This window comes from Erythrobacter sp. HA7-11, assembly GCF_055693605.1.
Map to the genome: position 1 here is coordinate 2144850 of NZ_JBVFUF010000002.1, position 54487 is coordinate 2199336.

General features: G+C 58.8%; 62 protein-coding genes, 1 tRNA gene and 5 pseudogenes (2 of these 68 only partly in view). 36 read left to right on the plus strand and 32 right to left on the minus strand.

Annotation, left to right across the window (positions count from 1 at the left end):
- The 7 genes from pnp to ACZ1GU_RS11015 form a co-directional block, all read right to left on the minus strand.
- On the minus strand, positions 1-178 hold the start of the coding sequence (gene pnp / locus ACZ1GU_RS10985) for a polyribonucleotide nucleotidyltransferase (RefSeq protein WP_472648026.1). The gene continues 2117 nt to the left of window position 1, outside the view; only the first 178 of its 2295 coding nucleotides appear in the window; the start codon lies at positions 176-178; the stop codon falls past the left edge of the window.
- Positions 179-396: 218 nt separating this feature from the next.
- Positions 397-666 carry a 30S ribosomal protein S15 gene (rpsO, locus tag ACZ1GU_RS10990; protein ID WP_472648027.1) on the minus strand — a complete coding sequence of 90 codons (270 nt, stop codon included), beginning with the start codon at positions 664-666 and terminating at the stop codon, positions 397-399.
- A 12-nt stretch (positions 667-678) separates the two neighbouring features.
- Positions 679-1602, minus strand: coding sequence for a tRNA pseudouridine(55) synthase TruB (truB, locus tag ACZ1GU_RS10995; RefSeq protein ID WP_472648028.1), 924 nt, complete (start codon positions 1600-1602; stop codon positions 679-681).
- A gap of 31 nt (positions 1603-1633) precedes the next feature.
- Positions 1634-3085, minus strand: coding sequence for an SLC5 family protein (locus tag ACZ1GU_RS11000; protein ID WP_472648029.1), 1452 nt, complete (start codon positions 3083-3085; stop codon positions 1634-1636).
- Between the two features lie 199 nt (positions 3086-3284).
- Positions 3285-3923 carry a hypothetical protein gene (locus ACZ1GU_RS11005; protein ID WP_472648030.1) on the minus strand — a complete coding sequence of 213 codons (639 nt, stop codon included), beginning with the start codon at positions 3921-3923 and terminating at the stop codon, positions 3285-3287.
- A 50-nt stretch (positions 3924-3973) separates the two neighbouring features.
- The gene (locus ACZ1GU_RS11010) at positions 3974-6160 is read right to left on the minus strand and encodes a TonB-dependent receptor (protein ID WP_472648031.1); all 2187 of its coding nucleotides are present in this window, start codon (positions 6158-6160) and stop codon (positions 3974-3976) included.
- A 185-nt stretch (positions 6161-6345) separates the two neighbouring features.
- Positions 6346-7203, minus strand: a complete 858-nt coding sequence (locus ACZ1GU_RS11015; RefSeq protein WP_472648032.1) for an AraC family transcriptional regulator — start codon at positions 7201-7203, stop codon at positions 6346-6348.
- Positions 7204-7340: 137 nt separating this feature from the next.
- On the opposite strand from ACZ1GU_RS11015, the gene ACZ1GU_RS11020 reads away from it, so the two are divergent.
- The 5 genes from ACZ1GU_RS11020 to galK are packed head-to-tail and all read left to right on the plus strand — an operon-like array spanning position 7341 to position 13305.
- Entirely contained in the window at positions 7341-8141 is an 801-nt protein-coding gene (locus ACZ1GU_RS11020) for a glycoside hydrolase family 36 N-terminal domain-containing protein (protein WP_472648033.1), read from the plus strand.
- Entirely contained in the window at positions 8048-9634 is a 1587-nt protein-coding gene (locus tag ACZ1GU_RS11025; RefSeq protein ID WP_472648767.1) for an alpha-galactosidase, read from the plus strand. Before ACZ1GU_RS11020 ends, ACZ1GU_RS11025 begins: the two co-directional genes overlap by 94 nt.
- A gap of 5 nt (positions 9635-9639) precedes the next feature.
- Complete coding sequence (glpD, locus tag ACZ1GU_RS11030) at positions 9640-11184, plus strand: glycerol-3-phosphate dehydrogenase (RefSeq protein WP_472648034.1); 1545 nt, start codon at positions 9640-9642, stop codon at positions 11182-11184.
- Positions 11181-12272: a galactose-1-phosphate uridylyltransferase gene (locus ACZ1GU_RS11035; RefSeq protein ID WP_472648035.1), complete on the plus strand. Its 1092-nt coding sequence runs from the start codon at positions 11181-11183 to the stop codon at positions 12270-12272. The genes glpD and ACZ1GU_RS11035 overlap by 4 nt, the downstream gene beginning before the upstream one ends.
- Positions 12265-13305 carry a galactokinase gene (gene galK / locus ACZ1GU_RS11040; RefSeq protein WP_472648036.1) on the plus strand — a complete coding sequence of 347 codons (1041 nt, stop codon included), beginning with the start codon at positions 12265-12267 and terminating at the stop codon, positions 13303-13305. The genes ACZ1GU_RS11035 and galK overlap by 8 nt, the downstream gene beginning before the upstream one ends.
- Here galK and ACZ1GU_RS11045 read toward each other — a convergent pair.
- Both ACZ1GU_RS11045 and ACZ1GU_RS11050 read right to left on the minus strand, forming a co-directional pair.
- Positions 13283-13987: a site-2 protease family protein gene (locus tag ACZ1GU_RS11045; protein WP_472648037.1), complete on the minus strand. Its 705-nt coding sequence runs from the start codon at positions 13985-13987 to the stop codon at positions 13283-13285. The genes galK and ACZ1GU_RS11045 overlap by 23 nt on opposite strands.
- Positions 13988-14011: 24 nt before the next feature.
- Entirely contained in the window at positions 14012-14590 is a 579-nt protein-coding gene (locus tag ACZ1GU_RS11050; protein ID WP_472648038.1) for a thymidine kinase, read from the minus strand.
- A gap of 126 nt (positions 14591-14716) precedes the next feature.
- Here ACZ1GU_RS11050 and ACZ1GU_RS11055 point away from each other — a divergent pair, with 126 nt between their 5' ends.
- From ACZ1GU_RS11055 to ACZ1GU_RS11065, 3 genes are all read left to right on the plus strand, one after another.
- The gene (locus tag ACZ1GU_RS11055; protein WP_472648039.1) at positions 14717-15541 is read left to right on the plus strand and encodes an AbgT family transporter; all 825 of its coding nucleotides are present in this window, start codon (positions 14717-14719) and stop codon (positions 15539-15541) included.
- Positions 15471-16367, plus strand: coding sequence for an AbgT family transporter (locus ACZ1GU_RS11060; RefSeq protein ID WP_472648040.1), 897 nt, complete (start codon positions 15471-15473; stop codon positions 16365-16367). The genes ACZ1GU_RS11055 and ACZ1GU_RS11060 overlap by 71 nt, the downstream gene beginning before the upstream one ends.
- A 62-nt stretch (positions 16368-16429) precedes the next feature.
- Positions 16430-17017, plus strand: a complete 588-nt coding sequence (locus tag ACZ1GU_RS11065; protein WP_472648041.1) for a YceI family protein — start codon at positions 16430-16432, stop codon at positions 17015-17017.
- Positions 17018-17026: 9 nt separating this feature from the next.
- Here the strand turns inward: ACZ1GU_RS11065 and ACZ1GU_RS11070 are convergent, their stop codons facing one another.
- The 11 genes and pseudogenes from ACZ1GU_RS11070 to pspF all read right to left on the minus strand — a co-directional run bounded on the left by ACZ1GU_RS11070 (position 17027) and on the right by pspF (position 27336).
- The gene (locus ACZ1GU_RS11070; protein WP_472648042.1) at positions 17027-17764 is read right to left on the minus strand and encodes a hypothetical protein; all 738 of its coding nucleotides are present in this window, start codon (positions 17762-17764) and stop codon (positions 17027-17029) included.
- Positions 17761-18174: a 30S ribosome-binding factor RbfA gene (gene rbfA, locus ACZ1GU_RS11075; protein WP_472648043.1), complete on the minus strand. Its 414-nt coding sequence runs from the start codon at positions 18172-18174 to the stop codon at positions 17761-17763. Before rbfA ends, ACZ1GU_RS11070 begins: the two co-directional genes overlap by 4 nt.
- A gap of 3 nt (positions 18175-18177) precedes the next feature.
- Complete coding sequence (locus tag ACZ1GU_RS11080; RefSeq protein WP_472648044.1) at positions 18178-18726, minus strand: DUF1697 domain-containing protein; 549 nt, start codon at positions 18724-18726, stop codon at positions 18178-18180.
- The gene (locus ACZ1GU_RS11085; RefSeq protein WP_472648045.1) at positions 18726-19151 is read right to left on the minus strand and encodes a PaaI family thioesterase; all 426 of its coding nucleotides are present in this window, start codon (positions 19149-19151) and stop codon (positions 18726-18728) included. The genes ACZ1GU_RS11080 and ACZ1GU_RS11085 overlap by 1 nt, the downstream gene beginning before the upstream one ends.
- A 14-nt stretch (positions 19152-19165) precedes the next feature.
- The gene (infB, locus tag ACZ1GU_RS11090; protein ID WP_472648046.1) at positions 19166-21688 is read right to left on the minus strand and encodes a translation initiation factor IF-2; all 2523 of its coding nucleotides are present in this window, start codon (positions 21686-21688) and stop codon (positions 19166-19168) included.
- 27 nt (positions 21689-21715) lie between these two features.
- Positions 21716-22516, minus strand: coding sequence for a DUF448 domain-containing protein (locus tag ACZ1GU_RS11095; RefSeq protein WP_472648047.1), 801 nt, complete (start codon positions 22514-22516; stop codon positions 21716-21718).
- Positions 22497-24153, minus strand: a pseudogene (gene nusA, locus ACZ1GU_RS11100) (transcription termination factor NusA). The gene ACZ1GU_RS11095 and the pseudogene nusA overlap by 20 nt, the downstream one beginning before the upstream one ends.
- Positions 24153-24714: pseudogene (gene rimP, locus ACZ1GU_RS11105) on the minus strand (ribosome maturation protein RimP). The pseudogenes nusA and rimP overlap by 1 nt, the downstream one beginning before the upstream one ends.
- A gap of 185 nt (positions 24715-24899) precedes the next feature.
- Positions 24900-25523 carry a S8 family serine peptidase gene (locus ACZ1GU_RS11110; protein ID WP_472648048.1) on the minus strand — a complete coding sequence of 208 codons (624 nt, stop codon included), beginning with the start codon at positions 25521-25523 and terminating at the stop codon, positions 24900-24902.
- Positions 25504-26037, minus strand: coding sequence for a hypothetical protein (locus ACZ1GU_RS11115; protein WP_472648049.1), 534 nt, complete (start codon positions 26035-26037; stop codon positions 25504-25506). The genes ACZ1GU_RS11110 and ACZ1GU_RS11115 overlap by 20 nt, the downstream gene beginning before the upstream one ends.
- A gap of 255 nt (positions 26038-26292) precedes the next feature.
- Complete coding sequence (gene pspF / locus ACZ1GU_RS11120; protein WP_472648768.1) at positions 26293-27336, minus strand: phage shock protein operon transcriptional activator; 1044 nt, start codon at positions 27334-27336, stop codon at positions 26293-26295.
- Between the two features lie 188 nt (positions 27337-27524).
- Here pspF and ACZ1GU_RS11125 point away from each other — a divergent pair, with 188 nt between their 5' ends.
- The 16 genes and pseudogenes from ACZ1GU_RS11125 to ACZ1GU_RS11200 all read left to right on the plus strand — a co-directional run bounded on the left by ACZ1GU_RS11125 (position 27525) and on the right by ACZ1GU_RS11200 (position 34099).
- On the plus strand, positions 27525-27683 hold the full coding sequence (locus ACZ1GU_RS11125) for a hypothetical protein (RefSeq protein ID WP_472648050.1): 159 nt from the start codon (positions 27525-27527) through the stop codon (positions 27681-27683).
- A gap of 134 nt (positions 27684-27817) precedes the next feature.
- Positions 27818-28711 (plus strand): phage shock protein PspA, encoded by an 894-nt coding sequence (pspA, locus tag ACZ1GU_RS11130; RefSeq protein WP_472648051.1) that lies wholly within the window; start codon positions 27818-27820, stop codon positions 28709-28711.
- Between the two features lie 4 nt (positions 28712-28715).
- Positions 28716-29027: an envelope stress response membrane protein PspB gene (gene pspB, locus ACZ1GU_RS11135; protein ID WP_472648052.1), complete on the plus strand. Its 312-nt coding sequence runs from the start codon at positions 28716-28718 to the stop codon at positions 29025-29027.
- Entirely contained in the window at positions 29024-29404 is a 381-nt protein-coding gene (gene pspC / locus ACZ1GU_RS11140; protein ID WP_472648053.1) for an envelope stress response membrane protein PspC, read from the plus strand. Before pspB ends, pspC begins: the two co-directional genes overlap by 4 nt.
- Positions 29405-29427: 23 nt before the next feature.
- Positions 29428-29694, plus strand: coding sequence for a hypothetical protein (locus ACZ1GU_RS11145; protein WP_472648055.1), 267 nt, complete (start codon positions 29428-29430; stop codon positions 29692-29694).
- Positions 29695-29717: 23 nt separating this feature from the next.
- Positions 29718-30032: a hypothetical protein gene (locus ACZ1GU_RS11150; protein WP_472648056.1), complete on the plus strand. Its 315-nt coding sequence runs from the start codon at positions 29718-29720 to the stop codon at positions 30030-30032.
- Positions 30032-30391 (plus strand): hypothetical protein, encoded by a 360-nt coding sequence (locus tag ACZ1GU_RS11155; protein WP_472648057.1) that lies wholly within the window; start codon positions 30032-30034, stop codon positions 30389-30391. Before ACZ1GU_RS11150 ends, ACZ1GU_RS11155 begins: the two co-directional genes overlap by 1 nt.
- Entirely contained in the window at positions 30391-30711 is a 321-nt protein-coding gene (locus tag ACZ1GU_RS11160; protein WP_472648058.1) for a hypothetical protein, read from the plus strand. Before ACZ1GU_RS11155 ends, ACZ1GU_RS11160 begins: the two co-directional genes overlap by 1 nt.
- Positions 30711-31044, plus strand: a pseudogene (locus ACZ1GU_RS11165) (hypothetical protein). Before ACZ1GU_RS11160 ends, ACZ1GU_RS11165 begins: the two are co-directional and overlap by 1 nt.
- Positions 31041-31346 carry a hypothetical protein gene (locus ACZ1GU_RS11170; protein ID WP_472648059.1) on the plus strand — a complete coding sequence of 102 codons (306 nt, stop codon included), beginning with the start codon at positions 31041-31043 and terminating at the stop codon, positions 31344-31346. The pseudogene ACZ1GU_RS11165 and the gene ACZ1GU_RS11170 overlap by 4 nt, the downstream one beginning before the upstream one ends.
- Complete coding sequence (locus tag ACZ1GU_RS11175; protein ID WP_472648060.1) at positions 31346-31600, plus strand: hypothetical protein; 255 nt, start codon at positions 31346-31348, stop codon at positions 31598-31600. The genes ACZ1GU_RS11170 and ACZ1GU_RS11175 overlap by 1 nt, the downstream gene beginning before the upstream one ends.
- Positions 31600-31896: a hypothetical protein gene (locus ACZ1GU_RS11180; protein WP_472648062.1), complete on the plus strand. Its 297-nt coding sequence runs from the start codon at positions 31600-31602 to the stop codon at positions 31894-31896. Before ACZ1GU_RS11175 ends, ACZ1GU_RS11180 begins: the two co-directional genes overlap by 1 nt.
- Positions 31897-31900: 4 nt before the next feature.
- Complete coding sequence (locus ACZ1GU_RS11185) at positions 31901-32152, plus strand: hypothetical protein (RefSeq protein ID WP_472648063.1); 252 nt, start codon at positions 31901-31903, stop codon at positions 32150-32152.
- Positions 32149-32325: a hypothetical protein gene (locus tag ACZ1GU_RS11190; protein WP_472648064.1), complete on the plus strand. Its 177-nt coding sequence runs from the start codon at positions 32149-32151 to the stop codon at positions 32323-32325. The genes ACZ1GU_RS11185 and ACZ1GU_RS11190 overlap by 4 nt, the downstream gene beginning before the upstream one ends.
- A 68-nt stretch (positions 32326-32393) precedes the next feature.
- On the plus strand, positions 32394-33662 hold the full coding sequence (locus tag ACZ1GU_RS11195; RefSeq protein ID WP_472648065.1) for a DUF3422 domain-containing protein: 1269 nt from the start codon (positions 32394-32396) through the stop codon (positions 33660-33662).
- A 32-nt stretch (positions 33663-33694) separates the two neighbouring features.
- A complete protein-coding gene (locus ACZ1GU_RS11200; RefSeq protein WP_472648066.1) occupies positions 33695-34099 on the plus strand; it encodes a SufE family protein in 405 nt (134 codons plus the stop codon).
- Here ACZ1GU_RS11200 and ACZ1GU_RS11205 read toward each other — a convergent pair.
- Positions 34096-34593, minus strand: coding sequence for a sterol desaturase family protein (locus ACZ1GU_RS11205; protein WP_472648067.1), 498 nt, complete (start codon positions 34591-34593; stop codon positions 34096-34098). The two genes, ACZ1GU_RS11200 and ACZ1GU_RS11205, sit on opposite strands and share 4 nt — an antisense overlap.
- The gene (locus ACZ1GU_RS11210; RefSeq protein ID WP_472648069.1) at positions 34590-35387 is read right to left on the minus strand and encodes a fatty acid desaturase; all 798 of its coding nucleotides are present in this window, start codon (positions 35385-35387) and stop codon (positions 34590-34592) included. The genes ACZ1GU_RS11205 and ACZ1GU_RS11210 overlap by 4 nt, the downstream gene beginning before the upstream one ends.
- 87 nt (positions 35388-35474) lie before the next feature.
- On the opposite strand from ACZ1GU_RS11210, the gene ACZ1GU_RS11215 reads away from it, so the two are divergent.
- Entirely contained in the window at positions 35475-36290 is an 816-nt protein-coding gene (locus ACZ1GU_RS11215) for a M90 family metallopeptidase (RefSeq protein ID WP_472648071.1), read from the plus strand.
- Between the two features lie 3 nt (positions 36291-36293).
- On the opposite strand, the gene ACZ1GU_RS11220 is transcribed toward ACZ1GU_RS11215, so the two are convergent.
- Positions 36294-36707 carry an acyl-CoA thioesterase gene (locus ACZ1GU_RS11220; RefSeq protein WP_472648073.1) on the minus strand — a complete coding sequence of 138 codons (414 nt, stop codon included), beginning with the start codon at positions 36705-36707 and terminating at the stop codon, positions 36294-36296.
- Positions 36708-36896: 189 nt separating this feature from the next.
- Between ACZ1GU_RS11220 and leuC the strand changes: the two are divergent.
- The 10 genes and pseudogenes from leuC (at position 36897) to ACZ1GU_RS11270 (ending at position 43694) form a co-directional block, all read left to right on the plus strand.
- A pseudogene (leuC, locus tag ACZ1GU_RS11225) lies at positions 36897-38241 on the plus strand (3-isopropylmalate dehydratase large subunit).
- Entirely contained in the window at positions 38241-38645 is a 405-nt protein-coding gene (locus tag ACZ1GU_RS11230) for a GFA family protein (protein WP_472648074.1), read from the plus strand. The pseudogene leuC and the gene ACZ1GU_RS11230 overlap by 1 nt, the downstream one beginning before the upstream one ends.
- A gap of 51 nt (positions 38646-38696) precedes the next feature.
- Positions 38697-39761, plus strand: a complete 1065-nt coding sequence (locus tag ACZ1GU_RS11235) for a zinc ribbon domain-containing protein (protein ID WP_472648076.1) — start codon at positions 38697-38699, stop codon at positions 39759-39761.
- 67 nt (positions 39762-39828) lie between these two features.
- Positions 39829-39984, plus strand: coding sequence for an isopropylmalate isomerase (locus ACZ1GU_RS11240; RefSeq protein ID WP_472648077.1), 156 nt, complete (start codon positions 39829-39831; stop codon positions 39982-39984).
- Complete coding sequence (leuD, locus tag ACZ1GU_RS11245) at positions 39984-40589, plus strand: 3-isopropylmalate dehydratase small subunit (RefSeq protein WP_472648769.1); 606 nt, start codon at positions 39984-39986, stop codon at positions 40587-40589. The genes ACZ1GU_RS11240 and leuD overlap by 1 nt, the downstream gene beginning before the upstream one ends.
- Positions 40586-41584 carry an NADPH:quinone oxidoreductase family protein gene (locus ACZ1GU_RS11250; RefSeq protein WP_472648078.1) on the plus strand — a complete coding sequence of 333 codons (999 nt, stop codon included), beginning with the start codon at positions 40586-40588 and terminating at the stop codon, positions 41582-41584. The genes leuD and ACZ1GU_RS11250 overlap by 4 nt, the downstream gene beginning before the upstream one ends.
- 76 nt (positions 41585-41660) lie before the next feature.
- Positions 41661-41984, plus strand: coding sequence for a DUF1476 domain-containing protein (locus ACZ1GU_RS11255; protein WP_472648079.1), 324 nt, complete (start codon positions 41661-41663; stop codon positions 41982-41984).
- 4 nt (positions 41985-41988) lie between these two features.
- Positions 41989-42222, plus strand: coding sequence for a BolA/IbaG family iron-sulfur metabolism protein (locus ACZ1GU_RS11260; RefSeq protein ID WP_472648080.1), 234 nt, complete (start codon positions 41989-41991; stop codon positions 42220-42222).
- Positions 42223-42267: 45 nt separating this feature from the next.
- A complete protein-coding gene (grxD, locus tag ACZ1GU_RS11265; RefSeq protein WP_472648081.1) occupies positions 42268-42600 on the plus strand; it encodes a Grx4 family monothiol glutaredoxin in 333 nt (110 codons plus the stop codon).
- Between the two features lie 311 nt (positions 42601-42911).
- Positions 42912-43694 carry an NUDIX hydrolase gene (locus ACZ1GU_RS11270; protein ID WP_472648082.1) on the plus strand — a complete coding sequence of 261 codons (783 nt, stop codon included), beginning with the start codon at positions 42912-42914 and terminating at the stop codon, positions 43692-43694.
- An 18-nt stretch (positions 43695-43712) separates the two neighbouring features.
- On the opposite strand, the gene ACZ1GU_RS11275 is transcribed toward ACZ1GU_RS11270, so the two are convergent.
- The gene (locus ACZ1GU_RS11275) at positions 43713-44060 is read right to left on the minus strand and encodes a hypothetical protein (RefSeq protein WP_472648083.1); all 348 of its coding nucleotides are present in this window, start codon (positions 44058-44060) and stop codon (positions 43713-43715) included.
- Between the two features lie 150 nt (positions 44061-44210).
- A tRNA-Arg gene (locus ACZ1GU_RS11280) sits at positions 44211-44287 on the minus strand.
- 71 nt (positions 44288-44358) lie between these two features.
- Between ACZ1GU_RS11280 and ACZ1GU_RS11285 the strand changes: the two genes are divergently transcribed.
- Complete coding sequence (locus tag ACZ1GU_RS11285) at positions 44359-45195, plus strand: queuosine precursor transporter (RefSeq protein ID WP_472648084.1); 837 nt, start codon at positions 44359-44361, stop codon at positions 45193-45195.
- Between the two features lie 7 nt (positions 45196-45202).
- Here ACZ1GU_RS11285 and ACZ1GU_RS11290 read toward each other — a convergent pair whose 3' ends face one another.
- The 7 genes and pseudogenes from ACZ1GU_RS11290 to ACZ1GU_RS11320 form a co-directional block, all read right to left on the minus strand.
- Positions 45203-46750 carry a Ppx/GppA phosphatase family protein gene (locus ACZ1GU_RS11290; protein ID WP_472648085.1) on the minus strand — a complete coding sequence of 516 codons (1548 nt, stop codon included), beginning with the start codon at positions 46748-46750 and terminating at the stop codon, positions 45203-45205.
- Positions 46747-48927 (minus strand): RNA degradosome polyphosphate kinase, encoded by a 2181-nt coding sequence (locus ACZ1GU_RS11295; RefSeq protein WP_472648770.1) that lies wholly within the window; start codon positions 48925-48927, stop codon positions 46747-46749. Before ACZ1GU_RS11295 ends, ACZ1GU_RS11290 begins: the two co-directional genes overlap by 4 nt.
- A 73-nt stretch (positions 48928-49000) precedes the next feature.
- Positions 49001-50036 (minus strand): annotated as a pseudogene (gene virB11, locus ACZ1GU_RS11300) (P-type DNA transfer ATPase VirB11).
- Between the two features lie 20 nt (positions 50037-50056).
- Positions 50057-51187 carry a TrbI/VirB10 family protein gene (locus ACZ1GU_RS11305; RefSeq protein ID WP_472648086.1) on the minus strand — a complete coding sequence of 377 codons (1131 nt, stop codon included), beginning with the start codon at positions 51185-51187 and terminating at the stop codon, positions 50057-50059.
- The gene (locus tag ACZ1GU_RS11310; protein ID WP_472648088.1) at positions 51187-52005 is read right to left on the minus strand and encodes a TrbG/VirB9 family P-type conjugative transfer protein; all 819 of its coding nucleotides are present in this window, start codon (positions 52003-52005) and stop codon (positions 51187-51189) included. The genes ACZ1GU_RS11305 and ACZ1GU_RS11310 overlap by 1 nt, the downstream gene beginning before the upstream one ends.
- Positions 52002-53180 carry a TrbL/VirB6 family protein gene (locus tag ACZ1GU_RS11315; RefSeq protein ID WP_472648089.1) on the minus strand — a complete coding sequence of 393 codons (1179 nt, stop codon included), beginning with the start codon at positions 53178-53180 and terminating at the stop codon, positions 52002-52004. The genes ACZ1GU_RS11310 and ACZ1GU_RS11315 overlap by 4 nt, the downstream gene beginning before the upstream one ends.
- Positions 53177-54487: the 3' portion of a VirB4 family type IV secretion/conjugal transfer ATPase gene (locus ACZ1GU_RS11320; protein ID WP_472648090.1), read on the minus strand. The gene runs 1131 nt beyond the window's last position; the window shows 1311 of its 2442 coding nt (coding positions 1132-2442); its start codon lies off the right edge, out of view; the stop codon is at positions 53177-53179. The genes ACZ1GU_RS11315 and ACZ1GU_RS11320 overlap by 4 nt, the downstream gene beginning before the upstream one ends.

The window sequence follows — 54487 nt, forward strand, 5'->3', positions numbered from 1 at the left end:
TCAGCGGGAAGAAGTCTTGACCTTCTTTGACTGACTTGGCGGCGGTCACGGCGCACAGCACCACAGTTTCGCCATAGGTTGCCAATACGGCGCCGTCTGCCTGACGGGCAATACGGCCTGTTTCCAGAGTGAGGGTTTTTCCGCCCCACTCCAGCGATACGGTTTTCGTGTCGAACATTGATTTTCCTAAAATGACCCGCACGGCCTTATTGCGGTGCGGGGCCTACTGTGCCGGGTAATCCGTCCCGGTCCGGTGTGGGGCGTGGTTTGCAAAGCCCCAAGGCTAGGCTGCCGAATTGCAGCCTGTGCCCCTTTGATAAAGGAGCGCCGTACATTCGAGCGCTCCCCAGATGCGAGAAAGGCGACCCGCTTGGAGCCGCCTTTCTCACGAAACTCTTATTTACGCAGACCCAGTTTCTGGATCAGGACGTTGTAGCGCTCCACATCCTTCTTCTTGAGGTATGCGAGCAGATTGCGGCGCTTGTTGACCATCATAAGCAGACCACGGCGCGAGTGATTGTCTTTGTGATTCGCTTTGAAGTGTTCGGTCAGGTTTTTGATACGCTCGGTCAGAATCGCGACTTGGACTTCTGGCGAACCAGTGTCGCCTTTGGCAGTTGCGTTGTCCTTGATGATTTCTTGCTTACGCTCGGGTGCTACCGACATGTATATACTCTCTTACTCAGCGACATCGGGAAGGTTGAAACCCCTGACCACCTTCGCGGTCCCATCCTGAATTTCCATCAGCGCAATGGGACGAGCATCCAGCATCGCACAATAGAGCCCGGGTGGTTGGGGCAGCTCAGACAAGACCCGGCCCTGTTGGACCGCCTGCGCGTCTGTCTGATCGAGGTGAAGGGCCGGGATGTCGTCCAGCCCTGCCTCTAACGGCAGGAGTAGGTCAGATAGTTGCGCGCCATTAGCGATTTCGTTCAACTTGTCCAGCGAAATCGCATGAGTTTCGAGGAATGGCCCCGCCTTTGTGCGCCTAAGATAGGTGACGTGGCCGCAGGTTCCAAGTGCGTGGGCGATATCGCGTGCGAGGCTTCGGATGTACGTGCCCTTGGAAACGTGGGCGGTGAGCGTGATTTCGTCCGGCTCTTTCGAGCCGTCCGCGATGGTGAGGAAATGGATCGTAACGCTGCGCTTTTTCAGCGCCACTTCCTCCCCTGCCCGCGCGAGATCATAGGCGCGTTTGCCGTCAACTTTGAGCGCAGAATAAGCAGGCGGAATTTGTTCAATCGGGCCGGTGAACTGCGGCAGTGTGGCCTTGATCTCTTCGAGTGACGGCATGACGTCGCTGACCGCGGTCACAGCCCCCTCCGTGTCGAGCGTATCGGTTTGCTCGCCAAAGAGGATGGTGAAGTCGTAAATCTTGCTCGCATCAAGCATTCGCCCCGCAAGCTTGGTCGCCTCACCCAAAGCAATCGGCAGGACGCCTTCGGCCAGCGGGTCGAGCGTGCCTCCATGGCCGACCTTGGTTCTGGAAAAGCCACCTTGCCGCAGGTTCCGCTTTACTGCCGCAACCGCCTGCGTCGAACCAAGCCCGCGCGGCTTATCCAGGATGATCCAGCCGTGGGGCGCGGGCTTCTTATCGCTCATGCCGTCCCGCTAGGCGCTTCGCGCGCGCGCCTCAAGCGGGTTCAGGGACCGGATCCGCACCACCGAGCGAGAAGATCGGCGTTTCACCGTAAACCAGTTTGTTCATGACCAGCGCAGTCGCAATCGAGAGAACCAGCGTGACAGCCATGCCGTGGATGTAATGCGCCGGCTCCCACACCATGCTCCAGAAGCCGTAGAACAGGACGCCTGTGACCACTCCGATCATCGCCGCGCCTGCCTTCACATTCTTGAACAACAGGCACACAGCAAAAGCTGACAAGATTGGCATAGAGAGCAGGCCATAGAGCTGCTGCACTGTGTTGATCAGGCTTTCCTGGCTCGCAAAGAATGGCACCAGCAACAATGCAAGAACTGACATTGCGATGGAAACAATCGCGCTCAGTTTCGCGACAGACTTCAGCCGGTCCACATAGGCCTCGTGAATGTCGCAGACATAGAGCGCCGCCGATGCGTTCAGGATCGAGTTGAAGGTCGTCAGCACCGCCGCTGCAAGCGCAGCTGCGAACGCGCCCGAAAGCCAGACCGGCAACACATCGCCGACGATCCGCCCATAGGCCGCATCGCCCACATCGCCATAGAGCTTGTAAGATACGATACCCGGAATGACGACAATCGCCGGCACGATCAGCAAGCGAATGCCCGCCGCTGTCAGCACGCCCTTTTGCGCCTCTTTGATGCTTGGCGCAGCCATGGCGCGCTGCGTAATCGTTTGATTGGTCGACCAGTAGAATGTCTGGATGAAGATCATACCAGTGAGCAGGGTATGCCACGGGATCGGGCTGTCATTGCCGCCGATCAGCGTCAGGCGATCCGCAGGAATGCCGGTCAGGTCAAAGTCGATCGCTTGCAGGGCGAGGAACACCACCAAAAGCGCCAGGCCAAGGATGAGCACGCCGGAATATGTGTCCGAAACCGCAACCGCCCTCAGCCCGCCGAAAATTGCGTAGCAGGCACCCACGGTCGCGAGCACGACAGAGACGATCAGGAGGTTATCAAGGCCTGTATCGAGCCCGACCATCGAGAGAAGGAATAGCGATCCGCCATAAAGGATCGCCGGTAGGAAGATGAACAGATTGCCGAACAGGAACAGCACGCTGATCAGCGCGCGGATGTTTTTGTCGCCATACTTCTTTTGCAGCAGCTCAGTCGTCGTCGTGCAGTCGTTCTTGTAGTAGACTGGCAGGAACACGAAAGTGAGGATCAGCAGGCCCGCCACAGCGGCAAATTCCCACCACGCAAGCAGCGCCATCTGATTGCCATTCATGCCGATCAGCTGGTCCGTCGAGAGGTTTGTAAGCGTGATTGAGCCAGCGATAAAATACCATTTGAGGCCGCCGCTAGCGAGGAAGTAGTCCTTCTCCCCCTGATGCCGCTCGTCCAATTTGCCCCGGCAATGCAGATATGTTGCAAAAGCGATAAGCGCGGTGATGCCGACGAAGACGGCGATCTGGATCGGATCCATCGAAAACTCTCCTCAAAGCGCCATCTGTCTGGCGCTTCCCTCATTTTCACCTTGTCACAAGTCCGCTTCGACTTGCCAAGCCTTCTAGGCAGCGAATTGCGGATTAAATCTCACAGAAACGGCAAAAGCGGGCACTCCAAAATAGGAATGCCCGCTTTCCCCCTCATCGCATCATGCGACGCTTTGCGTCACTTTATCCTCAGAACTTCGCACGAACACCTGCGGTGTAGCGCGCACCGGTGCGCTCATAAGTTAGCACGCGGTTGCGGAAGCGCGAGAAGTCACGCGTGTCTTCGTTGAGAACGTTAAGACCTTCGACAAAGATCTGGAATTGATCGGTCAGCGCATAGCTGGCTGAAAAGTCCACCTGGCCAAAGCTCTCGCGCTGGCGCGGTTCGCTTTGCACGTCGTTTTCCTGCACCAGGAAGCCGTCACGATAATTGTACGAAACACGTGCCGACAAGCGATCATCCTCGTAGAACGCCGTGAGGTTTACGGTGTGCGGTGTGAACCCGTTGAAGCCGAGGTCGCCTGGAGGCGCGTCGTCCTGACTTGAATTCACATAGGTGTAGTTGACGATGCCGCCAAAGCCGTTTGCAAACGTCTTTTGGAAGGCGATTTCCGCACCGGTAATGCTTCCTGAAAGCCCGTTGCGCTGACGCGTATCCTGGAAGGTCACATCGACCGGTGTATCGACCGTTAGTCCGCCATTGCCAGCCGGGAAGATCACCACGCCCGGCACTGGCAGAGTGGACTCTTCCAGGAAGCCGCCGAGCTCTTTATGGAAACCGGCAACGCTGAAGTAGCTGAGTGGCTCGAAATACCATTCGAATGACACGTCAAAATTGTCCGCTTCAAAGGCGTTGAGCAGCGGGTTACCACCACCGCTCAGCGGCGCATCAGAACGGTACCGCCAAATGTGTTGGCAACACCGAGCGCAGTCAGCGTCGGGCGCGTCACCGTCCGAGCATAGCTTAGGCGCAGAACCGTGTCTTCGGTTGGCTCAAGCTTGAAGTTCACCGACGGCAGGAAGTTCACGTAGTCATTCGGAACCGAGATGTCAGTCGCCGGGCCAAAGACTGTGACCAACTGCGTATCGCCGGGTGTCTCGCGGAATTCGATGACTGGCTGGTCAATACCACTCGACACGACATCGGTGAAAGCAATGCGGAAGCCAATATTAGCCGACCATGGCAGCTCTCCGCCGAAGTCACCGCCCCACTCAGTGTTGAAGTGCGCGGCATAGATCTGCTCTTCAACTGCGAAGCTGCCGCCCGGATTGAACGAAGGCGTGTAGATGCCGAGTACCGGATCCAGCCCACCGCTGTTCAAATAGTTGATCAGCTCAGCAGTGTTACCACCTGTGCGATCAGCGTTTTGCAGGTTGGCGATGCTGTTTAGCTGCGCGAAGGCATCTGCAAAGCTGGCAGTCAAAATGGTGGCTGGAACGGTGTTCGCACCTTGGACACCGCTGAGGAAGTTGTCGAAAGCGAATTCGCTCAAGATCGAGGTGTCAAACGGCACTGTGTAGCCGCAATAAGCGCAGAAGATTTGCGCCGCAGTCAGGCTTCCGAACCCTGGATCAGCAAAGTTGTCGAACACATCCTGCGTCTTTTCACGATCGGTATAGATGCCGCCAAAGGTTATCGACTGGAGCGGACCTGCGTCCACTTCCCACTCACCATCCAAGCGGATTTCAAAAACTTCGTCTTCGACGCGCGTGCGGTTGACGTTCACAAAGTGCAGGCGCTGAATGTCACGATCGACAAAGTCAGCTGCGTTAATGTTGGTGATCGTCGAAATACCGCTGGTGTTGACCGATTCAATCAGCGGCGAAGTAGGCGCAAGCGCACCGAGCACTACGAACGGATTCGTGCCATCGCGGGTCGCACGCGACCACGACACATCAGCGACGAAGCTGAGGCTATCGCTGGCTTCAAACTCGAAGTTTCCGCCAAATGCCAATGTTTCTGCTTCGCGGTTGTTCGAGGTGAGCACGTTATCGTTCTGTGACAAACCAACGATGTCGGCGATGTCAGGGTTACGCGTGCCGAAATCGATGCTTGGCCGGCTAAACGAGGTTACCGTGCCATTGGCATCGATCTGCGGATCAAGGAATGGCGGGCTGAAAAAGCCGGAGAACTGCTGGTCGAATGAGTCGATCTCAAGCTTCGAATATAGGCCGTCGAAAGTCGCGGTGAAGCTATCCGATGGTGCGAATTGCACCGCACCGTTGAGCGTCAGGCGGTCACGATCCTGCTCGTCGCGGCTGAAGATAACCTGTTGCTGCACACGAGCGCCCTCGGGCAGCGCGCCAATGTCAGTCGTTTGCAGACCGGTTGAGCTCTCTGGTGCGAAGATCGCGGCATCGCCCTGACGCAGAGCATAGCCATTGGTGATGTTGCGGTCGATCTGAGCGTTGCGGCGCTGGTATGAGCCGCCAAACAGGACACCGAACGTATCGGTCGAGTAAGACACAACACCGGAGAGATCGAGGCCAAGATCTTCGCTCAGATTCTCGTAGATACCCGCCGCCGACAGCGACACATTAAAGCCAGGGCGATCCAGCGGCTTGGCAGTGGTGATGTTTACCACCGCACCAATACCGCCCGATTGCAGGCCGGGCTGTGAAGACTTGTAGACTTCAGCGGTTTGGATGATGTCTGCGGCGAGCACGTCGAAAGAGAATTCCCGACCGGGATTGTCGGTCGCAAGCGTACGGCCATTGAGCAAAACCGCATTGAATTCCGGACCGAGGCCGCGAACCGTAATCGACTGGCCTTCGCCGCCGGAACGGTCAATCGCAACACCGGTAATGCGCTGAAGCGCCTCTGCAACGTTCTGATCCGGGAACTTGCCGACGTCTTCGGCCGAGATTGCGTCTACGACAACTGAGCTGTCTCGCTTCAGGTTGATCGAATCTTCGAGGCTTTTCTTAAAGCCGGTGACGACGATGACGTTTTCGTCGCCATCGACAGTTGCGGCTTCGCCGTCCTGCGCAATGGCTGGTGCTGATGTCGCAATGGCAGCTATCGCCGCAGACTGAGCCCAAAGTGCCCGCTTCGAAATTCTCATAGCCTATCTCCCTTGGCTTATCTCTCTTTTGGCAGAATGCCGCGCAGAGTGATGAAAGCCATGGGCAGATTGGATCGGCATGAATTTTTTGGGATTAGATCGCTTAACGAATGGAAACGTAACGCAAGATGTGTATTAAATATGCCACGATTGCTCTGAGGGGCTATTAGGGCACCTTCACCGTGCTATGGTACACCTCCCAAATGTTCAAATTCGCGCTGGCCACGGCCAATTCGCGACCTGTATTCAGATGGTGACCAGCCGACCGATTTGCTGAATTGGCGACTGAAGTGATATTCGTCGCAAAAGCCCAGCTCATCCGCAATATCGCGCAACAGCACCCCAGGCTCGTTCAACATGTCGCACGCCTGTTCCATCAACAGGCTTGTTCGGTATCGCCCTGGCGACCGCCCAGAGAGTTTGCGGAAGCGCTTTCGAAAAGCCTCGTAGGATTGGCCCATTCCAGCAGCGGCTTCACGAACGTCCATTTGGCTCGCAATGGCAGCCTTTGCGCGCTCCAGCCACGCAATATCGTCGCCAAGATCCTCAGCCCCGGCCTGCGTGATATCAGCGAGCAATTCCTGCAAGCGGATCGATTCCCGCAGCAATTCGATTTCCGAATGAGCCTGCGGCGCGTTGATTATGGAAAGTATGCGATCACGCCAAAAATCCATTGGCTTCAGCGGTATAACAGGCCGGTCCCGATCAAAACATCCGCCTTCGCGCCACATGTCGAACACCGGCCCTTCAAACACAAGATAGAATTCGTCCCAACTGTCTCCTGGCCTCGGGCCATACCAGTGCTCCACCCCCGGATAGACTAAGATCGCATCGCCTGCTTCCACTTTACAGGACATGCCGGTTTCATCGCGATAGCTTCCTTCACCGCGGGTCACATAAACCAGCGTAAAGTGTGGCAGCGTCCTTTTAGCTGTCAGGACCCCGACACCTTTGTTGAGAAAGCAAGCAAGTTTTATCCCGCCGATTGGCGAGAGATGCAGGTTTTGTTTATAGACTTTCTCTTCCCACATAATCCTATTCATTCCATTCCGTATTGAGCGTTTACCAAAAAATTCATGCCTCTCCAAATCCCAACTTCACAAACCAGACAAATTGCTAAAAATGTTCTCCCGGGCAAAGCGCTCAGACTGCGGTTTGCAAGAGAGGATGGATAGCTTGGATGGCTGACAACACCGAAATTGACACCGATTTTGAAGGTGCTGGCAACGAGTCCAATCCTGCTCAGGATCACCAAGGTGACGGGGCAAGTGAAGAGGTCGCGATTCTTCACCATGCCCCCTCGCCGGCGACCGACCCTGCCGATACGCCAGCGCAAGACCATGACTTTGCCACGCTTCGGGCGGGCGGTGCCTTTGTCGCGATCGAGGCAACACGCGGAGCGCGGCCAATCATTCTCTATGCCGGCCCAGACTTGCCGGGCGTCGAACCTGAAGAACTCGCCATTCTTGCCACGCGCCAGCACGCACCCGGCACAGCCTCGGTCCCGCTTAGAGGCTCAATGATCAATGAAATCGGCACTGGCATTTCCGGTCCCTCAGGCCTGATTGCGCATCGCGGCGGGCAAGACTGGGCGATCGACCTGCGGGTTGAACGCATCGAACAGCCTGCGTCAAACACGCTTGAGGTCTGCTGCCGCGACGCGAACACCGATGTTGCGGTATGCCATCAATTGTCGATTGACCCTGCAACAGGCGTTTTGTCGACCAACACCTCGATCGAAAACCTTAGCGACACCAGTCTTGAACTGGATTGGTGCACAGCCCTTTGTCTTCCCGTGGACCAACGCCTCGACCGCATGTTCAGCTTTACCGGTACCGCTGGTCAGGCGAGTTTGCGATTGAGGAGATTGGCAGCTTTCAAGGCAGCATCGTCCGCGAAAACAAGGCGGGGCGCACCAGTCACGATGTCTTCCCCGGCACATTCCTTGGGACCGGTTCCACCTCCGACAGCGAGGGGCTGACCGCAGGCTTTCACCTCGCATGGAGTGGAAACAGTCGCCTGCGCCTAGATCGCCACAGTGACGGACGTTCGCTGGTCCAGATGGGCGAAATGGCTTTCCCCGGAGAGATAAGACTGGCCAAGGGCGAACGGTATCAAACACCTGATTTCATCGCCGCGTGGTCAAAAGACGGGCTCAACGGTGTCTCGCAGAAATTCCACGACTATCTGTGCGACCGCGTGCTCGATCAGCGCAGCTTTTCCAAGCCGCGTCCGGTCCATTACAACACTTGGGAAGCGATCTATTTCGACCACGATGATGCGACGCTGATCGAGCTGGCCGACCACGCAGCCGCGGTCGGGGCCGAGCGTTTTGTGCTGGACGATGGCTGGTTTGGCGGTCGCCGCAATGCCGATATGGGTCTTGGCGACTGGTGGGTTTCGGACGAAGTCTACCCCGACGGTCTCCACACAATCGCGAACCGCGTTAAAGAACTCGGCATGGAGTTTGGCCTGTGGTTCGAACCGGAAATGGTCAATCCGGACAGTGACCTATACCGCGCGCATCCCGATTGGGTGCTCGGCGCTGACGGTGTTGAAGCAGTGCCATTCCGCGGCCAGTTCACGCTCGATCTGACCCGCGATGAAGTCTCCGACTATCTGTTTGGGAAGATTACCAGCCTCGTTAGCGAATATGGCATCGCTTACATCAAATGGGACATGAATCGCGACACTAACTACCCCGGCAGCGGCGGGCGCGGTGCCATGCATGCGCAGACTAAAGCGGTTTACAGGTTGATGCAGCGGCTGCGCGATGCCCACCCAGATCTGGAGATTGAAAGCTGCAGTTCGGGCGGTGCGCGCGCCGATTTTGGCGTCTTGCGACACACTGATCGCATTTGGACCTCGGACAACAACGATGCCCGCACTCGGCACCAGATCATGCGCGGCGGCAGCCATTTCCTGCCCCTAAGAGTGCTGGGCAACCATGTCGGGCCGAAACGCTGCCATATCACAGGACGCAAGTTCTCTATGCATTTCCGGGTCGCCAGCGCGATCTTCGGTCACATGGGCATGGAGCTTGATCTGCGTGAAGAAAGCGAGGCCGATCTTGAAATTCTTAAAGCCGGCATTGCGCTTCATAAACAACACCGCGAGCTGATCCATGGCGGGCATTTTCTGCGGCTGAGAGCGACCGCGACGACCAATATGATCGGCTGCGTGGCACGCGATCAGAGCGAAGGTTTGTTTTCGTATGCCAAGCTGGAAAGTGAGCTTCGCACTCTGCCAGACCGCATCTTGTTCGGCGGACTGGACCCTGCCCGCAACTATCGTTTGCGGATGGTTTGGCCGACCCAGAACCCCTCGCTCAGCACGCCATCGATCGTGGATGCAGCCGATCTTCTGGGAGAGGGAACAACCTTCTCAGGTGCAGCTTTGATGGGACACGGGGTACAGCCGCCCCTCACTTTCCCGGACACCTGCTTGATCTATCATCTCGAAGCGGCCACCTGAGCCCTATGACGCTTTCGGCGGAATCATCGGTTCAGTCCGATAACGACCTGTTTGACCTGCTCGTGGTTGGCGGCGGGATCAACGGCGCCGGGATTGCGCGCGATGCAGCGGGGCGCGGGCTCAAGGTGTGCCTCGTCGAAAAAGACGACCTTGCGAGCCACACCTCGAGCGCCTCGACCAAGCTGGTCCATGGCGGCTTGCGCTATCTTGAGCACTATGAATTTCGCTTGGTGCGCGAGAGCCTGATCGAGCGCGAGCGGCTGTTGAGAGTGGCGCCCCACATCATCTGGCCGCTGCGATTTGTGCTGCCGCATGACAAGGGGCTGCGGCCCAGTTGGCTGCTGCGGCTTGGTCTGTTCATGTACGACCATCTTGGCGGGCGAAAGCTGCTGCCGCCAACCCGCACGGTGAATTTGCGCGAGGCACCGCACGGGCAAATCCTCGAAGACCGATTGGTCAAAGGCTTCGAATATTCCGATTGCTGGGTCGAGGATTCGCGCCTCGTCGTCCTCAATTGTGTTGATGCGAAAGAGCGCGGGGCTGATATTCGCATCCGCACCGAATGTACCAATCTAAGCCGCGAAGACGGTCTATGGAAAGCGACCTTGCGCGATGCGGAGGGCGCAACCACGATCGTTGCAAAACAGGTCGTCAACGCCGCGGGACCATGGGTCGACAAGGTTCTGGGCCGGGCTATTCCGCGCGAGCAGCACCAGAACCTGCGCCTCGTCAAAGGCAGCCATCTGATCTTCCCGAAACTGTTCGATGGTGATCACTGCTACATCTTCCAGAACAAGGATGACCGGATCATCTTCGCGATCCCCTATGAACGCGATTTCACGCTGGTCGGAACCACTGATCAGGGGTTCGAAGGGGATCCGTCGGGCATCGAGATTTCGCCTGAGGAAGAGGACTATATTTGCGATGCGGCGAATGAGTATCTGAAGACTGACATTGCACCCGATCAAGCCATCTCCAGCTACGCAGGGGTGCGCCCGCTTTACGACGATGCATCGGCGAACAATTCGACGGTAACGCGCGATTACGTGTTCGAACTGGAAGACGAGGATGAAAGCGGTGCAGATGCTCCGCCGATCCTGTCGATCTTCGGGGGCAAAATCACGACTTATCGCAAGCTTGCCGAACATGCGCTTGAAAAACTCGGGCACGGAACGAAGAGCTGGACGGTGGATGCGCAGCTTCCCGGCGGCGATATCGATCCGATGCGTTTTGATGTTTTCGTTGGCGATCTGGCCGCGCGCTATCCGTGGCTACCCGATGGAGCGGCGCTGCGCCTCTCCAGGGCCTATGGCACACGTGCACATATTTTTCTGTCAGGTGCGAATGGCCTGAATGACATGGGCGAGCATTTGGGCGGTGATCTCTTCGCGCGTGAGCTTGAATATCTTGTCGAGCACGAATTTGCGCGCAGCGCCGATGATGTGCTGTGGCGGCGCAGCAAGCTAAAGCTGCATATCGACGAGGCGGCGCGGCGAAAAGTCGAAGACTGGTTCGCCGCGCGCGACGCCACGCAGGCGAGCGCGGCATGAGCGATAACACCGCCCTACCCCGCGCACTTGGCGGCAAAACAATCTATCGGCGCGACCATCGCAAGGCCGATGGCCGCATGCTCCAGCTTTACGGACACTCACCCCATGCAGGCGCTTTGCAATGCGAAAGCGCTGATCCAATAGCGCAGGGCGGAGAGCTGAGGCATCACCCGCTACGCGATGAGTGGAATGTGTACGCCGCGCACCGGCAGAACCGCACGTTCAAGCCGTCTGCCGCAAACGATCCGCTCGCGCCGACGCGGCCCGGCGGACCGGAAACAGAAATCCCGTTCGAGGATTTCGAATTGGCGATATTCGAGAATAAATTCGCCGCATTCCACCCCAGCGCAGCCGAGGCCGCTGATTTGCGCGGCATAACCAGCGAACCGGCCAAGGGTGCTTGCGATGTCGTGGTCTATGCGACCGAAGCAAAAGGCAGCCTGCACACAATCGGGCAGGATCGCAGGCATGTGCTGATCGCGGCTCTGCTCGATCGGTATGAAACACTGTTCAACGCAGGCTGCGAATATGTGCTGCCGTTTGAAAATCGCGGCGATGAAGTGGGCGTGACGCTGCACCACCCTCACGGGCAGATTTACGGCTTTGCGCGGGTTCCAGAGATACAACAGCGCGCGATTGACGCCTTTGCCAGCGGGTATGATCTTGCTGGCGAGATCGAGACCGCGATGCCTGACTATGGCTTGGGCGAGGAAGGCGGGGTCGCAGCTTTCGTTCCGCGCTACGCCCGCTTACCTTACGAAGTATGGCTCGCGCCGCGCGTTCGGCGCGAAGGTCCGTGGGATTGCAGCGACGAGGAGCTGGACGGGCTGGCACACTGGCTTGGCGAAGTGACGCGCCGCTATGACGCACTCTTCGAGCAACCCGCTGCTACCATGATGGCGTTTCACGCGGCCCCTCGTGGAGGGTCGACAGGATATCACTTCACCGTGCAATTCTACCCGCTGTTGCGGGCGCCAGGGCGGCAGAAATACCTTGCTTCGGTTGAACAGCACACCGGTACGTTCACCGTCGATGTCATGCCGGAAAGCGCAGTTGCCGCGCTGCGAGAGCTGAGCAAACATGACTGAGACATTCACCGCGCATGCGCCGGGCCGGGTCAATCTCATCGGCGAGCATACCGACTATAATGGCGGGATGGTGCTTCCTGCAGCGCTGTCGATCGGTCTCGACGTTGCACTCAGCCCCCGCGACGATCAGACAGTGGCGGTCAGCTCCACTGCTTACGACACGCCAGCCATCCGCAATCTTTCTGACGATGCAGTTGGCGATTGGTCCGACCCCCTTGTCGGCGCGATCCGAGAAGCCAATTCGCTCGGCCTCCTGAGCGGGGGCGCGAGCCTCGATGTGCGTTCGACCATTCCCGAAGGATCTGGCCTTTCATCAAGCGCAGCCCTGATCGTCGCTGTGCTGAAAGCCGCGCGCGCTGCGGCAAGTGGCCAACAATCTGATGTCGAATTGGCGGTCGCAGCGCGCCGGGTCGAAAACAATTATATGGGTGTGCCGTGCGGGATCATGGACCAGATGGCGGTCGCCCTCGCGACGCCCGGAACCGCGATGGCGCTCGATACAAAGGCGCTGGAATACAGCCTCGTCACTCTGCCGAGCAGTCATGAAATGGTCGTCATCCACTCAGGCTTTACGCGCAAGCTGACCGATGGCCGTTATGCTGCGCGCAAAGTCGAGTGCGACGCAGCCAAACGCCATTTCGGGACGGAAGATCTTTGCCTGCTTCCCCGCGAGGATGTGGAGGAAGCCGAACTCGACAATGTGCCCAAGCGCCGCGCGCTGCACTGCCTCACCGAACATGCGAGGGTGAAATATTCGATCGCTGCGCTGGAAGCGGGCGACATCCCATCGTTCGGCGCGCTGATGCAGGAAAGCCATGCGTCGATGCGCGATCTGTTCGAAATGTCCCTGCCTGAGATTGACGCGCTGGTCGAAAGCGCAGTCGAGCTAGGCGCGGTTGGAGCGCGCCTGACCGGCGGCGGGTTCGGCGGTTGCATTGTCGCCTGCGTTGAAAAGGGCGCGCGCGAGGAATGGCTGGCCGCCCTCACAAAACAGCACCCTGAGGCGCGCTTTATCGACGCGGTGAGCGGTTAGCTCCCAATCGCAGCCGACACAGCGAGGAACTTGCGCATCGTCCAGTCGACGGTACCGGTCCAACGGTGTTCTCAAGCACGCCCCACTCAGGAGCAAACCATGTCACAGCGACAAGGCCGAAGAACAGCACAAAGCCGAACGGGCGCAACTTCGCATAATAAGGAACCAGCTTGCGCGGCAGCAGGCCTTCCAAAATGTGCGATCCGTCAAACGGCGGGATCGGCAGCAGATTGAAAAGGCCAAGAAACACGTTGATCAGAATGAAGTAAAACAAGCCCTGCACCAGCAGGCTTGGCTCTTCCATGCTCGCACCGGCGTTCAACTCGGAGCCGAACAGGCCCAAGAAAACTGCCCCGACAAACGCCAGCACGAAATTCGTGCCCGGCCCAGCCGCTGCGACCGCCATCATGCCATAGCGCGGATTGTTGAGCCGCCATGCCTGGACCGGAACAGGTTTCGCCCAGCCGAACACCGGCGCTCCAGCCAGCGCCAATCCGCCGGGCACGAGCAGAGTGCCGACCGGGTCAACGTGGCGCAGCGGATTGAGGCTCAGCCGTTTCTTTTCCTTCGCGGTCGGGTCGCCCAGAACCAAGGCGGCATAGCCATGCGCGACCTCGTGAAAAACGATGGCGATGATCAGCGAGGGGATGAGCAGAACGGCTAGTGTAAGCGTATCGGACATAGGCAATAAATAGGGTTCAGCACCCTAGTCTGCTAGGGCTTCGCTGAAGTGCTTGCGGCAGAGTGCCAGATAACGATCATTGCCCCCGATCTCGGTTTGCGCGCCTTCCTTGACTGCTTTGCCGCTGGCATCGACCCGCAGGTTCATGGTCGCCTTGCGCCCGCAATGGCACACAGCTTTCAACTCGACCAAGGCATCGGCAATGCCAAGCAAAGCCGCAGAGCCGGGGAAAAGCTCGCCTCGAAAGTCCGTGCGAAGGCCATAGCAAAGCACTGGAATTCCGTGACTATCTGCTAGCCGCGCCAATTGCCAAACCTGCGCCTTAGTCAGGAACTGCGCCTCGTCGAGCAGAATACAGCCGATTGGCTCCTGCGCGTGATCCTCAAGCACATGAGCCTCAATATCGGTCTCTCCATCAAAACGGTGCGCATCGCTCGACAGGCCGATCCGGCTGCTGATCGCGCCAAAGCCGGGCCGATCGTCAATCGCAGCAGTCCACAAAGAGACGGTCATACCCTGCTCGCCATAATTAAACGCGGCCTGCAAGAGGTTCGAGCTTTTGCCCGCATTCATGCTCGCATAGTAGAAATAGAGCTTGGCCATTGCGCGCCACGCTAGCCCGCCTGCAGCCATCGCGCCAGTTGCACACAGAGTTCATTAACAGGGCAGACAGGTGCGAGCGGCAATGCTAGCCCTCGATCAAACGCGATATTTTGGGGATCTACAGCAATGGCAAGCGCAGCGCCGAATACCGACGGCAATCAGGGCATGGGCGGCATCTTGGGATGGGTCGAGCGGACGGGAAACAAGCTGCCTGATCCGGTCTTTATCTTCTTCTATCTGATCATCGCGCTGGTCGTAGTTTCAATCGTTTGCGCGGGGCTGGGCGTCTCGGCTTTCCACCCGACATCACTCGATGAGACGACCGGGACGCCGCTCAAGATCGAGGCGGTTAGCCTGCTCTCGCCCGATAATATCCAGCGGCTCTGGGTCGAAATGCCGACAACCTTCACCCACTTCCACCCGCTTGGATATGTGCTGGTGGTAATGCTGGGCGCGGGCGTTGCCGAGCGCTCGGGCTTTTTCGCCGCTGGCATGTCGAAGGCTGTGAAGGCCGCGCCGACCGCACTTCTCACTCCTGTCGTCGCGTTGGTTGCGATGATCGGCAACCACGCCGCCGATGCCGGTTACGTGGTGCTGATCCCTCTCGCAGGGATTCTCTTCGCCGCAGCTGGTCGCCATCCGATGGCTGGTATCGCCGCAGCCTTTGCGGGCGTTTCCGGCGGCTTCTCGGCCAATATCTCTCCGGGTCAGCTCGACGCCTTGCTGTTCGGCATCACAGAAGAAGCGGTCTCCGTGAGCGCGCTCGATCCCTTATGGACCGCGAACCTTGCCGGCAACTGGTATTTCATAGCCGCGATGACTTTCCTCTACCTGCCGATCATTTGGTATGTGACTGACAAGGTGATCGAGCCGCGTCTCGGTGCATGGACGGGCGGCGCGCAAGCCGGCATCGAAGCCGACGGAACAAGCCCCGACCCGGTACGAGCATGACGGCGCGCTTGCCAGCAAAGGCCTGCGCCATGCAGGGGTCGCAGCGCTGGGCGTGGTCGTCCTGTGGCTGATTATGGTATTTGCTCCCGGCACGCCGCTCGTCGATGAGCCTGCCTGCCTGACCGAAACGGGCGCGGCTATTCCCGATTGCTCGATCCATGCGCAGCTTGCGCCGCTCTATCGCTCGCTGGTCGCTGCCTTCTTTATTCTCTTCCTCGCGACCGGCTGGGCCTATGGCCGCGCCACCGGAGCGATCAAGAACCACCGCGATCTCGTCAACATGATGGCGGAAAGCATGAAAGATATGGGGTATTACCTCGTCCTTGCATTTGCCGCAGCACACTTTGTCGCGATGTTCGGCTGGTCTAACCTTGGTCTGATCTCGGCGGTTCACGGTGCAGCTGGTATCCAGTCGACCGGCCTGCCGCTGCCGCTGGTTCTCGGCCTGATGGTGATCTTTGCTGGCCTGCTGAACCTGTTTGTAGGATCGGCGAGCGCGAAATGGGCGCTGTTAGCCCCGATCCTCGTCCCGATGCTTATGCTACTCGGTATCAGCCCGGAAGGCGCGACAGCAGCCTATCGCGTCGGCGACAGCGCGACCAACATCATCACGCCGTTAATGGTGTATTTCCCGCTGATCCTCGTCTTCGCCCAGCGCTGGCAGAAGGATTTCGGCCTCGGCAGCCTGACCGCGATGATGCTGCCCTACTCGGTATGGCTGCTGATCTCCGGCACGGCGCTGATCGTCGTCTGGTTCTATCTCGGCATTCCGTTGGGACCGGATGCGCCAGTTGACTATGCGTTGCCAGCTGCTTCCGGGGCCTAAGCAGTCATCGGATGAAACTTTTGGCTGCGTTGCGACGTATTAGGGGAGGAGAGAGGATCATTATGCAACCCAATCGCCTTTTCCCGACACGCCTGCTGGCTGTGCCGATGCTCGCCTTGTTCCTAGCAGCCAACACCAGCGCGCCACGCAATTACAAGCTTGATGAAAGCGCAAGCCAGCTGACCGGCAAAGTCGCCTTCTTCGGTCTGGGCAGCAAGACGATGACCTTCCCCAAGATGGACGGGCGCATCACCGTCGATCCCCAGCAGATCAGCAAGGCCAGCATCAACGTCACCTTCGATGCGACCGCGCTGACCGCGTCGGACGATCTGACGCGCGACCGGCTCAAAGGGGACAAATTCTTCTGGGTGGAGAAATATCCCACTGTGCGCTTTGTCGGGAGTTCACTGAAACTGACGAGCCCGACCAAAGGCACGTTCACCGGTCAACTTACCGCGCGCGGTGTTTCAAAGCCGCAAACGCTGAGTGTCGTGTTTGATAAAGACCCAACAAAGGTCACCGCCAATGCGCCAGTCGGCTTCACCGCAACCACAACGATTGATCGCCGCCAATACAATATGAAGGCGTTTCAACTGATCGTCGGCAACAAGGTCAATATCAGAATGAAAGCGCGGATGGTGCCGCGTTAAAGTGAAGGCTTACGGTCTGAAATCGTAACCATTGCCGATAGAGCCGAGCGTGTAGCGCTGACTGCGCGGAACATCGCTCCACTTCCAATCGGTCTCATCATCTTCGTCTTCGATATTGCCGACTGCATCTTTTCGCTTGCGCGATAGGTAGTTGACGCTGGTCTGACGCATCTCGCCCGTGTTGCGCCGCACTTCATTGCTCTCGTAACCGATCAACGCCATCGCCTTGCCGTCCCAGCGAAACTGAAACTGCTGGTTGGACATCGACCAGCTGCCCGCATTGGCGAAGAAGGCAATGTTGAGGTAAAGCGAACCGTCTTCGATCCGCATCATTTCGTAAGGGTCGCTGATAGTCGGCTGGCTGTGATCGGGAATGATCGTCAGGCTCTTCGCAGCGAGCCGGTATTGGCCGTGATGATCTTGCAACAACACCACCACGGCACGCGGATTGGCATCGTAGTAATCCATGCCCAGACCTTGCGTCTTGGTGATCATCAGAGCCGGATCGTTGCCCTGAATGATCAGCACGCTGTCTGTGCGGCCATCACCGTCGAGGTCGCCCTCCGCCTTGTCATACAGCTTCCACCCGCGCGGGACGAAGCTCATATCGCGGTAGCCCGTCTCGTATTCAAAAACCGGCTCGGCGCGGACCGGCTCGTTTTCTTCAACCCCGGCAGGCGCATCGATGGCCTGCGCTGGCTGAAGCGCTGCGCCCGCGAGAAGGAACGCGCCCCAGAGCGAACTCATGCGGCATCTCCATCATCTTCGCCCAGATCGCGCGCGACCTTGGGATCATTGAGCAACCTCTCGATCCGATCCGCCTCGCCAAAGCTCTCATCCTTGCGGAACTTGAGCTTGGGCGCGAATTTGAGGCCAAGGCGCGTGGCCACTTCGCGCTGCAGATAGGCGGTGTTCTGGCGCAGCGCCTTGACGACATCATCCTCATTTGTGCCGAGCAGCGGCTTCACATAGGCAGTCGCATTGCGCAGATCGGGCGTCATCCGCACCTCAGTCACGGCGATGTTCGAGGCGCTCACCACCTCGTCATGCACCTCTTGCCGCGCGAGCAGCTCGGACAGGATGTGACGCACCCGTTCACCCACTTTCAGGACGCGGACCGATTGCTGTTCAGCGGTGAAATCTTGCCTGCGGGCCATGCCCTAGCCCTCCATCTTCGAAAGGATATTCTTGAGTGAATTCATATTGCGCGCCGTGCCGCGAAATCCAAGTCGCTTTTCAATAAATCGCCCGGTCAGGTCGGACACGCCGACCCCGTGGACGTAGTCGAGATAGAGCACGCGGTCGCCGAGCGCGAGGCGTTCTGCGCCGCGATCCTTGTGCTCTTGCAACAGCGCCTCGAACGCATCTTGCGTCGGTTGGCCGGCCAGAAAGATCGAATGCACCATCTTGTCAGAACCGTGCTCCGGCCCTGTCCCGTGGAAGGGATTGTCGGTTATGGCGGATTGCACTTCCGCCATGCTGCGCACCATGACGCGGCTGTTAAAGCCAAAGCGGTCGGACATGAACTGCGCCAAGTCAGCTTCCAGTTGCGCGGGGGTTTTGTCGCTCGACAAAACGACATTTCCGCTCGCTGCGATGGTTTGCACTTGGCCAAAGCCCGCGTCTGCGAGCGCGGCTTTCAAATCGACCATTTTGACCCGGTTGCCGCCGATATTGATGCTGCCCAACAGGGCCAGGAAGCGCGCCATTAGTCGCCGCCGGGCATTGGGGTAGGAATGGCGGTAGACGTCGCGCGGGCGAGCAGCTGGCCGCTCGCTTCATCAAACAGTTCGCCTTCGAGAAACACGACGCGGCGACCGTGTTTGACCACGCGGCCTTTTGCGATGGGTGGCGCAAGCGGCACCATGGAAATGAAGGTCAGATTGAGGTCAAGATTGAGCGGCAGCCTCACGCCGTCCTCACTATCCTCGGTAACGGCCAGCAGCGCGCCGCCCATTACCTCATCGAGGAAACCTGCGATGAGGCCGCCCTGCACAGCTCCGCGCGGTGAAGCGAAGCTGGCAGGAGGCGTGAAGCGTGTGGTGAGTTCGCCTTTGTTTGCGTCGAAGGCGACGAACTCGCTGCCCATGAGATCGGCAGAGGGAGAACGCTGACCCTGGTACAGTTTGGTCATCCGTTAGCCCCGCATCACAGCGTCCGTTCGCGCTCCTCGACCTCGAACACCTCAAGGCTGTCGCCCGGTTTGATGTCGTTCGTGTCTTCCAGCACGACGCCGCATTCGAGGCCCGAGCGGACCTCGTCCACGTCATCCTTGAAGCGCCGCAGCGAAGCGATGGTCGTTGCCGAGACGATAACATCCTCGCGGGTGAGACGCGCGTGGAGACCTTTGCGGATAACGCCTTCGGTGACGAGCAGACCGGCCGCCTTGTCCTTCTTGCCAGACTTGAAGACTTCCTTGACCTCTGCGCGGCCAACCACGTTCTCAATCCGCTCCGGACCAAGCTCGCCCGCCATCTCTTTCGCGATCTCATCGGTCAGGTGATAGATGACGTCGTAATACATCATCCGCACCTTTTCCTTCTCGACCAGCTGGCGCGCCTTCGCATTCGGGCGCACGTTAAAGCCGATGATCGGAGCGTTCGAAGCCGCCGCCAACGTCACGTCGCTTTCGGTGATTGCGCCAACACCTGCGTGCAGCACGCGGACCTTGATCTCATCATTCGAGAGATTGTGGAGCGCGTTGTTGATCGCCTCGACCGATCCCTGCACGTCGGCTTTCACCAGCACAGGGAATTCAATTACGGCGCTTTGCAGATTGTTGAACATCGTATCAAAGCTGGTCGGAGCCAGCGCGGTGCGCTGCTCGGTCGCTTTTTCCTGACGATATTCAGCGACTTCGCGCGCACGCTGTTCATTCTCAACCACGGTCAGCAGGTCGCCAGCCGACGGAACACCGCCAAGACCGAGGACCTCAACCGGCATCGATGGTCCGGCTTCCTTGATCTGCTTGCCCTGGTCGTTGACCACCGCGCGGACCTTGCCGCTTTCGGTGCCTACCACGAATGTGTCGCCACGCTTCAGCGTGCCGCGCGTCACCAGAACAGTTGCGACAGGACCGCGCCCCTTGTCGAGCTGCGCTTCGATCACGGTAGCCTCGGCATCGCGATCAGGACGCGCTTTCAGCTCAAGCAATTCCGCTTGCAGCGTGATTTTCTCGATCAGCTCATCCAGGCCATCGCCTTTGAGCGCCGAAATTTCCACGTCCTGCACTTCGCCCGACAGGCTCTCCACGATCACTTCGTGTTCGAGCAGACGGTTACGGATGTTGTCCGGGTTCGCCTCCGGCTTGTCCATCTTGTTGATCGCAACGATCATCGGGACGCCAGCAGCTTTGGTGTGATTAATCGCCTCAATCGTCTGCGGCATGATGCCGTCATCCGCCGCGACAACCAGCACCACAATGTCAGTCACATTCGCGCCGCGCTGGCGCATTTCAGTGAAGGCCGCGTGTCCCGGCGTATCGAGAAATGTGATCTTCTGCTTGTCCTTGGTGGTGATCTGATAGCTGCCGATATGCTGCGTGATCCCGCCAGCTTCACCTTTGGTCACATTGGTGCCGCGCAGGGCGTCAAGCAGCGAGGTCTTGCCGTGATCGACATGGCCCATGATCGTTACAACCGGAGGACGCGGTTTCTTTGTCTCTTCCGGATCATTGTCCTCGCTGGTGTCGATATCGACATCGGCCTCGGACACCTTCTCGATGTTGTGGCCGAATTGTTCGACCAGCAATTCTGCCGTGTCCTGGTCAATCGTCTGGTTGACGGTGACCATCATGTCGAGATTGAACAGCTCCTTGACGAGGTCGGCGCCCTTTTCGCCCATCCGTTTGGCGAGTTCGCCCACAGTGATGGCTTCAGGCACGATAACGTCACGAACCTGCTTTTCGCGCGGCTTGTTCGAGCCACCGCCTTGCAGACGGCGCTCTTTCTCACGCGCACGCTTGAGCGCAGCCAAAGAACGCGCACGGCGCCCCTCGTCTTCGTTGAGCGCTTTGGTGACTGTAAGCTTGCCAGAGCGACGCTTGTCCGGGCGCTCAGGCGCTCCGCCGCGCTTCTTCTTGTCTTCTTTCTTCTTTTCAGGGCGCTTGGGCTCTGGCCGGGCAACTGGCGTAAACTTGCGCGCAGCTGGCGTCGGCGTCGAGCCTGCGCCCGCATCGCCTTCATCAGCCGGAGCCGCAGCAGCAGCTTCTGCTTCGGCAACTGCCGCCTTGGCCTCTTCTGCCGCGCGCTTGTCCGCTTCCTCTTCGGCTTTACGATTGTCTTCGGCGCGCTTCTTCTCGTCAGCGGCGGCCTCTTTCGCTTTCGCGTCGTCACGCTTGCGCGCGTCTTCGGCGAGCTTCAGACGCTCTTCTTCTGCCTCTCGCTGAAGGCGAGCGACACGCTCCTGCGGCGTCTCTGCCGGAGGAGCCTTTTTCGCCGGTGCCTTTTTGGCAGGCTCGGGCGCCTTTGCGGCCGGTTCCGGCGTTGGCTCGGGTGCGGGCGCTGGCGCAGGTTCAGGCGTTTCGCCTGGCTTTAGGAGCTTACGGCGGCGCTTGACCTCAACCGCAACCTTATTGGTCCGGCCATGGCTGAAGGTCTGTTTGACCTCGCCAGGCTGCGCACCTTTCAGCGTCAGCGGTTTACGGGCAGATTTTTTATCTTCGTCGCTCATTCTAGCTCGTTAGTCCTTCGTGCATTCTTAAGTGTCGTCCTGGCCCGGCAAAGCCGAACTGGATGATATGGTTTCGCTGCCATCGCAGCTGGTCTGGGCAGCCCCTGTGAAAGCTATGTAGCGAGAGAGTGCCCGCCCCATACGATCCGCTCCGCCTTTCCCGCTGATTGCGAGGTGGACGACATTATCGCGGCCCAATGCCACAGACAGAGCCGCGCGGTCCAGTGGCAAGACTGTTCCGCGCTCTCCGCTTCCCTCTGCCTCGCGCCCCACGCGCCAGGCTTGATCCAATTTCTTGCGCCCGTCCTCGCTGCTATCGCTCGCGTGGAGCAACATTTCGAGACCGCCTGCGCGCGCTTTGTCGTCGATGCGGCCCGAGCCCATCACGAGCTGTCCTGCGCGCAGCTCCAGACCGAACCGATCCATCAGCGAACGCCGCAGTGCAGATTCGATCTGCTGCGGCAAATCTTCGCTGTAGGAAAGCTTTACGCCTTCTGGCCCGCCTTTGAATGCCCGCGCCAGCGCCCCTTTGAAATGGCCACTGGCGATGGCCGCTTCAAGAGCGGCGCGGTCAAGACTGATCCATGCGCCGCGACCGGGTGCCTTTGCCGAAGGGTCGGGCAGGACCTCTCCATCGGGCGAGACCGCGAGGCGCAGCAGGCTGTCTTGCGGTTTTGTGTCCCCAGTGAGGATACAGCGTCGCTCGGGTGCGGCTTTACTTGGCGCACAGGTCTTTCGGTGGCCGGAACGACGTCCTCGACCTTGGCCAGCCCCAGCGCCAGCATCAGCGATGTCGGAGCCTACGCGCTCATTGGGTGGAGTCCGCATCGGCGGCCTCCTGAGTTTCTGGCTCAGCGGGAGCCGCAGCCGGCTCTTCGTCCTCAAACCAGTGTGCGCGTGCGGCCATGATAATCTCGTTGCCCTGCTCTTCCGTCAGGCCAAACTCACCCAGCACGCCGCCTTTGTCCTGCTCACGCTGAGGACGACGCACTGGCGGGCCGTCAGCATTGTTGCGGCGGCGCGGTGCTTCGCGCTTCTTCGCGATCAGCTCGTCGGTTGCAAGGTCAGCCAGGTCATCGAGCGTCTTGATGCCGCCCTTGCCCAGAACAACCAGCATCGCTTCGGAAAGGTGCGGGATATCGGCCAGCGCGTCTTCAACGCCCAGCTCCCGGCGGGTTTCGCGGTGCGCTTCTTCCTGACGCTCGAGCGCTTCCTTGGCGCGGTTTTGCAACTCTTCGCCCAGCTCTTCGTCAAAGCCTTCGATCGCGGCCAGCTCTTCAAGCGGCACGTATGCGACTTCTTCGAGCTCGGCAAAACCTTCAGCCACGAGCAGCTGCGACAGGGTTTCATCCACGTCGAGCTCTTCTTCGAACATCTTGGAGCGTTCGGCGAACTCTTTCGAGCGCTTCTCGCTGGCTTCTTCCTCGGTCATGATGTCGATCTGGTGACCGGTCAGCTGGCTCGCGAGCCGCACGTTCTGGCCGCGGCGCCCGATAGCCAGCGAAAGCTGATCGTCAGGCACGACGACTTCGATGCGGCCCTCTTCCTCATCGAGGACAACGCGGGCCACCGTTGCCGGTTGCAGCGCGTTCACGACAAAGGTCGCAATGTCTTCACTCCAAGGGATGATGTCGATCTTCTCGCCCTGCAATTCCTGCACGACGGCCTGAACGCGGCTACCTTTCATACCGACACAAGCGCCGACCGGATCGATCGAGCTGTCATGGCTGATCACGCCGATTTTGGCGCGGCTGCCCGGATCGCGAGCGGCGGCTTTGATCTCGATAATGCCGTCGTAAATCTCGGGCACTTCCTGCGCAAACAATTTACGCATGAAATCAGGCGCGGCACGGCTTAGAAAAATCTGCGGGCCACGATTGTTACGCTCAACCTTGGTGATGAGCGCGCGAACACGCTCACCCACACGAGCAGCTTCACGCGGGATCTGCTGATCGCGGCGGATGACACCTTCGGCGCGGCTAGAGATTGACGATCACGTGGCCAAACTCGACCGACTTGATCACCCCGGTGATCACTTCGTCCGCGCGGTCCTTGAACTCTTCGAACTGACGCTCACGCTCGGCATCGCGGACCTTTTGGAAGATCACCTGCTTGGCAGATTGCGCATCAATGCGGCCCAGATCAACCGGAGGCAGCGGGTCGACGATAAAGTCACCAACAGCCGCGCCATCCTGAAGCTTTTGCGCCTGCTTCAGATCGACCTGCTTAAAGTAGTCTTCGACTTCCTCAACCACCTCAACCACGCGCCACAGCGTCAGATCGCCGGTCTGCGGGTCAAGCTTGGCGCGAATGTCGTTTTCTGCGCCATAGCGGTTGCGCGCACTCTTCTGGATCGCTTCTTCCATCGCCTCGATAACGATGCTCTTGTCGATCATCTTCTCCGATGCGACCGCATTCGCGATTGCAAGCAATTCTGCCTTATTGGCGGAAATGGCACTGGCCATCAGTCGTCTGCCTTCTCTTCTTGTACAATATCTTCGGCACCGCTCGTATCGAGCGGCTTGGTAGCGGCAATAAGCGCATCTGTCAGGATGAGTTTTGCCGCATGAATTGAGCCGCGCGGAATGCGAGTCTCACCCGATTTCGCGTCTTCGATAATCACTGTATCACCTTCGATGCCGATCAGCGAGCCGCGCAAATTGCGTTGTCCGTCAAATCCTTTGACCATCGAAATCTTCGCCTCGTGCCCAACCCAATCGGCAAAGTCCTTTGCGCGAGTCAGCGTACCGGTCGATCCCAGGGGAAGAAACTTCGAGGTGATAGGCCCCTTCGATCAGCACTTCGCCTACCTCTTCGAGCGCGTCCATGCGCGCCGACACGGCGCGCGACAGCGCAGCGCATTGCTCGATCACGAGTTGGCCGGTCGCCGGGTCTTCAGCCATGATCTGCAGCGCTTCGCCGCCATCACCCGCCTCAGACGGCATCATCTTCACGCGCACGAGCTCAAAGCCCAAAGCTTTCGCTTCGGGTTCGATCACTTCAGAAAGGCGCGCCAGATCGGCCATCGGGTCTCCAGTTCTGACATCGCATCAGACAAAACATTTTAAGGTCGGCCCCCGAAGGCGCCAACTTCATGTTTGTCCCGACAATGTCGTGATGGGGGCGAGATAGGCGCGCGGATTTGCGATTGCAACAAAAAAGGGCCCGGTAATCACCGGACCCTTCGTTTGTTTCGGAATTGGCTGAGTGCTTACTGCACTACACCGATCACATCAGGATTGCTGTCGCGATCCCCGGTTACGCGCCCGTCTGTGGCGGCATTGCCCTGGAGCAGAATGCCAGCAAAGTGCGGCGCAGCCATCGAAGTGCCTGAGATGGTGTTGTAGCCACCACTCTTCCAGGTTGATTTGATCGCCACACCCGGTTCAGCAAAGTCGACCGGCGGATTGCCGAAGTTCGAAAAGCTGGCGAACCGGTCGCCTTCGGAGAAAGCCGAGATGGTGTAGATGTTGTTGCCATTGGCGCGAGCCGGCGACGAATTGTTCGCATCCTGGCTCTCATTGCCTGCTGCAAGAACGAAGCGCACACCGCTTGACGCCGCAGCATCCTTCACCGCCTGATCAAGCGCGGTGCTGATACCGCCGCCAAGGCTCATATTGGCGACATCGCCAGCGCTGCCATTCGCGGCCACATAGTCGACACCCGCGATCACGCCGGAAGTCGAGCCTGAACCGCGACGGTCCAGCACGCGAACCGAAACAACTGGTGCGCCAGGCGCTACGCCGACAACGCCGATCGAGTTGTCGATCGCGGCGATCGTGCCAGCGACGTGAGTGCCGTGACCATTTTGGTCATCAGGGTTGCGGTACGACAAAGTTTGCCGAGCGTCCTGTGTCTACGTTGAGATCCGGGTGATCGAGATCGATTCCGCTATCAATCACCCATGCGGTCGCGAAATTACCTGCTGCACCGCCGCCAACGCGGGTGATGCCCCAAGGCGTTTCCTGAGCTGGTCCGCTGCCGCCATCGTCACCTTTGGGAGGCTTCTTGCCGCGCTGAACCGTGGTGACCACCTGATCCTGCTCGCAATAGGCGATATTCGGGAAGCGGCGCTTCATGTTTGCCACGGCTTGCGGTGCCATGTTGACCGAAAAGCCGCGAATACTGCGCTCATAAATGCGCTTAAGCTGACCATTGCTGGCCACCGCTGCACGAACCGCCTCCGCGCGCACATTGCCGCGCGACACGTCCTGCTTGTTAAATACGCAAATGTAGCTGTTTGCGATTTTGTCGCCCTTGTTCTGGGCAGCCGCCGGAGTGGCGATAGTTGCAGCAACACCCGTCAGCGCCGCGACTTTAAGCAAAGTAGAAATTCTGGAAAGACCCATTACCCCGTCTCCATTTATGTTGAACAGGATCAATGGCTCTTAAAATGGCTTCGGCGATCCCGCGCAGTTTTCTGCTGGCGCTTGGTGTAGAGCTAAGATCAAGTCGCGCAAGCGTGGTAACCACTGATATCGCCGGATCATCTGATTTCGATGCATTTCACAGGCGGGCTGCGCAATTTTCAAGATAAGTCGTTGTGCGAAATTGTCTATAAATTTCGTCTGTTAACCAAGAGGCACGAGCGGCTGCGCCCTACCCTAACCGTCCGCTGGCTCTTCCATGAGCGCGTGCTTCTTTATGCAGTGGCGCAACTGATCGTAGCTGAGGCCAAGCGCCTTGGCCGTCTGGCGTTGGTTCCAGCGATGCTTGCCCAGTGCATGCTCTACGATGGCCCGTTCGTGCTCATCGACTGCGGCGCGCAGATCCTCGATCTCATCAAAGCAGGGGGCACTAGTGGCAAAGTCAGAAGCTGTGGGCACAGCGCTCGGCGACGCTTCTTCCTTGCGATGCGGCGGAGCAGCTGGCTTCCATGGGCTCTCAAACGGATCGAACTGGACATACGAGATCGGCGTCTCGGGATCGTCCCAACGATAGACCGCGCGCTCGACCACATTGCGCAATTCGCGCACGTTCCCCGGCCAGGCGTAGTTTTCCATCTCGCGCATCACGTGCTCGGCGAACCCCGGCCACCCGTGCCAATCGAGCTCCGCCGCCATACGCCGCGCAAAATATTCTGCGAGCACGACCACGTCGCCATCGCGCACCCGCAAGGGCGGCAGGGTGATGACTTCAAAGCTCAAACGATCAAGCAAGTCGGCGCGGAACTCGCCAGTCTTGGCCAGATGCGGCAGATCATCATTGGTCGCCGCAACAATCCGCACATCGACCCTGATCGGACGCGACGAACCGATGCGCGTCACTTCGCCATATTCAACCGCGCGCAGCAGGCGCTCTTGTGCGCCCATCGACAAAGTGCCCAGTTCGTCGAGAAATAGAGTGCCCTTGTCGGCTTCCTCAAACCTTCCAACGCGCGCTTTGGTAGCACCCGTAAAGGCCCCTGCTTCGTGCCCGAACAGCTCAGCTTCGATCAGCGTTTCGGGCAATGCAGCGCAGTTCATGGTGACGAGCGGCTCGTCCCAGCGGGTCGATAGGCGATGGAGACGTTCGGCGATCAGTTCTTTACCTGTCCCGCGCTCGCCAATGACGAGCACAGGGCGATCCATCGGCGCGGCGCGCGAGGCGCGTTCGACCGAATCCAGAAAGGCCCCCGACTGGCCGATAAATTGATTTTCCCGCTCCAGTCCGCCCTCCTATTTAGTGAAGCTGGCCAAACTATAGTGAAATTTCCCAATGTTTGGCAATAGACGCTATGTTGAAAATTGATGTAAGCTCAATTCTCTCAATTTTTCTGATACTTACAAGTTTTGGCACGCTGCTTGCTGATAGGTGAACAACAACGAATTCAATTTCACGAGTAGGAAATTACACCATGTACAATCGCAGCTTCTTTCAGAGCAAACTGGGTCAAGCCTCGCTCGCCAGCATCGCCGCGATGACCGCATTGATTGCGCTTTCGACCCAGATGCAAGCTGACCCGATGGTTGCTTTTGCGCCGGGCGCTGAAACGCACCTGATCGAAATCGCATGAACCGCCCCAACAAACCTACAGGTTTAGGGCCGGAGGACGCAGACGCCTTTGATAGTCCCCGTAAGGCGAATACCCCTACAGCTGATCCCGCAGCTGACCAAAGCGACACTCCGGCCCGCCCAGAAAAGACCAAGATGCAAACCACACTCGAACCCGAAATTGACGCAAATGCCGGCCCAAAGATTGGAGAGATTCCGCCGGGCAAACGCGTCTCGCGCCTTGATGCAGAAATTGAGCGTCTGCGCAAAGGCACGCAATCAAACAATACTCGCGCTCACCGCCATGACGATGGTAGTGAGGCTCAACGCGATAATTCCTTTCTAGATGGAGTAGCCTTTATGGGCATTTTCAGCCGCACCCGCGATATCATCGCCGCCAACTTCACCGACATGCTCGATAAGGCGGATGATCCGTCAAAGATGATCCGCATGATCATCCTCGAGATGGAGGAGACTTTGGTCGAGGTGCGAGCAAGTGCGGCGCGGACAATCGCTGATCAAAAAGAGATGCAGCGCCATGTGATGAAGTTGAATGCGCTCGAGGCCGATTGGGCTGAAAAAGCACAGCTCGCGCTGTCGAAAGATCGCGAAGATCTGGCGCGCGCGGCTTTGGTCGAGAAGAAGAAGTCCGGCGATATGGGCGACCAGCTGCGTCAGGAAATCGCGGTGCTCGATGATGCACTGCGGGCGTATGAAGAAGACATTCAGAAGCTGCAGCATCGCCTGCGCGAAGCACGCAGCCGCCAGACGCAAATCGCAGCGCGGCTCGAAAGCGCGGAGAACCGCGTCAAGCTGCGCACGCTGATGAGCACCGAGCGGACCGACGAAGCGCTGGCGCGTTTCGACCAGCTCGAACGCCGGGTTGATTATGCCGAGGGACGCGCCGAAGCGATGGGCATCGCCGATCAATCGGGCACGCCTTCACTCTCGGATGAAATTGCCGCGCTCGAAGGCGCAGACGCGATCGACGATGAATTGGAACAGATGAAGAAAGCGCTGGGCAAAGATAGCGCCAGCAAGAAGGACTGAGACGATGGACGATTTAGTACCCGTATTGGTGGTCGGAATGCTTTTTATCGGCCTACCGTGGATGATTTTGCACCACGTGACGAAATGGAAAACCGCAGCAACGATCACAACCGACGACGAGGACCTGCTCGAGGAGCTCTATTCTCTCGCCAAGCGCCTCGATGAGCGGATGGACACGGTCGAGCGTCTGGTTGCCAGCGATGACCCCAGTTTCACCCCCAGCACCCGCCGCCTGATGCACGATCAGGAAGTAGACAACCAACAGCTTCGCGAGCTTGATCGCATGATGGCTGAGAAGAAAGGAACCGCGAAATGAATAGCCCCCGCACCACGCTTTACCGCGACAAGCATAACGCAAAGCTCCTTGGTGTCTGCTCGGGAATCGCGGACTACACCGGCACCAATGTCTTCTGGGTTCGTCTGATCGCCTTCCTCATGACCATCGGTGGCCTCGCCGGAATTACGATCCCAGCCTACTTGCTCGCAGGCTTCCTGCTGAACAAGAAACCGCCGCATCTTTACGCTGACCCGGAAGAGCAGAAGTATTGGCAGGGCATCCGTCAAAGTCCGCAGCGTACGGCCCGCGAAATCCGTGCCCGCTTCCGCGACATTGATCGCCGGCTGGCTGAGGTGGAGACGCACTATGTCACCAGCAACCCGCGCCTGACCGCTGAAATCGAGCGCCTGCGCTAACCCCAAACCGACGGAGCACTGACATGGATACTGGTATCATGCTCGGACTGATGTTTGCCGGAATGACCGCTCCGATGGCTGCATGGGGCATCTGGGACAGCTGGCTGAAGCACAAACACAAGATGGCCGATGCTCAGCTCAGCCACAGGGGTAAGGAAGCGCAGCTCTCAGAAGAGAAGCAAGAGCTGAAAGAAACGGTGGCCATGCTGCAGGACCGCTTGGCAGTGCTCGAAACCATCGCCACTGACCCGGCCCGCAGGACCGCCGACGAAATCGAAAAACTACGCTGATCTGAAAGGTAGGACTGGACAAAATGGATAACGGAACACTTGCCCTGCTAATACCGATCATCGGCGTATCGATCCCAATCGTCGCAATCTGGGTGAAGCACCGCGAAAAAATCGCTGAAATGCAGGTCGATACGACCGCACAGGCCACCGCTGAAAAGGCCGCACAATATTCTTCTAAAGTCCAACAGCTTGAAGACCGGGTGCAGGTGCTGGAGCGGATCGTCACCGACAAAGGCTATGACATAGCCACGCAGATCGAGGCGCTGCGTGACACGCGCGAAGTCGAACAATCGGATAGCGGCGTACCGCTCAACGTGAACACAAGGGAGAAAGCATAATGGATTGGGGTAGTCCTTCTTTTGTCATCGCCATTATCGCGGTTTCTTACGGCGCCTGGCTGATCAACAACTGGATCCGAGCCAAGCACGGCTACGAGCTTGAAGACGAGTGGGGCGGCAAGTCCAAGAAGTCGGAAAATCGCGAAAGCGCCGCCGAAACCAAGCGCCTGAAGGCCGAGAATGCCGAGCTGAACGAGAAGATCGACATGATGCAGGATCGCATGATCGTGCTCGAAAAGATCGTGACCGACCGTGGCTACTCGCTCTCCGACGAAATCGAGGCTTTGCGGGACCGTCCATCGCGCGACACCAACGACAGCGGTGTTCCGCTCAACATTGGAAAGCAGGAGCAAGCCTGATGGGCGATCTGCTCGAATTCATGCTCGTTGCGGTGCCGGTGGTCGGCGTCTTGGGTGGGATCGTCTACCTGACGCGGCGCAAGCTCGATGGGCTGCGCATGAGCCTCGCCGAGGAGCGCGGCGCGAACAAAACCGCGCAAATTGCGAGCGAAAAGATGGCTTTGGAAGAGCGGGTTCGAGTGCTCGAGACGATCGTGACCAGCCGCGGATACAGCATCGCGGAAGAAATCGAGGCGCTGCGACAGAATCCCGCCCTCGAAAGCAATAGCGAAAATGACAGCGGAGTGCCGCTTTACATCGGCAAGCAGGAGAAAGCGTGATGGGTGACCTGATTACCACCGAATTGCTCACCGTGGTCGGCATTGCCGCCGTTGCGGGCTGGATCTTTACCACCTGGATCCGCGTCAAGAACGGTTACCCGCTGGAAAACAGCTGGGGCAAGGCAGTCTATCCGAAAGGAGATGCCGCGGTACGAGCGCGTGAAACTGCTCACGCAAGAGAATGCCGAACTGCGCGCAGAGCTCGGCTCGATCAAAGACCGTATGGCCAATGTCGAGCGGATCGTCACCGATGGCGGCTACACGCTGAGCAGCGAAATCGACGCCCTGCGCGAACGCTCGCTCGAAAACCGCACAGATGAAGGACACGCATGATGGACGCCGATCTTGTTCTAATCTTCGGCTTCATCCTGACAGCGCTTGTTGTGTTGGGTTTCACGGTAAACGGGATCGTTGGCAAAGTGCTGGCGCATAAGATGGAGTTGAGGCAGCTCAAGCAACGCTCAAATGAAGTCGCCAATTCTGAAAAGTCTGATCTGATCGAAGAGCGTTTGCGCGTCCTCGAACGGATCGCGACTGACCGAGAGCCTGATCTCGCCTCGGAGATTGAGCAATTGCGCGGAATACCAAGTGCTCCGCAAGCTCGCGCCACGGAAACCGAAAGTGAGTTAAGCTGATGTTCGGACCAGACACACCCCTCGTTATCGACGCACTGCAAATGGCGGGCCTCGCCGCTTTAGCCGGAGCCGGCGGTGTCTGGCTGTTGATGCGTCGCCGCAAATCAAATGCCCAGACGAATGAGCCGGAGGCGAAGCAAAATCTCGAAGATCGCGTCCGCGTTCTTGAACGGATCGCGACCGATCGCTCGCACGATTTGAAGGACGAAATTGAGAGCCTACGCGATGCTCCGAACAAGCAGGAGCATGCATAATGGGTGGATACGTCCTCATCGCAATTGTGGCCATCGTCGTGTGGGGCGTTCTACGCTTTAACCGCCAGCACCATCAGAACACACAGTTGGATCAGGACGAGCGCCAAGCGCTGCTCGATGCCCAGCGTGAACGCGACGAGCTGCGCGAACGGGTACAGGTGCTTGAACGGATCGTCACCGATGAAAACACGCCGGATGCAAAGAAAACCAAGCAACTAGCCAGCGAAATCGAGAATTTGCGCCGCCTTGAAGGCGAAATGGACAGCACGTCGCAGAACGAAAAAACGGAGGATTGAGAGAATGCCTGCCCCCTTCGACCCTTACCTCGGCATAGCCATTACGTGCCTCGTCGGTGTGTGCGTCGTGGCCTTCGCGCTGCTGCGCGCGTGGCGTGACTGGATCGATCTCAAGCGCAGTGAGATTGAGCGCGGCGGCTCTCACTCCGGCGAGATCGAAGGCAACGCTACCCTTGGCGCGGCCCGGATCGAAATGGCCGACCTCAAAGAGCGCATCAAGAAGCTGGAAGCGATCGCCAGCGGAGTTGAACTTTGAGCAGCCACGGCGGAAATGCGGCGACGGCGGGCATTGGCCTCGGCAGTGCAATCGCCGTGGCGATCTCGTGGAGCCTGCATCAATCGATCGTCTGGGCGATCATTCACGGCTTTTTCAGTTGGTTCTACGTGATCTACTACGCCTTCACGCGCCCGGGTGGCCTTTCTGGCTAAACTGAGGGTGACGCTTCGCCGCGCGCCCAATCAAGGAACCCAATGAGCCGCCCGTTAGTTGGGTTGAAATGCGGCAACACGAACTTCGCACACAAGTCGTCAAAGAGATGCATTTGCGCCGGTGGGAGATGCTGTGCGTCCCCTGCCTGTTCTTGCAGTGGGTCGTGCTATTAGAGCCAGAAGAACGTGAGGCTGAGACCGCAGCAATCGAAGCGCGGTTTGGCGCGCTTAACGGCTCTGGAAACACCACGCACCGCTCTGGCCGTTTGAGCGAACGCGTCGCTTTCACATGGGAGCGCCACAGCGAAGGCACGACGATCAGCCTGTTCGTCGACAACGGCAGCACCGAAGAATTCCTCCAGCCCAAAGAGCATAAGGAGATTGCTGCCGCGATCGACTGGGCGGAAAGCCTGCCCGGAGCGGTCTTACGTGCGACGCGCGCACTCGTCGTCGATAGCGAAAAGGACGCAGAAAAGGCCGCAGCAAAGACCGGCTTTGAAATGCACGAGCTTGTTTCCTGCTATGTCGGCAAATCGGCTCGTATCTGGTCCGATTTCCGCCTTAAGCCTGACGGCTTTGGCGCAGTTATCATCGCCTCCAACGGAACCGAGCCAGCTGATCTCACGCGCCTTGTCCAGCGCCTCCAGGAACTCGGCAATTACCGCAACCGCGCATTGCTGGGCTTGCCGATCGCGCAGAAGATCTGGCCCAGCCTGAACGAGGCGGAAGAACACCTGACCAACCTCGCTCAGCGCATAGCCGACGGTGATGAACGAGATGATGCCCTGATGCGCGAGATCTCTGAATTATCGGTCAATCTTAATGCCGGAATTACCGAGGCGAGCTTCCGCATGAGTGCAACCGCCGCCTATGGCAGCCTCGTGACAGAGCGTCTGCGCGAGCTTGAAAGCCGCCGGATCGAAGGATTTGCCTCGCTGAGCTATTTCACCCAGCGTCGCCTTGCGCCAGCAGTCCGCTTCTGCGCGGCAGTTACGAAGCGCCAGCAGGAGCTGGCTGATCGCGCGAGCCAATTGGCCTCGCTCCTTCGTGCACGCATCGAAACCCGGATCGAGAACCAGAATGCTGAGCTGCTCCGGTCGATGGACCGCAATGCTGGCATGCAATTGCGCTTACAGCAATTGGTCGAAGGCCTCTCCATCGTGGCGGCGAGCTACTACGCGCTCGGGATCATTAGCTATGCGCTTGCCGGCTTGAACGCACTTGTTCCGACGCTCGACAAGGATTTGGTGCTGGGCGCGCTCGTCATCCCGGTCGTCTTGGGCATCTATGTCTTTGTACAATCGGCGAAAAAGCGTCTGCTCAAAAAACCGGAATAGACATGAGCGCACAGCTCCCTACATAGCGCCGCATGCGATCCCTATCCGACATTCTCGAAGAGTATGAATTCCTCGAAGGCGATGAGCGCTATCGCCTGCTGATCGAGCTTGGCCGCGAGCTTGAAGACATGCCCGATGCGCTCAAAACCGATGCGACTCTCGTGCGCGGGTGTTCAGCAGCAGTGTGGGTCTATCCCACCGAGCAGTCGGAAAAGCTGCATTTTCTCGCAGACAGTAATGCTGCTATCACGAAAGGCATCGTCGCGCTCGTAATCGCTGCCGTGCAGGACAAGTCCGCAAGTGAAGTCGCACAGATGGATGTGACCGAAGCGCTCGCGCCATTCGATCTAAAGAGCCAGCTATCGAGCAACCGCACCCAAGGCGTGCCGAACATGATAGCTCTGGTGAAGGAACATGCGGCAAGGCTAAGCGCCTAGAGCTGCGCTTCCCTTACGACCGCGACACCAGCTTCCTTTTGCGCCTTTAGTTCGGCCTTGAGCTTTACCGGATCGCGCGCAAAGACAAAGCCAAAGCTCACCCCGCCCTCTTTTCCAATCGTCGCATGGTGCAGCTTGTGCGCCTGCACCAGCCGTTTGGCATAGCCGCGCTTTGGCACGAAACGGAAAAAACGCTGATGCACCAGCCCATCGTGAATGATCGCATAGATCAGCCCATATAGGGTCACGCCGACTGCGGCCCACCACAAGGCATCCCAATAGAGTGAGCCGAAAATGTACATCGCCGCGTTAATTGTGCCAAAAACGACCGCGAACAAATCGTTCTTTTCCAGTTTGTTGTCATGCGGCTCGTGATGGTCACGGTGCCACGCCCAGCCCCAACCGTGCATGATGTATTTGTGCGCAAACCACGCCCACCATTCCATGAAGAGGACTGCGCCAAGCACAATTCCGATGGCTTCAAGCCAGCTCATACACTCGCTCCTACACCCGCCTGTTTCGCCCGCGGCAGAGCCCACCACGGCACATCAGGACGGCGATGATGTTCAAGATGATAGCCGAAATGGAAGCATGTTGCGAGGCTTGCCAGCGTACCGAATTGGTCGCTGCGGGCGTTGTGATCATCGGGAAATGCCCCAGCCTCGTGGCGATGCGGTCTGAAAGTCCCAAAGTAGAAGAGCTGCAGAGAAGATAGCAGCGCGGGTGCTCCATAGAGAACGAAAATCTGCATGAACGGGATGTCGAAAATGAACCAGTAAATGCCGACAACCGTGTGCACGAACAACAGCGACTGCCAGCTGAAATAGCGGCGGAAGAAGGTCGCGTACCACTGCCAGAAACTGGTCGGATGTTCCTCGTCAAAGTCGGGATCGCCTTCGTGCCCTGCAAGCCGGTGATGCTCGAAATGCGCATCGCGCAGTTTGCGCCAGGCAAAGCCTGCGTAGAGGAACAAAAGCACCGTACCGATGGCTGAATTGAGCCGCTTTTGCCCCGGTGCAAGCGTGCCGTGCATCGCATCATGGCAGACGATAAACACGCCAACCGAGAGCCAGCATTGCACCGCCGCCATCGCCAGCGCAAGCGGCAGATTGGCCCAGCTCAGCTCGAACACGAACATCGCATAGGCGTGAATGCCCAACCAGCCGCCCGCAATCAAAGTCGCGAGCGCCAGGCCAATCGCGCCCTGCGCCGTGCGGCGCGGAAGAGTGAAATGCGGGTTCATCTTGAAGGAGATACGCTCGAACGGCTCATTCGGGTGCGTATACAAGGTCAGAAGGGCCGCGCAAACCGATCAGCCGCGCGCTCTCGGCCCCGCGCCCTAACAATCCGAACTGAGCCATCTTATCTCTGGCATATGTCGATTGTTCCCTTTGTTTTGATCGTGTTGCTGATCGCCGGTTTCTTCGGATACCGCCGTTGGGCAAAGCGTGAGCACCGCAAGCGGCTGCTCGCAACACCGCTATCACCCGAACAGCGGGCTATTCTCGGTCGGCTTGTCCCGATTTTGCACCGCTTACCAGAGCCATTGCGGCCAAAGCTCGAAGGCAAGATCAACCTGTTCCTTGATCAGATTACTTTTCACGGCCTGAACGAACTTGAAGTGACCGAGGCCATGCGGCTTTCGATCGCCGCGCAAGCCTGTCTGCTGGTCGTCAACAGCACCGCATGGTTCGATACGCTGCGGACCATTCTGGTCTACCCGTCTGCGTTTCGCACCAGGCGCGACAGCTACGATGGCTTGATTGTGCAGGAAGGCCATCATGCAACCCTCGGGGAAAGCTGGGCACGCGGCCCGGTCGTCCTGTCATGGGACCATGCGCTTGAAGGCGGGCTCGATCCCGATGACGGGCACAATGTCGTCATCCACGAATTCGCGCATCAATTGGACAATTTAACCGGGCACACCAATGGCATCCCGATCCTGCCTAAAGGTCAGGATTATGCCGGATGGGAAAAGGCGATGCTGGATGCCTATCACGATCACGTGGATCGCGTGGAACACGGGCAGCGCACTTTGATCGATCCGTATGGTGCGACCAATCATCAAGAGTTCTTTGCCGAAGCTGTGGTGACGTTTTTCGAACGCCCGAAAGAGCTCCGCCGCGAAGAACCGGCGCTCTATACGGAATTGTCAGAGCTGCTGGCGCTTGATCCCGCACGATGGGAGTAATGGCTAGTCCGCGTTCGGGAAGAAGAACTCGCGCATATGTTCGCCAATGCGGGCCGGGCGCAAAGTCTTGGAATCAATGCAGCACCAGCTTGATTGCACCTCAGCCAGCACATCCTCGCCGCGCGAAATGACAGTGCGATAGAATGCGCGCGCGCCGTTAAAGCGTTCCAGCACAGTGCTTGCGATCACATCGTCCTCAAGAAAAGCGGGCTTGCGATAGGTGATCTCATGCTTGAGTGCGACCCACGCCTTGCTCGCCACTTCCTCTGCCGGGGCCAGCTTGTTCCAATGCGCCAACACCGCATCCTGCACCCAGTTGAGGTAACGCGCGTTGTTCACGTGCCCCATGAAGTCGATGTCTTCGGGCAGAACCTTAATCGGAAAGGCGAAGGGAACGGAGGCGGGGGTTGCTGACATGGATGTAAGTTACGCGGAAATAGATTTCTTTTCTATGACTAAGATTTGTCTGGTGCGCATCACGCTTGCCAGTGTTGCAGCAAGGCCGCTAATCCAGCCGCTATGGCTAGCAAACCCCGCACACTGTACGACAAGATCTGGCACGCGCATGTTGTCGAGACGCGCGATGATGGAACCTCGATCATCTATATTGACCGTCACCTTGTTCATGAAGTGACAAGCCCGCAGGCGTTTGAGGCGTTGCGGCTGGCGGGTCGACCGGTGCGGCGGCCTGAGCTGACCTTGGCCGTGCCCGATCATAATTTGCCCACGACCGCGCGGCGCGATGCGAGCGGCGGCAAGATACCGATTGCCGATCCTGAAAGCGCGGCGCAGCTTGAGGCGCTCGAACGCAATGCGCCCGAGTTTGGCATTCGCTATATTGGCGATGCCGATGATGAGCAGGGCATTGTCCATGTGGTCGGCCCGGAACAGGGCTTTTCGCTGCCAGGCACGACGATCGTGTGCGGAGATTCGCATACGGCAAGCCATGGCGGGTTGGGCGCGCTCGCCTTTGGCATCGGTACCAGCGAGGTCGAGCATGTGCTCGCGACGCAGACTTTGCTGCTGCAGAAATCGAAATCGATGGAAGTTCGCGTTGATGGAGATCTGCCCAACGGCGTAACTGCAAAAGACCTGATCCTGCACATTATTGGCGTGATCGGAGCGGCAGGCGGCAGCGGATATGTGATCGAATATCGTGGGAGCGTGTTCGAGCAAATGAGCGTCGAGCAACGGCTAACGGTGTGCAATATGAGCATTGAGGCAGGTGCGCGCGCTGGCCTGATTGCGCCCGACGATGTCGTGTTCAGCTATCTCAAGGGACGCCCGATGGCGCCAGCGGATACGGATTGGGATGCGGCAGTCACCTATTGGCGCACCCTCCACACTGACGAGGGAGCGACCTTCGATAAATCGGTTGTGATAGATGCCAGCACCGTCGAACCGACTGTTACCTGGGGAACAAGTCCCGAAGACGTGGTTGCGATTGGCGGCAAGGTGCCCTCGCCCGAAAGTTTCGCCGATGAGAGCAAGCGAGATCGCGGCGCAAAAAAGCCTGGACTATATGGGGTTGACCGCTGGCACCGCTATGAGCGCCATCCCGATCGAGAATGTGTTTATCGGCAGCTGCACCAACAGCCGGATCCAGGATTTGCGAGCCGCCGCCAAAGTGCTCGAAGGAAAGCGCAAGGCGGACAATGTGCGCTGGGCCATCGTCGTGCCGGGGTCAGGACTCGTGAAGCGTCAGGCCGAGGAAGAAGGGCTGGACAAGATCTTTATCCAAGCCGGCTTTGAATGGCGCGAGCCGGGTTGTTCCGCCTGTCTTGGGATGAACCCCGATAAAGTGCCAGCCGGGGAACGCTGCGCATCGACCTCAAACCGCAATTTCGTCGGTCGGCAAGGACCCGGCGCCCGCACGCATCTGCTCTCGCCAGCCATGGCCGCTGCTGCTGCTGTGACGGGGCGCCTCACTGATGTGCGCGAGCTAGTCTGATGCAGGCAAAGTGCCATTGCGGCGCGGTTGACGTCACGATTGCCGCAAAGCCTGAATACATCAATCTGTGCGACTGCTCGCTGTGCCGAAAGTCGGGCGGAGCATGGGGTTACTTCCAGTCTGCCGACGTGAAGGTCACCGGTGCAACTCAGGAGTATCGCCGAGCTGATTACGACGAGCCAGCGGTCGAGATGCGGTTCTGCGCGTCATGCGGAACGACCACCCACTGGGTGCTGACCGAGCACTTTGAAGGCGACCGCGTCGGCGTAAACATGCGGATGTTCGACCCACAGGAAACCAACGGTATCGAAGCGCGCACGCTTGACGGGCACAATTGGCAAGGTGATGGTCCTGCACAAGAGCGTCGCAACCCCGGCAAGCTAGGCCAAGACGTTTTCATCTAGGGGCCTCGCGGCTTGGGCGCGCGATAGAGAGGGATTAGCGAAATGGACGTCATGAAGGGAATTCGAGTTCCAGAGCGGCTCTACAAAGGAGTCTTGTGGCTCGTCTCGATCGTCTTCGCCACATTCCTCATTGGCCTCGGCAACCTCATTATAGGCGACTTGCCGCAAGTCGAAAGCCGGGTCGATCGCAGCGAATATGTCGAGACCGCACAGGTCACAGGTCTGCGGAGCGAATTGCGCGATGTGGAGCAGCAAAGCGCCGCCTTGCGCGACCGAATGGACTTGCTCCGCATCCAGCAGAATAAGGCCTCCTCAGAGGCGCAATCGGCAAAGGAAACCTTTGAGGCCTGGATTCAGACCCGCACTGCGACCACCGATCCGACCCAGGATCCCGAGGTAATCCGCCGAACTCAAGAGCTTGAACAATTGCAGCAGAACGAACGCTCTGTGCAGAGCTCGATCAGCGACTTGCAGACCGAATTGACCCAACTCGATCAGCGTTCCGGCGCGCTGTACGACGAGATTAGCGATGCAGAATTAACCGGCATTCCCGCCTACGAGAAAGCGCAGTTTTGGCAGGAACTTCGCATCTTCGGCCTGCGCCTGCTGATCACCTTGCCGATGCTGGGCTTTGCCGCATACCTCGTCGTCAAACGGCGCAAGGGAGAATACTGGCCAATCTCGCGCGGGTTCGTGCTCGCGGCGGTGTTCGTCTTCTTCGTCGAGCTGGTCCCGTATCTGCCAAGCTATGGCGGATATGTGCGCTATGGCGTCGGCATCATCCTGACCTTTGCCGCAGGCCATTTCCTGATCAAGAATATGCGGCAATATCTCGCTAACCGGCAAGAGGTCGAGCAAAAGGCCGAGGAAGAACGCCGTAAGCTCGTGTCCCACGATGAAGCGTTTAAGAAGATGTCTTCAAGCGTATGCCCGGGTTGCGATCGCCCTATCGCCAAAATGGACGGGACAGAGACCAATTTCTGTGTCCATTGCGGAATGACCTTGTTCGACCATTGCTCAAGCTGCGACACTCGCAAGATGGCGTTTTTCCGATTTTGCATGGCTTGCGGGACCTCTGCCGAAGATGCGGTGCCAAACGCTCCAAGCACGGCCTAGCGCGCTTTAGGCGAACCAGCCTGCCATTCCTCTTGCCAATCCCCCGCCCCCTCCCCATGAGAAGACTATGACCAAGAAATCCAAAGCCGCCATCGCCGCCGGTGCCATCGGCTCTGCCGCAATCGCTGCAGCCCTGCTGTATGCAAACAAGCGCGGCAAGAATGAAAAGAAGCCGACCCAGCCCGGCCCCATTCCCTCGGGCGAAAAGCCGGAAACCGATTGATGGATCCGGTCGCGCGCGTCACTGGCCGAGCGATCCCGTTCGGCGCGAAGAACGTCGACACGGACATTATCATTCCGTCCAAGTGGTTGAAGACGATCAGCCGCGAAGGTCTAGGAAAAGGCGCGTTTGAAAGCATCCGGGCGCAAGAGGGAAACGTCTTTGACGATCCCAACTATGCCGGTGCGCCGATCCTGCTAGCTGGCGACAATTTCGGCTGCGGATCAAGCCGCGAACATGCCGCGTGGGCTATACTCGATCTCGGCATCCGCGCGGTCATTGCGCCAAGCTATTCCGACATCTTCTCAGGCAATGCGGTAAAGAATGGCATCCTGCCCATCGTCCTGCCGCAGGAGGCGGTCAACCGCCTGATGGAGGTCGCACGGGCAGGTGAGCCCATAGACATTGATCTTGAGACACAGAGCGTCACCACGCCCTTTCAGGACCGTTGCACATTCGACATCGACCCGTTCCGCAAGCACTGTCTGCTGCACGGTCTCGATGAAGTTGCACTCACCCTTGAGCGGCAAAACGCAATCACATCATATGAAACCCAGCGTGCCTCTACGCAAAGCTGGATGACCAAAGGAACGGAGATAAACGCATGAAAGCCCTACGCTCGCACTCGGTAGGCGGCCCGGAAACGCTGACACTGGATGAGGTGGATGTGCCAACCCCCGGCAAGGGCGAAGTGCTGGTCGACGTAAAGGCATGCGCGATCAACTATCCCGACACGCTGATCATCCGCGACCTTTACCAGTTCAAGCCAGAGCGTCCGTTTGCGCCCGGCGGAGAGATCGCGGGCGTGGTCGAGGCGGTCGGCGAAGGCGTCGAAGGCTATTCTGTTGGCGACACCGTGCTCGCAGGGATCGGCAATGGGGGGCTCGCTGAAAAAGTGATTGTGCCTGCGGGCCGCATGTTCCCGGTTCCTGAGGGCGTACCGTTTGAGAAAGCTGCTTCGCTGCTGATGACCTACGGCACGACGATCCACGGCCTCAAAGATCGCGGACACATAAAGGAAGGCGATACCGTGCTGGTGCTCGGCGCGGCGGGCGGCGTCGGTCTCTCCGCCATCGAGCTCTCCAAGGCATTCGGCGCGCGCGTCGTCGCGGCTGTCTCGAGCGAGGCTAAAGGCGAAGTGGCCAGACAAACGGGCGCGGACGAAGTCGTGATTTACCCGCGCGAGGAGATGGACAAGGCAGCGTCCAAAGAACTCGCCAATGCATTCAAAGCCGCCTGCGGGCCCAATGGCGCGAACATCGTTTACGATATTGTCGGCGGGCAATATTCCGAGCCTGCTTTGCGCTCAATCGCGTGGGAAGGCCGCTTCCTGGTGGTCGGCTTCCCCGCTGGTATCGCGAAAATGCCGCTCAACCTCACCCTGCTCAAGAGCTGCGACATTTGCGGCGTGTTCTGGGGCGCATTCACCGCGCGCGAACCCGCCAAATTCGTCGAGCAGGTGAAAGAGCTCTTCACGCTGATGAAAGAGGGCAAGATCGATCCGCTCGTGTCAGAGACATTCCCATTGGAGCGCGCGGGCGAAGCCATTGCAAAGCTCGAAAGCCGCGAGGCCGTGGGCAAACTCGTTGTGACAATGGACTGATCGGTACAGGGGCATTGCCGCTTGTCGCGCGCGCCGCCCCACCCTATTTGCTGAATATGACTTTTCGGAGGGACCAATGACCGACTTTAAAGACCGCGAACGCGCCGAAGAGGCCAAGTTCGCAATGGACGAAGAAACCGCGTTCAAAGTGGCTGCTCGCCGCAATCGCTTGCTGGGTGAATGGGCCGCTGGCCTGATGAACCTCACACAAGAAGAAACCGACGCGTACAAGAAAGCCGTCGTCCAAGCCGACTTCGAAGAAGCCGGTGATGAAGACGTCATCCGCAAGCTGCTGGGCGATCTGACCGCAGCCGAATGCGACGTTTCGGAGGACGAAATCCGCGCCAAGCTCGAAGAAATGACGATTGAAGCCAAACGCCAATATATGAGCGAAAGCTGATCGCATGCCGATGGCAGCTGCAGATATTGAGGCGCTGATTGTCGCCGCGCTTCCAGGCGCGACGGTCGAAATGCAGGATTTGGCCGGTGACAACGATCATTGGGCCGCGACCGTGAGCGCGCCGCAGTTTGCCGGCAAGAACCGCGTGCAACAGCACAAGATGGTTTACGCCGCCCTCGGTGAGCGGATGGGCGGTGAGCTGCACGCCTTGCAAGTCACCACTGTGGTCCCCACCTAAAATCCATCACTTTTCAAATTACCGATTTCAAAGGCCTGGACTCTTATGTCTGACATCAATTCACGCATCTCCACCATCGTTGGCGACAATGACGTCGTCCTGTTCATGAAGGGCACGCCCCTGTTCCCGCAATGCGGCTTTTCGAGCCGCGCGGTCGCAATCCTTGATCATTGCGGCGTGGCCTACGAAAGCGTCGATGTTTTGCAGGACATGGAAGTGCGCCAGGGCATCAAAACCTTCTCCGACTGGCCGACCATCCCGCAGCTCTACGTGAAGGGCGAATTTCTCGGCGGAAGCGACATCATGATGGAAATGTTCGAGGCCGGTGAGCTTCAACAACTGATGGAAGAGAAGCAGGTCGCAAAAGCTGAGAGCTGATTTCGCGCGCAGCCGCGCTGGCGCTTGAAGCCATTTGGACAAAGAGAAAGCCGCCTCGTGAACCAAACGAGGCGGCTTTTCTCATTCGGGGAGATGGAACTAGAGACCAGAAAAGTCCCATCTCTTTATCGAAGACCACACGGGTTGCCCGATACTATGCATCGCTTGTGCCAAAAATGCGTTTACACCTTTAAACAAGCACTTAGATGGTTTCGCAAAATTAACCATAGCACCGATTGTAAGGGATACCGACAGGCGCGAGGCTTTTCGCAGTTGGCAAGCGAGCAATCACCCTTCATCAAAGGCATAAGATGACAGAGCAAAACCCGCAATCTTCCGAAGGTATCCCCGCAGCAACAATCGTAATCTTCCGCGACGCGCCTGACGGCGGTCCGCCCGAAGTTCTTATGACTGTTCGTTCGCGCAACATGGCGTTTGCAGGCGGGATGGCTGTGTTCCCCGGTGGACGCGTGGACGAGGCGGATTTTGAGCTTGCTCGCTCGATCAGGTCGGAGCTGCCGATTGACGAAGCAGCGCATCAGGTCGCCGCTGTCAGGGAAACACTTGAAGAAACGGGCCTGGCTCTTGGCCTTGCCGGAGATGTCGACGCGGAGCGTGCGAAGGATGCGCGCGGCTTGCTGCACGAAAAGGGCGCTCTCGCTCCTGTGCTCCAAAAGTTTGACTGGTCGCTCGACCTCGATCAGATCGTTCCGTTTGCGCGTTGGTTTCCCAAGAACGAGAACATCTCTCGCATTTACGACACGCGCTTTTATCTCGCCAATCTCGGCACCGGTGATGTCGAAGTGTCCGCTGACAACTCCGAAAACACGCGGCTTTTCTGGGTCAGCGCTCAGGGTGCGCTCGAAATGGCCGAGCGAGGGGAGATCAAGCTGATCTTTCCGACACGACGCAACCTAGAGCGGCTCGCCATGTTCGCCAACTTCGCCGAGGCTCGCGCGCAGGCCGAGGCCATTCCAGTCAAGACCATCGTGCCTCAGATCGACGAGAGTGGCGATCAGCCGATGCTGCGGATCATGGAAGATGCCGGCTATCCGATCACGTCTGAACTGCTTGAGACAGTCGCGCGCGGATAGCCGAACACCTTTTTGAAGTTAGCGGCGTGCAAGCCGCCGACGATTTTCGCGAAAGTTTACAACACGGTATCCGCGCTCTCGCATTTCCTTGCGATAATCGTGGCGCGCGTCGCGAATTTCCTGATCGTACTCTTCATAAGCGTCGCGGCGATCTTCTTCATCGGTTGCTCGGCGCAGGTCGCTCGCTAGCTCACGCTTCGCCTCGCTGATGTCGGTTTGATAATCGATCCACCATTTGTTGGTGTAGTTGTTCGGCGAGATCGGCGCCTTGTAGCCGCGGACGACAATATCGGCATCATGCGCAGCAAGCGGCGCGGCCATCATTGAACCGACCAGAGCGATAGAAGCAAAAGTGACACGCAACATGGGACGTCTCCTTTCCAATAGGGGAACGAGGAGACTGCTCGCGCAAAGCTGAACCGCAGGTGTCGCGCGGCGCCAGAACTTGCTGTGCTGGCGTCGCGCCCCACAGGCCGTGTCGCTGCAGCGACGAAGCGAAATTGCCCGAGACGTGAATGGCGCGCCCGGCAGGACTCGAACCTGCTGCCTCAAGATTAGAAGTCTCGCGCTCTATCCAGATGAGCTACGGGCGCGCACTGTGCATCTGCGTCTCGCGCCCAATAGCGTGCTTTGCGCGGCTGTAAAATCGCGTTAGGCGGCATAGATGGATTCTTCGATGGAAAACTCGGGTGCACCTCAGGCCACAAGCACAGCGCCGGTCACGTTCCGCTATTATGATCTGGTCATGGCAGCGTTTGTGGCGATCCTGCTGCTGTCGAACATTATCGGCGCGGCCAAGCTGACTTTCGTCGATGTGCCGTTCTGGCCTGATGGCATGTGGCCGGCCCCAGACGGCGTGTTCATCTACGGCGCGGGCATCCTGTTCTTCCCGCTGGGCTATGTGATCGGCGATATCCTAACCGAGATTTACGGATTTGCGCGGGCACGCCGCGTCATCTGGACCGGCTTCGCAGCGATGATCTTCCTGGCATTCATGAGCTTTGTCGTGGTCGGCCTTCCGGCGTTCGGCGGTTGGGAATGCGCTGCCAGCGCGACATTGCAGATGACGGGTGATGGCACCGCTGCACCGGGAGATATCTGCCAGCAAACCTACGAATCCGTTTTCGGCAGCACCTGGAGGATCGTGCTCGCGTCGATCACAGCCTTCTGGGCGGGCGAGTTCGTCAACTCCTATGTCATGGCCAAGATGAAGGTCTGGACCAAGGGCAAGGCGCTGTGGTCCCGCACGATTGGCTCGACCGTGGTAGGGCAAGGGGTCGACAGCCTGATCTTTTACCCGATCGCCTTCTGGGGCATCTGGACCACCGAAGCGGTCATCACGGTGATGATCACCAATTGGCTGCTGAAGGTCGTTTGGGAAGCGCTGCTAACGCCGGTCACTTACTTCGTGATCAACCGTCTCAAAAAGGCAGAAGGTGTCGATCTGTACGATACGGACACCGATTTCTCGCCATTTGCGACCGAGAAGCGGTCAGCCTGACCTAAGCCTATTTGGATGGTTCTGGCTCTATCTCGACCGAATGCAATTCTTCGTCGGAAACAATCTGAACCTCAAAATCGACGCCAAGCTGATTGGCCAGTAATCTCATGTCTTTCTCGGTTGAAATACCGAACAAATCGCGGTGGCTCGCGGCCAGGCGTAGAACAAGGCCACCCTCACCCAGCGCCAATCGGCTCACCTGCAGCGACCGGCGTGAGCGCGCCCCGATCCGCCGAGCAATACGTATCGCGAGCCCCCAGGTGATCGCCTCCTGCAGCTCTTCTTCACTCGCCAATGCGGTGATTTCGCGAGGGAAGTCGTTGCGATTACCGTTCGCCATACTCGCCGCCGCCATCATCGCGCGGCCCTTAGCGCTAACCGCGATCCAGCGCTTGTGCAGCGCCCAGTCGACGACCAGCGGATGGCGCAGGTTAGGCTCGATCTGCATGCCCGCCAGTGCAAGCATGGTCGCAGCCAACCGCAATCGCTCTGACCCGTGCTCACGAGCAGGAGCCGCATCGACCGTCCAACCCGCAACCAAGGTCGCCAACATCGGGGGTGCACCGCGCTGAGCAGCGAACAGCGCCACCCCGGCGAGCAACGGGTCTTGCGCGCGGCCAGTTTCCGGCAGTCGGTCGTAGAGCAGCCCTTCGCGAATGCCCCATGACGAAAATACCAGTTTCTCTGGTTGGAGCCTCGCCAGCAGGGCTTGCAACAACACCGCCGCATCGGGGAGCTTCTCCGCGCGCATCGAAGAAATGCGGTCCTGCCCCTTCAGCGCATCGGGATCTTGCTTAGCGAGCTTTTGCGCCAGTTTCTTGGCCTCTTTGAGCGGCAATTCGAATCCGTGCGGATCGCTCAGCGGATATTTGCGCTCCCCCATGGCGTAGACCGCCATCGCGCGCCACGTTCCGCCAACGAGATAGAGCGGCGCGTTGATTGGCTTCCCCCACCCCCCTTGCTTGAGCGCTTTCTCCAGCGATTTGCGCATCTCGGCCGGCTTGTTGGCGCGATAATCGGGTAGTCGGAGGGTGCCGAGCGGCAGTGAGGTGGCCTCACCCGTCTCCCCGTCGGCGATATCGATCAGCTCAAGGCTTCCTCCGCCCAAATCAGCAACGGTGCCTTCTGCACCCGGAAAAGCGCCGAGCACGCCATGCGCGCTCAACCGCGCTTCTTCCTCGCCAGAGATAACCTGCGGGTCCAATCCAAGCGCGCGCACACCCTCGACAAACTCAGGACCGTTCTCCGCATCGCGTACGGCAGCGGTCGCGACCGTCTCCACATCGTCAATGCCGAGATCGTCGAATAATAGGACGAAGCGCCGTAAGCCGCGCATGGCGAGCTCAATTGCTTCATCGGCGAGCCTGCCGGTCTTGGCGATATCGCGGCCCAGCTGCGCCGTGACCTTTTCATTGAAGAGAACGGTCGGCGCGCGCATCGAACCGCCGTAAACGACCAGACGAACCGTGTTCGACCCGATATCGATGATCGCGCGCTCTGCCTTGTTACCGGAGAATACCCCTTCGCGGTCTGTCCGCTTCGCCCGCAATGTCATCCAGACCCACCTTTGCGCAATGACAGCTTGGGCACCCCGCCCGCCTCCAGCGAACCGCCCCGCCCAGAGAGCGACGGGTTCGTCATGAAATAGCTATGGCAATTGAACGGCTTGGAATCGGCCATGACCCGCTCGTAGCTGCCATCAGGCTTCAGCCACCAGCTTTGCTCGGTGTCGAGCATATTGGCGAGCAGCACTTGCTGCAGCACTTGATCGTGCACAGTCCGGTTGTTGATCGGGATCAACGCCTCAATCCTGCGATCAAGATTACGCCCCATCAAGTCCGCTGAAGAGATGTAGACCGCCGCCTCACCGCTCGGCATCGGCTCACCATTGGCAAAGGAATAGATGCGGCCATGTTCGAGAAAGCGTCCAATAATCGATTTGACGCGAATGTTCTCGCTCATGCCGGGCACGCCGGGTTTGAGGCAGCAAATGCCGCGCACTACCAGCTCTACTGTCACGCCCGCTTGGCTTGCAGCATACAGCCGATCAATCATGCCCTTGTCGGTGATCTGGTTGCACTTGAACCAGATCTCGGCGGGCTTGCCCTTTTTCGCATTGGCAATCTCTGCATCGATCCGTTCGTAGATTTCCTCGCGCAGGTTGAGCGGCGCAATCGCGAGTTCTTCAAGGTCGGATGGCTCGACATAGCCGGTCACAAAATTGAACATCTTTGCCGCATCGCGCACGAGCCGAGGATCGGCGGTGAAGAAAGACAGGTCGGTGTAGATCTTCGCGGTGATCGGGTGGTAATTCCCGGTGCCGAAATGGCAGTAGGTGCGAAAACCATCTTCTTCGCGTCGCACGACCAGCGCGACCTTCGCGTGGGTTTTCCAATCGACGAAACCATAGATCACCTGAACGCCCGCGCGCTCAAGCTTGTTTGCCCACATCAGGTTCTGTTCTTCATCGAAGCGCGCCTTGAGCTCCACCACTGCGGTCACCGATTTGCCCGCCTCTGCAGCCGCGATCAGCGCGTTGATGACTGCCGATTGTGAGCCTGCGCGATAGAGTGTCTGCTTAATCGCCACGACATCGGAATCAAGCGCGGCCTGACGGATGAAGTCGACCACCACTTCGAAGCTTTCGTAAGGGTGGTGGATGATGATGTCTTTCTCGCGAATGGCGGAGAAAGCATCGCCATCATGCTCGCGAATACGTTCAGGGTAACGCGGGCTGTAGCTGTCAAATTTAAGATCGGGACGTTCCTCTTCGACAATCTCGGCAAGCCCGTCGATCCCGATCATCCCGTCGGTCTTGATCACTGCGGCTTCGTGAATGCCTAGCTGTTCGAGCAGTATCTGCTCAGCCTTTGGATCGAAGTCTTCCTCGATCTCAAGCTGGATCACCTGCCCCCGGCGGCGGCGCTGGATCGCGGTGCGGAAATAGCGCACGAGGTCTTCAGCCTCTTCCTCCACTTCGATATCGCTGTCGCGCAGCACGCGGAACAGGCCGTCGCCGATTATGGAGAAGCCAGGAAACATTTTGCTGGCATAGCGTTGGATTAGGCTCGCAATGGAGATGTAGATTGCATCCTCGCCCGGCACGCGCACAAAGCGCGGCAAGGCACTCGGGATCAAGACCATCTCGATGATCTGCTCCTCGTCGACATCGCGTTTGAGCGTGAAGAGCAACCCCATCCCTTCATTGGCGATGAAGGGGAATGGATGCGCGGGATCGAGCGCTTGTGGTGTGATCACGGGCAGAATTTCGTCGAGGAAATAGGCTTTGAGCCAGTCATGCGCAGCGGGCTTCAACCGGTCATCGTCGGCAACGAAAATATCAGCTTCACCCAGCAGATCATGGAGCTCGCGCCAGATATTCTGTTGCAGGTCGGAAATGCTCTCGAGCTGCTCACGGATGGCTGCGAGCTGCTGTGAAGGCGTGCGTCCATCAATCGCAGGTCGGGTGATACCGCGCTGCACTTGGCCAACTAGGCCAGCCACACGGATCATCATGAACTCGTCAAGATTGCTGCCCGAAATCGACAGGAAACGCAGCCGTTCGAGCAGCGGATAGCGCGGGTTGCAGGCTGCCGCGAGAACGCGCTCGTTAAAGCTCAGCCAGCTCAACTCGCGATTGAAGTAAGCGTCGCCATCGCGCTCGGTTGGCGCACCATCCGGTCCAAAGCCCACCGGGTCCAAATCGTTGGCTGATATCGGTTGGTTGCTCATCATTCCTGAAATCTTCACGACGCTCAGCATCGTTTAAATCACAGGGGCTTGCTTGTCACTTGTTCCAAGCGCCTCAGACGAGCGAGCAACAATCCGCGATCTGCGTGATACCGCGCTTGCCATTGGCGTCGCGGCACGAGCTGAACGATAACGTCGATCACGCTGGAGGCGTAGGCGATGGTGTCTTCGCGTGAGAGGCCAATGCCGGTCTGCATCACCATCAGCGACAATTGCTCAAGCGCGCCGGAGAGGCTGTTCGCATGAATGGTGGAGAAGCTTCCCGGATGGCCGGTGTTGATCGCCCGCAAGAAAGATACGCTCTCTGCGCCGCGCAATTCGCCCAGTACAATCCGGTCGGGGCGCAAACGCAAGGCCGCTTGCAGCAATTCATTGGCGGTCACTTTGGCCTCGCCAAGCTCGCCCTTCACCGCGACCAGGCCGACAGCGTTCTCGCCAGGGAATTTGAGCTCTGGCGTGTCTTCGACGAGCACGACGCGCTCTTGCTGAGGAATCTCGCCAAGCATTGCGTTGAGAAAGGTTGTCTTACCCGTGCTCGTGCCGCCGGAAATCAGGATCGTGCGGCGATGACGGATCGCTTCGCGCAAATAGGCGATAGGCTCGCTCTGCGGATCAGGCATGGCGACCTTTTGCTCGCCCAGCAGCGGGCCAGTGTCATAGGCATCGAGCGGCAGGTCCAGACGCCGGTGCCGACGGATCGCCATCACCCAATGCTTGCGTGAAGCTGGCGGTCCGCAGAATTGTATGCGTGCTCCATCAGGCAGGGTCGCCCCAAGCAGAGGATGCTCGCGGTTGATCCCTTGGTGGCTGACGCGCGCGACTTGTTCGGCAAGACGCTGCACCAGACGGTCGTCGATGTCGCTCGCCTCAATCCGCTTCATGCCGGGATCGGAGGCATCTTCGATCCAGATCTCGCCCGGCTGATTGACCATAATCTCCGTCACGGTATCGCGGTCGAGCCAGCGGCGGAACGGTGCGAGATAGGCGTCGAGATAGACGCTCCGCTCACCCATGATCGGGGCATCAGACGCGCTTTCGGGCGCGTCATTGGCATCTGGAGTGCCCGGCAACGGGTGAATATCAGCGCTCATGGCTCGCCCCGAAATCCCGCTCAGTTGACCTGGCTGAAATCAAGATCGCGCGCGACAAAGACGCGGATCGGCTCGCCCATCTTCACGCGAATGGTCGGCGAGCGTTGGCCATCGGCCTGGACTGCCGAATTCGCAGCCGACTGCGCACCGCCAGCAACGATCACGCCGCCAACACCGCCAGTGGCCACCGCGCCAAGGCCGCCCACTACCGACAGCAAGAGGCCCGAACCAAACCGGCTGAAGAAATGCGTATCGACATCACCGGCAAGGCCCGTGGTGCCATCAAATCCAACGCCGGGAGAAGCGATATTGACCGAAACTCCATCAGGCCGGATCAAGCGGGTCCAGATCACATAGGCGCGCTTTTGCCCTTGCTGCACACCGGACTGATATTGACCGATCAGGCGTGAAGAGCGCGGCACGAGAATTTTCGACCCGTCGAAGCTGCGCACATCCTGGCTGACAACCGCGCGAACGAAGCCCGGCACATCGGTGTTGATCGCGGTTTCTAGGATCGCCGGGACCAAAGTGCCCTGCGTCACGGTAGTGTCCGGATTGACCATTGCCTGTGCGCTCGCAGGAGCTCCGCCGACCCCGCCAATTCGGCTGGCAAATTCGCCGGCTGGACCGCCCACTCCGCCCGCTGGAGGCGCTGCGGTTGTCGAGGTCGCAGCCGGAACCGCCGCTCCGGGAGCGACAGTAGCGCCAGCCGAGCTGGCATCAAACACCATCGTCGGGCTTGAATATGGATTTACCGCCGGGCCCACGACACGGCTCGGATTGTTCGACAAAACCGGAGCTGGAACAACCGCTGGTGCCGCTGGAGGCGCCACTTCAGCCACATTGACCGGCTGCACAGTCGCAGGCGCTGCGGCAGGCGGCGGCACTTGCGCAGCTTGCGGAGGCAATTGCTCAGGCGCAACGCGCGCCGCGTTCATGCTCCACAGCGTCACCGCGCCGAGGCCAAACACAATCGCCACACCTGCGGCAAGGCCAAGCCCATCGCTCTTGGTCTTGCGGTCGGTTACCGCCGGAAAGCCATTGCGGCTCGCCAGATCAATGATCTCTGCCGATTCCTGCTCGCGCGGATCACCATCCGTACCCGCACTGGAAACACCCTTCTTGGGTGGAAGTCGCATCGCAAGCTTCATCACTTCGTCTCCGTCTGGGCAAATTGTTCAGGGCGCCCCTTACTGGCGGACTGCACGGGGCCAGTGTTGGTCAGCGTCGCGCTGTCATCGCCGGATCGCAGAATGATTTGCGCTGGCACCCCATCGACCACCACGGTGTCGCCGCGCACGGTGAAATTGACCGGACCCTCGTCGCCTTCATGATTGGTCACAAGAATCGCCGGAATCGAGGTGCCTTCCGGCCAGGTCAGGAATGTCACATCGCCATTGTCATAGGCGCGTTCCGGAAGCAGTTCCTTGTCACCTTTGCTTTCCCACGCAAAGTTGAGCCGCGAGGGATCAACCACCGCAAACGGATCGGTGGCCGCTGCAAGCTCGGTCGCATTGGCGCGTTCCTGCGCCTCACGCTCCATCCGCGCCTGACGCTCCGCCGCTTCGCGCGCTTCCTCTTCGGGATAGGCGAATTGCAGCACATAAAGCGGACGGTTGCGAGGGTTTGAAACCAGATCGAACAGATAGGTCCGCTTGTTGGTCACCACCGTCATATTGGTCGAGGCATTGGGTGACAGCGGCTTCACGAACAGCAAATTGGCCCGCTTGTTTGGCGTCACCTGCCATGATTGGCTGTCACCGATGGCGACGTTTTCGATCGATTCGTCCTTGCGGAATTTGATGGTCGCTTGGACCTTCGGCTTGCCTGCGATGCGGACGACCTCAGCCTCGTCATAAACCACCGTAACAAGGCGCGTGTCCTGCGCCGCGGTCGGGCTGGCTACGAGCGGACTGACAGCCAAGGCCAGTGCCACCAAGGGAAGCCGGAAAGTCGGCGCGCGGGTCATGATCGTGTCTCCGATTTGCGCGTTTGAGCCGGGCGGAACCGGTTGCCGATCCCGCGCGTGCGCGATTGTCCTGGATTAAGCGGCGCGTTTTGCGATCCGCCCGAACTGGTGGCGTACACCTTGGTCGTGCGGACACTGCCCTGCCCGCCGCCTGAAGAGCCGGTGTCGTTCGCCGCCTGTGCAGTGGCGATTGCCGGCATGTCGATCCTCCGCTGAGCAGCAGCCGTGGCAGCAGGGGCGACTTGCGCTGCGCGATTGTCGACCGGCACGCTTTGCGGCGCCGGTTTGGCTGTGACAGTGTCCACGCTTCTGGTGTCCTCTTTGGTCTGCGCAAAGCCGAACACCTGCCAGCCTGCGACCATATTGGTGGCGACCTTTAATGCCATAAACATGAGCGCAACGTGGACAGCGCCGACCAAGAAGAATGCCATCGCAGCCTGCTGATCGATCTCGCCAGGCACGGCGACCAGAGCAGCGAGGATCGGCACAGCAAGCTCAAGCATAATCGAACCGCCGAGTACCGCGAAGAGCGGAGCCAGCGCCAGCATCGTCAGGCCTTTGAGCCAGCCCACAAAAAGCCCACGCGTGCCGTTGAACAGCGCCAGAACTACGAAGATCGGACCAATCGCGAGCAAAAGCGCAAGGCCAATGCGCGCTGTGACCAGCAGACCCACTGTGCCAAGCAGCAACAGCATTGCGCCAAGCCACATCATGCCGGGAGGCGAAAATGCATCAATATCGGTCTGACCCGTGCTGGCTTCCTGCACCGCCAAGAACACCACATCCAGCTTTGCCGCAAAGGTCTGCGTCGCCGATCCATTGTTGTCGGTGAGCACACCCGCAAGCCAGTCTGGCCCGCCGGTGAAAATGTTCCAGAAGAAGCTTTGATAAGCGACAAAGCTGGTCGCAAAAGTCAGCACAAGTCCCAACGTCATCATGCGTGGCAGCAAAGAGCGAATGCTGACATTGGAGCGCCCCAGCATCAGGCTGATGCCGAAGAACACGACGTAGAGAACAAGCAGGATCGTCAGAACGGTGGCGAGTTCACCTTGTGTGCCGAAAAGACGGCCAAACGCCTGCTCAGTCACTTGCGAGGCGACGCAGTCCACCGCCGTCAAAGCGGCGGCGACGCCCGTGCCCATATTCTCGGCAACAGAATCGCAATTCACGCTCATTCGGCGGCCTGCCACATCGGATCAGAGCCATCGCGATCCTTTGGCGCGCCGTCTGGCCAAGGCTTGTTGGTGAGGGCCGGATACCAATCCTCCGGCTTGTCACCGACAGCTTCGCGCAGCAGATCAAGCCTGCGAACCGCGCTCTCGCGGCCTGAAAGAACGGTAAGCACTTCGGGAGCGCCCGACAGATCGAGCCGCACCACGACACTTGCATCGGGCTGACGCACCAGGAAGCAGCGCGAATGCGCAGGCAAAGTGCGGATCAGCGCAAGTTCGTGATCGGTCAGACCGAACCCATCGCAATAATCCTCTGGCCGCGCGCGGCTGTTCGGCATGAACACCATCGTCGCAGTCTGTTCGACCAATGCGGTTGAAATGCGACTTTCGAGCGCGTCAGCGGCGGATTGGGTCGCAAATCCGACCAGCGCATTGCGTTTCCGTAAGGTCTTGAGCCAATCGCGGATGCGCGCGGCAAAGACTTCATCGTCGAGCGCCTTCCACCCCTCATCGATCAGGATCATAGTCGGTTGACCATCGAGACGCTCATCAATGCGGTGGAACAGATACATCATGGTCGGCGTTCGCAGACGCGGGTTTTCGAGCAGCGCGGTCATGTCAAAGCCGAGCACGCGTTGTTCGAGGTCTAGCAAGTCGCGCTCATTGTCGAACAGCCAAGCGTGTTCGCCGCCTTGCTCGCCGCCCGTGCCGATCCAAGCTGACAGCCGGTCGGCAAGGTCGCCGGGCTGAGGCCGCCTTGCTCCGGCCAACAATTCCTTGAAGTGGCGCAGACGGCGAAGCCCCGCATCATTCGCGTAGGCCGCATCGACAGCCGCGCTGATCGTTGCGAATTCTTCCGGCCCGTCGGCGTCCAGCAACACGGAAAGCCAATCGCGCAAGAACGCCTTGTTCGTCGGCGTATCCGGCAGCGCCAGCGGGTTGAAGCCGGTCGGCTCGCCCGCGCTGATCCGGTCATAGCGCCCGCCAATTCCGCGCACGAACAGTTCTGCCCCGCGATCCTTGTCGAACAGGATGGTGCGCGGTTTAAACTTTTGCGCCTGGGCCGCGAGGAAATTCATCACCACGGTCTTGCCCGAGCCCGATGGCCCGATGACCGAGAAATTGCCGAGGTCGCCGTGATGGAAGTTGAAGAAGAACGGGGTCGCGCTGGTGGTCTCCAGCAAGGTCACAGCATCGCCCCAATGATTGCCACTGGCCTGGCCAAGCGCGAATCCGTGGAAGCTGCCAAAGCTCGCCATATTGGCTGAGGAAATCAGCGCGCGGCGAACGATGTAATCTTCATTGCCCGG

Coding starts and splice junctions, on each gene's coding strand:
- ACZ1GU_RS11195 (WP_472648065.1), top strand. CDS start 32,394: ATGCGGCAACACGAACTTCGCACACAAGTCGTCAAAGAGATGCATTTG.
- ACZ1GU_RS11010 (WP_472648031.1), bottom strand. CDS start 6,160: ATGAGAATTTCGAAGCGGGCACTTTGGGCTCAGTCTGCGGCGATAGCT.
- ACZ1GU_RS11235 (WP_472648076.1), top strand. CDS start 38,697: ATGAAGGGAATTCGAGTTCCAGAGCGGCTCTACAAAGGAGTCTTGTGG.
- ACZ1GU_RS11015 (WP_472648032.1), bottom strand. CDS start 7,203: ATGAATAGGATTATGTGGGAAGAGAAAGTCTATAAACAAAACCTGCAT.
- ACZ1GU_RS11045 (WP_472648037.1), bottom strand. CDS start 13,987: ATGTCCGATACGCTTACACTAGCCGTTCTGCTCATCCCCTCGCTGATC.
- ACZ1GU_RS11255 (WP_472648079.1), top strand. CDS start 41,661: ATGACCGACTTTAAAGACCGCGAACGCGCCGAAGAGGCCAAGTTCGCA.
- truB (WP_472648028.1), bottom strand. CDS start 1,602: ATGAGCGATAAGAAGCCCGCGCCCCACGGCTGGATCATCCTGGATAAG.
- grxD (WP_472648081.1), top strand. CDS start 42,268: ATGTCTGACATCAATTCACGCATCTCCACCATCGTTGGCGACAATGAC.
- ACZ1GU_RS11175 (WP_472648060.1), top strand. CDS start 31,346: ATGTTCGGACCAGACACACCCCTCGTTATCGACGCACTGCAAATGGCG.
- galK (WP_472648036.1), top strand. CDS start 12,265: ATGACTGAGACATTCACCGCGCATGCGCCGGGCCGGGTCAATCTCATC.
- ACZ1GU_RS11275 (WP_472648083.1), bottom strand. CDS start 44,060: ATGTTGCGTGTCACTTTTGCTTCTATCGCTCTGGTCGGTTCAATGATG.
- ACZ1GU_RS11310 (WP_472648088.1), bottom strand. CDS start 52,005: ATGACCCGCGCGCCGACTTTCCGGCTTCCCTTGGTGGCACTGGCCTTG.
- ACZ1GU_RS11215 (WP_472648071.1), top strand. CDS start 35,475: ATGTCGATTGTTCCCTTTGTTTTGATCGTGTTGCTGATCGCCGGTTTC.
- ACZ1GU_RS11145 (WP_472648055.1), top strand. CDS start 29,428: ATGGATACTGGTATCATGCTCGGACTGATGTTTGCCGGAATGACCGCT.
- ACZ1GU_RS11155 (WP_472648057.1), top strand. CDS start 30,032: ATGGATTGGGGTAGTCCTTCTTTTGTCATCGCCATTATCGCGGTTTCT.
- ACZ1GU_RS11085 (WP_472648045.1), bottom strand. CDS start 19,151: ATGACCAAACTGTACCAGGGTCAGCGTTCTCCCTCTGCCGATCTCATG.
- rpsO (WP_472648027.1), bottom strand. CDS start 666: ATGTCGGTAGCACCCGAGCGTAAGCAAGAAATCATCAAGGACAACGCA.
- ACZ1GU_RS11070 (WP_472648042.1), bottom strand. CDS start 17,764: ATGAGTTCGCTCTGGGGCGCGTTCCTTCTCGCGGGCGCAGCGCTTCAG.
- ACZ1GU_RS11050 (WP_472648038.1), bottom strand. CDS start 14,590: ATGGCCAAGCTCTATTTCTACTATGCGAGCATGAATGCGGGCAAAAGC.
- pspB (WP_472648052.1), top strand. CDS start 28,716: ATGGACGATTTAGTACCCGTATTGGTGGTCGGAATGCTTTTTATCGGC.
- leuD (WP_472648769.1), top strand. CDS start 39,984: ATGGATCCGGTCGCGCGCGTCACTGGCCGAGCGATCCCGTTCGGCGCG.
- ACZ1GU_RS11150 (WP_472648056.1), top strand. CDS start 29,718: ATGGATAACGGAACACTTGCCCTGCTAATACCGATCATCGGCGTATCG.
- ACZ1GU_RS11080 (WP_472648044.1), bottom strand. CDS start 18,726: ATGGCGCGCTTCCTGGCCCTGTTGGGCAGCATCAATATCGGCGGCAAC.
- ACZ1GU_RS11220 (WP_472648073.1), bottom strand. CDS start 36,707: ATGTCAGCAACCCCCGCCTCCGTTCCCTTCGCCTTTCCGATTAAGGTT.
- infB (WP_472648046.1), bottom strand. CDS start 21,688: ATGAGCGACGAAGATAAAAAATCTGCCCGTAAACCGCTGACGCTGAAA.
- ACZ1GU_RS11290 (WP_472648085.1), bottom strand. CDS start 46,750: ATGACATTGCGGGCGAAGCGGACAGACCGCGAAGGGGTATTCTCCGGT.
- ACZ1GU_RS11160 (WP_472648058.1), top strand. CDS start 30,391: ATGGGCGATCTGCTCGAATTCATGCTCGTTGCGGTGCCGGTGGTCGGC.
- ACZ1GU_RS11115 (WP_472648049.1), bottom strand. CDS start 26,037: ATGGGTCTTTCCAGAATTTCTACTTTGCTTAAAGTCGCGGCGCTGACG.
- ACZ1GU_RS11095 (WP_472648047.1), bottom strand. CDS start 22,516: ATGCGGACTCCACCCAATGAGCGCGTAGGCTCCGACATCGCTGATGCT.
- ACZ1GU_RS11260 (WP_472648080.1), top strand. CDS start 41,989: ATGCCGATGGCAGCTGCAGATATTGAGGCGCTGATTGTCGCCGCGCTT.
- ACZ1GU_RS11020 (WP_472648033.1), top strand. CDS start 7,341: ATGGCTGACAACACCGAAATTGACACCGATTTTGAAGGTGCTGGCAAC.
- pspC (WP_472648053.1), top strand. CDS start 29,024: ATGAATAGCCCCCGCACCACGCTTTACCGCGACAAGCATAACGCAAAG.
- glpD (WP_472648034.1), top strand. CDS start 9,640: ATGACGCTTTCGGCGGAATCATCGGTTCAGTCCGATAACGACCTGTTT.
- ACZ1GU_RS11125 (WP_472648050.1), top strand. CDS start 27,525: ATGTACAATCGCAGCTTCTTTCAGAGCAAACTGGGTCAAGCCTCGCTC.
- ACZ1GU_RS11000 (WP_472648029.1), bottom strand. CDS start 3,085: ATGGATCCGATCCAGATCGCCGTCTTCGTCGGCATCACCGCGCTTATC.
- ACZ1GU_RS11205 (WP_472648067.1), bottom strand. CDS start 34,593: ATGAGCTGGCTTGAAGCCATCGGAATTGTGCTTGGCGCAGTCCTCTTC.
- ACZ1GU_RS11285 (WP_472648084.1), top strand. CDS start 44,359: ATGGATTCTTCGATGGAAAACTCGGGTGCACCTCAGGCCACAAGCACA.
- ACZ1GU_RS11315 (WP_472648089.1), bottom strand. CDS start 53,180: ATGAGCGTGAATTGCGATTCTGTTGCCGAGAATATGGGCACGGGCGTC.
- ACZ1GU_RS11295 (WP_472648770.1), bottom strand. CDS start 48,927: ATGAGCAACCAACCGATATCAGCCAACGATTTGGACCCGGTGGGCTTT.
- ACZ1GU_RS11065 (WP_472648041.1), top strand. CDS start 16,430: ATGCAACCCAATCGCCTTTTCCCGACACGCCTGCTGGCTGTGCCGATG.
- ACZ1GU_RS11185 (WP_472648063.1), top strand. CDS start 31,901: ATGCCTGCCCCCTTCGACCCTTACCTCGGCATAGCCATTACGTGCCTC.
- ACZ1GU_RS11035 (WP_472648035.1), top strand. CDS start 11,181: ATGAGCGATAACACCGCCCTACCCCGCGCACTTGGCGGCAAAACAATC.
- ACZ1GU_RS11230 (WP_472648074.1), top strand. CDS start 38,241: ATGCAGGCAAAGTGCCATTGCGGCGCGGTTGACGTCACGATTGCCGCA.
- rbfA (WP_472648043.1), bottom strand. CDS start 18,174: ATGGCCCGCAGGCAAGATTTCACCGCTGAACAGCAATCGGTCCGCGTC.
- ACZ1GU_RS11055 (WP_472648039.1), top strand. CDS start 14,717: ATGGCAAGCGCAGCGCCGAATACCGACGGCAATCAGGGCATGGGCGGC.
- ACZ1GU_RS11170 (WP_472648059.1), top strand. CDS start 31,041: ATGATGGACGCCGATCTTGTTCTAATCTTCGGCTTCATCCTGACAGCG.
- ACZ1GU_RS11250 (WP_472648078.1), top strand. CDS start 40,586: ATGAAAGCCCTACGCTCGCACTCGGTAGGCGGCCCGGAAACGCTGACA.
- pspA (WP_472648051.1), top strand. CDS start 27,818: ATGCAAACCACACTCGAACCCGAAATTGACGCAAATGCCGGCCCAAAG.
- ACZ1GU_RS11305 (WP_472648086.1), bottom strand. CDS start 51,187: ATGAAGCTTGCGATGCGACTTCCACCCAAGAAGGGTGTTTCCAGTGCG.
- ACZ1GU_RS11240 (WP_472648077.1), top strand. CDS start 39,829: ATGACCAAGAAATCCAAAGCCGCCATCGCCGCCGGTGCCATCGGCTCT.
- ACZ1GU_RS11200 (WP_472648066.1), top strand. CDS start 33,695: ATGCGATCCCTATCCGACATTCTCGAAGAGTATGAATTCCTCGAAGGC.
- ACZ1GU_RS11270 (WP_472648082.1), top strand. CDS start 42,912: ATGACAGAGCAAAACCCGCAATCTTCCGAAGGTATCCCCGCAGCAACA.
- ACZ1GU_RS11180 (WP_472648062.1), top strand. CDS start 31,600: ATGGGTGGATACGTCCTCATCGCAATTGTGGCCATCGTCGTGTGGGGC.